The 48,742-nt window shown below is 32.8% G+C and carries 45 protein-coding genes; 4 read left to right on the plus strand and 41 right to left on the minus strand.

Annotation, left to right across the window (positions count from 1 at the left end; all coding sequences use genetic code 11):
- Positions 1-94 precede the first annotated feature (94 nt).
- From AC2LE6_RS01690 to thiI, 9 genes are all read right to left on the minus strand, one after another.
- Positions 95-1,489 (minus strand): carbohydrate ABC transporter substrate-binding protein, encoded by a 1,395-nt coding sequence (locus tag AC2LE6_RS01690; RefSeq protein ID WP_484477505.1) that lies wholly within the window; start codon positions 1,487-1,489, stop codon positions 95-97.
- A gap of 15 nt (positions 1,490-1,504) precedes the next feature.
- Entirely contained in the window at positions 1,505-2,521 is a 1,017-nt protein-coding gene (locus AC2LE6_RS01695; protein ID WP_484477506.1) for a LacI family DNA-binding transcriptional regulator, read from the minus strand.
- 448 nt (positions 2,522-2,969) lie between these two features.
- Positions 2,970-3,572, minus strand: coding sequence for an HD domain-containing protein (locus AC2LE6_RS01700; protein WP_484477507.1), 603 nt, complete (start codon positions 3,570-3,572; stop codon positions 2,970-2,972).
- A gap of 1 nt (position 3,573) precedes the next feature.
- Positions 3,574-4,278, minus strand: coding sequence for a TrmH family RNA methyltransferase (locus AC2LE6_RS01705; RefSeq protein ID WP_484477508.1), 705 nt, complete (start codon positions 4,276-4,278; stop codon positions 3,574-3,576).
- Positions 4,279-4,288: 10 nt separating this feature from the next.
- Complete coding sequence (locus AC2LE6_RS01710) at positions 4,289-4,816, minus strand: hypothetical protein (protein ID WP_484477509.1); 528 nt, start codon at positions 4,814-4,816, stop codon at positions 4,289-4,291.
- Positions 4,817-4,872: 56 nt separating this feature from the next.
- Positions 4,873-5,289 (minus strand): hypothetical protein, encoded by a 417-nt coding sequence (locus AC2LE6_RS01715; protein ID WP_484477510.1) that lies wholly within the window; start codon positions 5,287-5,289, stop codon positions 4,873-4,875.
- Positions 5,290-5,538: 249 nt separating this feature from the next.
- Entirely contained in the window at positions 5,539-5,931 is a 393-nt protein-coding gene (locus AC2LE6_RS01720; RefSeq protein WP_484477511.1) for a rhodanese-like domain-containing protein, read from the minus strand.
- A gap of 47 nt (positions 5,932-5,978) precedes the next feature.
- Complete coding sequence (locus tag AC2LE6_RS01725) at positions 5,979-6,401, minus strand: hypothetical protein (protein WP_484477512.1); 423 nt, start codon at positions 6,399-6,401, stop codon at positions 5,979-5,981.
- Positions 6,388-7,626, minus strand: coding sequence for a tRNA uracil 4-sulfurtransferase ThiI (gene thiI, locus AC2LE6_RS01730; protein ID WP_484477513.1), 1,239 nt, complete (start codon positions 7,624-7,626; stop codon positions 6,388-6,390). Before thiI ends, AC2LE6_RS01725 begins: the two co-directional genes overlap by 14 nt.
- Before the next feature lie 87 nt (positions 7,627-7,713).
- On the opposite strand from thiI, the gene AC2LE6_RS01735 reads away from it, so the two are divergent.
- From AC2LE6_RS01735 to AC2LE6_RS01745, 3 genes are all read left to right on the plus strand, one after another.
- Entirely contained in the window at positions 7,714-8,193 is a 480-nt protein-coding gene (locus AC2LE6_RS01735) for a GAF domain-containing protein (protein WP_484477514.1), read from the plus strand.
- Between the two features lie 181 nt (positions 8,194-8,374).
- Positions 8,375-8,974, plus strand: coding sequence for a 30S ribosomal protein S4 (rpsD, locus tag AC2LE6_RS01740; protein ID WP_484477515.1), 600 nt, complete (start codon positions 8,375-8,377; stop codon positions 8,972-8,974).
- An 87-nt stretch (positions 8,975-9,061) separates the two neighbouring features.
- Positions 9,062-9,748 carry a hypothetical protein gene (locus AC2LE6_RS01745; protein ID WP_484477516.1) on the plus strand — a complete coding sequence of 229 codons (687 nt, stop codon included), beginning with the start codon at positions 9,062-9,064 and terminating at the stop codon, positions 9,746-9,748.
- Positions 9,749-9,773: 25 nt separating this feature from the next.
- Here AC2LE6_RS01745 and AC2LE6_RS01750 read toward each other — a convergent pair whose 3' ends face one another.
- From AC2LE6_RS01750 to tkt, 12 genes are all read right to left on the minus strand, one after another.
- Complete coding sequence (locus AC2LE6_RS01750) at positions 9,774-10,076, minus strand: hypothetical protein (protein ID WP_484477517.1); 303 nt, start codon at positions 10,074-10,076, stop codon at positions 9,774-9,776.
- 29 nt (positions 10,077-10,105) lie between these two features.
- The gene (locus AC2LE6_RS01755) at positions 10,106-10,654 is read right to left on the minus strand and encodes a DEAD/DEAH box helicase family protein (RefSeq protein ID WP_484477518.1); all 549 of its coding nucleotides are present in this window, start codon (positions 10,652-10,654) and stop codon (positions 10,106-10,108) included.
- Between the two features lie 67 nt (positions 10,655-10,721).
- On the minus strand, positions 10,722-11,480 hold the full coding sequence (tpiA, locus tag AC2LE6_RS01760; protein ID WP_484477519.1) for a triose-phosphate isomerase: 759 nt from the start codon (positions 11,478-11,480) through the stop codon (positions 10,722-10,724).
- Between the two features lie 12 nt (positions 11,481-11,492).
- Positions 11,493-11,738 (minus strand): HPr family phosphocarrier protein, encoded by a 246-nt coding sequence (locus AC2LE6_RS01765; RefSeq protein WP_484477520.1) that lies wholly within the window; start codon positions 11,736-11,738, stop codon positions 11,493-11,495.
- A 15-nt stretch (positions 11,739-11,753) separates the two neighbouring features.
- Entirely contained in the window at positions 11,754-12,302 is a 549-nt protein-coding gene (locus AC2LE6_RS01770; protein WP_484477521.1) for a cupin domain-containing protein, read from the minus strand.
- Complete coding sequence (locus AC2LE6_RS01775) at positions 12,303-13,496, minus strand: phosphoglycerate kinase (protein ID WP_484477522.1); 1,194 nt, start codon at positions 13,494-13,496, stop codon at positions 12,303-12,305.
- Between the two features lie 35 nt (positions 13,497-13,531).
- A complete protein-coding gene (locus tag AC2LE6_RS01780) occupies positions 13,532-13,981 on the minus strand; it encodes a competence protein ComK (protein WP_484477523.1) in 450 nt (149 codons plus the stop codon).
- 83 nt (positions 13,982-14,064) lie between these two features.
- Positions 14,065-14,766, minus strand: a complete 702-nt coding sequence (locus tag AC2LE6_RS01785) for a TMEM164 family acyltransferase (RefSeq protein WP_484477548.1) — start codon at positions 14,764-14,766, stop codon at positions 14,065-14,067.
- Positions 14,767-14,871: 105 nt separating this feature from the next.
- Complete coding sequence (locus AC2LE6_RS01790) at positions 14,872-15,975, minus strand: ABC transporter ATP-binding protein (protein WP_484477524.1); 1,104 nt, start codon at positions 15,973-15,975, stop codon at positions 14,872-14,874.
- A gap of 95 nt (positions 15,976-16,070) precedes the next feature.
- Entirely contained in the window at positions 16,071-16,637 is a 567-nt protein-coding gene (locus AC2LE6_RS01795) for a helix-turn-helix domain-containing protein (RefSeq protein ID WP_484477525.1), read from the minus strand.
- A gap of 49 nt (positions 16,638-16,686) precedes the next feature.
- The gene (locus AC2LE6_RS01800; RefSeq protein ID WP_484477526.1) at positions 16,687-17,190 is read right to left on the minus strand and encodes a helix-turn-helix domain-containing protein; all 504 of its coding nucleotides are present in this window, start codon (positions 17,188-17,190) and stop codon (positions 16,687-16,689) included.
- Positions 17,191-17,311: 121 nt separating this feature from the next.
- Positions 17,312-19,258, minus strand: a complete 1,947-nt coding sequence (gene tkt, locus AC2LE6_RS01805; RefSeq protein ID WP_484477527.1) for a transketolase — start codon at positions 19,256-19,258, stop codon at positions 17,312-17,314.
- Positions 19,259-19,382: 124 nt separating this feature from the next.
- Here tkt and AC2LE6_RS01810 point away from each other — a divergent pair, with 124 nt between their 5' ends.
- Entirely contained in the window at positions 19,383-19,877 is a 495-nt protein-coding gene (locus tag AC2LE6_RS01810) for a hypothetical protein (RefSeq protein ID WP_484477528.1), read from the plus strand.
- 23 nt (positions 19,878-19,900) lie between these two features.
- On the opposite strand, the gene AC2LE6_RS01815 is transcribed toward AC2LE6_RS01810, so the two are convergent.
- From AC2LE6_RS01815 to AC2LE6_RS01910, 20 genes are all read right to left on the minus strand, one after another.
- A complete protein-coding gene (locus AC2LE6_RS01815; protein WP_484477529.1) occupies positions 19,901-20,602 on the minus strand; it encodes a glycoside hydrolase family 16 protein in 702 nt (233 codons plus the stop codon).
- Positions 20,602-21,618 carry a LacI family DNA-binding transcriptional regulator gene (locus AC2LE6_RS01820; protein ID WP_484477530.1) on the minus strand — a complete coding sequence of 339 codons (1,017 nt, stop codon included), beginning with the start codon at positions 21,616-21,618 and terminating at the stop codon, positions 20,602-20,604. The genes AC2LE6_RS01815 and AC2LE6_RS01820 overlap by 1 nt, the downstream gene beginning before the upstream one ends.
- Positions 21,618-22,856 carry a carbohydrate-binding protein gene (locus tag AC2LE6_RS01825; protein ID WP_484477531.1) on the minus strand — a complete coding sequence of 413 codons (1,239 nt, stop codon included), beginning with the start codon at positions 22,854-22,856 and terminating at the stop codon, positions 21,618-21,620. The genes AC2LE6_RS01820 and AC2LE6_RS01825 overlap by 1 nt, the downstream gene beginning before the upstream one ends.
- A 79-nt stretch (positions 22,857-22,935) precedes the next feature.
- Positions 22,936-24,219, minus strand: coding sequence for an ADP-ribosylglycohydrolase family protein (locus AC2LE6_RS01830; protein WP_484477532.1), 1,284 nt, complete (start codon positions 24,217-24,219; stop codon positions 22,936-22,938).
- A gap of 37 nt (positions 24,220-24,256) precedes the next feature.
- Positions 24,257-25,225 (minus strand): glycoside hydrolase family 16 protein, encoded by a 969-nt coding sequence (locus AC2LE6_RS01835; protein WP_484477533.1) that lies wholly within the window; start codon positions 25,223-25,225, stop codon positions 24,257-24,259.
- Positions 25,218-26,186 (minus strand): carbohydrate ABC transporter permease, encoded by a 969-nt coding sequence (locus tag AC2LE6_RS01840; protein WP_484477534.1) that lies wholly within the window; start codon positions 26,184-26,186, stop codon positions 25,218-25,220. The genes AC2LE6_RS01835 and AC2LE6_RS01840 overlap by 8 nt, the downstream gene beginning before the upstream one ends.
- Positions 26,173-27,174 (minus strand): carbohydrate ABC transporter permease, encoded by a 1,002-nt coding sequence (locus AC2LE6_RS01845; RefSeq protein WP_484477535.1) that lies wholly within the window; start codon positions 27,172-27,174, stop codon positions 26,173-26,175. Before AC2LE6_RS01845 ends, AC2LE6_RS01840 begins: the two co-directional genes overlap by 14 nt.
- Positions 27,175-27,185: 11 nt before the next feature.
- Entirely contained in the window at positions 27,186-30,143 is a 2,958-nt protein-coding gene (locus tag AC2LE6_RS01850; RefSeq protein WP_484477536.1) for a DUF5696 domain-containing protein, read from the minus strand.
- A complete protein-coding gene (locus AC2LE6_RS01855) occupies positions 30,130-32,235 on the minus strand; it encodes a YIP1 family protein (protein ID WP_484477537.1) in 2,106 nt (701 codons plus the stop codon). The genes AC2LE6_RS01850 and AC2LE6_RS01855 overlap by 14 nt, the downstream gene beginning before the upstream one ends.
- Positions 32,235-33,107: a carbohydrate ABC transporter permease gene (locus AC2LE6_RS01860; protein WP_484477538.1), complete on the minus strand. Its 873-nt coding sequence runs from the start codon at positions 33,105-33,107 to the stop codon at positions 32,235-32,237. The genes AC2LE6_RS01855 and AC2LE6_RS01860 overlap by 1 nt, the downstream gene beginning before the upstream one ends.
- Before the next feature lie 10 nt (positions 33,108-33,117).
- Positions 33,118-33,996, minus strand: a complete 879-nt coding sequence (locus tag AC2LE6_RS01865; RefSeq protein ID WP_484477549.1) for a carbohydrate ABC transporter permease — start codon at positions 33,994-33,996, stop codon at positions 33,118-33,120.
- Between the two features lie 92 nt (positions 33,997-34,088).
- Positions 34,089-37,157 (minus strand): extracellular solute-binding protein, encoded by a 3,069-nt coding sequence (locus tag AC2LE6_RS01870; RefSeq protein ID WP_484477539.1) that lies wholly within the window; start codon positions 37,155-37,157, stop codon positions 34,089-34,091.
- A 77-nt stretch (positions 37,158-37,234) separates the two neighbouring features.
- Entirely contained in the window at positions 37,235-38,872 is a 1,638-nt protein-coding gene (locus AC2LE6_RS01875) for an ABC transporter substrate-binding protein (RefSeq protein ID WP_484477540.1), read from the minus strand.
- A gap of 292 nt (positions 38,873-39,164) precedes the next feature.
- Positions 39,165-40,172, minus strand: coding sequence for a glycoside hydrolase family 5 protein (locus AC2LE6_RS01880; protein ID WP_484477541.1), 1,008 nt, complete (start codon positions 40,170-40,172; stop codon positions 39,165-39,167).
- On the minus strand, positions 40,172-41,488 hold the full coding sequence (locus AC2LE6_RS01885) for a glycoside hydrolase family 30 protein (RefSeq protein WP_484477542.1): 1,317 nt from the start codon (positions 41,486-41,488) through the stop codon (positions 40,172-40,174). The genes AC2LE6_RS01880 and AC2LE6_RS01885 overlap by 1 nt, the downstream gene beginning before the upstream one ends.
- A complete protein-coding gene (locus tag AC2LE6_RS01890; RefSeq protein ID WP_484477543.1) occupies positions 41,485-44,646 on the minus strand; it encodes a cellobiose phosphorylase in 3,162 nt (1,053 codons plus the stop codon). The genes AC2LE6_RS01885 and AC2LE6_RS01890 overlap by 4 nt, the downstream gene beginning before the upstream one ends.
- 207 nt (positions 44,647-44,853) lie before the next feature.
- Entirely contained in the window at positions 44,854-46,266 is a 1,413-nt protein-coding gene (gene sufB, locus AC2LE6_RS01895) for a Fe-S cluster assembly protein SufB (protein ID WP_484477544.1), read from the minus strand.
- 7 nt (positions 46,267-46,273) lie between these two features.
- Positions 46,274-46,705: a Fe-S cluster assembly sulfur transfer protein SufU gene (gene sufU / locus AC2LE6_RS01900; RefSeq protein WP_484477545.1), complete on the minus strand. Its 432-nt coding sequence runs from the start codon at positions 46,703-46,705 to the stop codon at positions 46,274-46,276.
- 9 nt (positions 46,706-46,714) lie between these two features.
- On the minus strand, positions 46,715-47,923 hold the full coding sequence (locus tag AC2LE6_RS01905) for a SufS family cysteine desulfurase (RefSeq protein WP_484477546.1): 1,209 nt from the start codon (positions 47,921-47,923) through the stop codon (positions 46,715-46,717).
- A 10-nt stretch (positions 47,924-47,933) separates the two neighbouring features.
- Positions 47,934-48,742: SufB/SufD family protein (locus AC2LE6_RS01910; protein WP_484477547.1), on the minus strand; the 809-nt coding region annotated here is incomplete at its 5' end.

Consider the following 48,742-nt stretch of genomic DNA (forward strand, 5'->3'; position numbering starts at 1 on the left):
TCCTTTTACAATGTTATGTAGGGGGAATTACTCCCCCCTACAAATCATTATATTGTAATTGTTTCTATATTAGAATTTTTATTATTATTTACTATTAATTGAAAGGATCTGCTGGGTAGTCTTCTAATGTTAACTCTGGATATAAAGTTGTAACTTGTTCTACAAATTCAGCCCAAGCTTCATCCCATGTAACAGTTCCTAAGAAGTAATCCTTGAATGCGTTTTGAATAGATTCGTTTAGTCCTTGATCATAAGGTGAAATATTTGACATATCAATTGTTGAAGCTGATTCGTTAAATAATGCGATATGATTTTGTCCACCTAAGAATGGAGAACCGTAAGTATCATCATTTGCAATTGCATCCATTGCATCCATGTGATTTGTATAATCTTCTGTATCTAAAGTGATATCAGTCATGATATTTTCATTCATTGTCATTTTCATCATGATATCTGCAACTAATGTAGGATTATCAGTACCTTTTGCTCCTACTAACCAAGTTCCACCCCAGTAAAAACTAGCTGGACCTTCGATAACACGGTATTGTCCAAATAAACCATTTCCAAGTTCAGCTGGTTGCTCTGAATCTGCTAATGAACCACCACTTAATACGAAGTTAATTCCCCAAGTTGAGAAGAAGAACCCGAATGCTGATCCGTTAGGACCCATATCTGTAAACCATTCTTGGCTCCATAAACCTGAACCATTGTTATAACCGTTATCGCTATAAGTTTTAGTTTGTTTGATCCATTCAATGATTTGATCATCTACAATGATTTCGCTATCTTCGTTTACCCATGGTGCTGATGTGTTATTTGAATAAGCACGGTATGCATCATCATAACCTGAGATCATTGCATATCCTGCAGCTTTCATATCTACTGCAGCTGCATCGAATTTAGTCCAGTTATTTAATAACGCTTGAACTGCTACTGGATCTGAAGTTCCTAAAACTGTCTCAGCAACATCAGTACGGTATGCAAATAACCCTGGAGTTGCTTGCCAAGAAACTGCTCTTAATACACCTGAATCATCAGTTACGATGTCTTTAGTATATTGGTATTGTTGATCTAAAGTAGTTTCAGGAATTCCTAAATCACCTTTAACATCTAATGCATATAAGTCATTTGCATATTTTTTTGCATAATCAGCTTCGATTAAGAACATATCGATCTTATCGTCTGCTGAAGCATTATCTTGATTTAATAAAGCTGTATCTAAAGCATTTTGATAACCATTGTTATCATTTGCTACTTGGATCCAGTTAACGATTGTTCCATCGTCTAATAAATCTGTACCATCTTCAAGAGTTCTTAAATATCCTGGATAATAGTTTCTGAAACGTCCGATAAATTCATCGTTCCACACTCTGATATTTAATACTGCTCCTTCTTCTTGAAACTCTGTAGGTTCTGTACTCTCACTCCCACAAGCAACTAAACTTAATGTAAGTACAAAAGCTGCTAATAACATTAAAACTTTTTTCATTTCTGTGTAATCCTCCTATTTTTTATTGATATCCTTAACTGTTTGCCCTTGTTGCAAACATCCTCGAATCATCTTTGGTTTCTTAACAAATGATTTTGGTTTCTCAATTTGTGATAATAACTTCTTAACAGCTACTTTTCCAATTTCGGTACTGTCCTGTTTATACGAAGTTAATACTGGTCTTAAAATCCTTGATAAGAAAATTCCATCATACCCAACAACTGATATGTCTTCAGGTATCTTTAAACCGTGCTTCTCTATTTCTGTTGCTCCACCCATGTATGAGTAATCATCTGGGTAGATGATGCAAGTAGGTCTTTCATCTAATGCAAGTAATTCTCTCGTCATCAAACCTGCTTTTTGTGGGAAGTGATATAAAGCTTCTTTGATATATTTCTTATCTACTTCGATACCTAAATCCTCACATGTCTTATAAAACGATCCCAAACGGTGAGATGTTACTGTTGTTTGTTCACCATGGATAAATGCGATTTTGCGATGTCCTTTTTCATATATATATTTAACAATAGTTTCTAGACCGTCTTCATTATCTGAAAGTACCGCGGATCTATTATTAAATATATGATCGATTGTAACTACTGGAATTTCTGATTTAACCAACTCAACGATTTCCTCATTGTTAAAGTCCGCAGTTACTACAAGAACGCCATCACATCTTCTGTATCTCGCATGGTTTAAGAAAGAAAGTGTGCTTTCACCTATGTTATTCGATACAAAGGTGAAATCATAACCAGCTTCTTTTAGCTCATCTCTAATACTGTTTAGCATTGTAGAGAAATACTCATGTCCTAAACCTGCTCTTGTTTTGTCTTCGTATACAACACCAATATTATAAGATCTATTTGTTTTTAGAATTCTAGCTGATGAATTGGCTACGTATCCCAATTCATTAGCAACTCTTATAATCTGATCTGTAATTTCTTCACTAATCTCGTGACTATGTCTTAATGCCTTACTTACAGTACCGACAGACACACCCATTATCTCAGCAATATCTTTTAGTTTTACCATTCTTTTTATCACCTCAAAAATTTCACGCAAACGATTGCGTACTTAATACGTTATTATACTATCAAACCCAAAAATCAATGTCAACAGATTAGAAGACACAAAATGTAACCGCTTTATTTGGTAATATAGACAAAATGGCTTGATTAAAACAAAAACCTTGTAAACCCTTACGATATCGTTTGCGTATTTTCGTAAAATATCGTACTTGACATCTCTTTTTTCTTTAGTAGGAAAACTAAATTACAATTATTTAGTTGATTCCTACTAAGTTACTTCACATAAAGGAAATGTCATTTTCCTATATATAATGGTATCCAAATCTTCTACTTCTTTCCAAAGAGCATTAGTTGCTGCTGGAATCATTACTGAAGAAGACGTTATCAAAGGACGTTTCTAAAACAAATTCAAATAAATAAAGAAAAACCATATTCAATCGAATATGGTTTTTTTATAGCTCTATTTCTAATTCCTCTTCAGCTTCAATAATGAACTGCTCCATGAATTTTAGTTTTCTTGTGTATATTTCTTTAGAATAATCATAATGTAGTTTCTCTATGTTCTTGTGAAAACTAGGGATATATTTTTTTGTTCTAAGTATTACTGATTTATAAGATACTTCATCTTTTTCGTGTTGTTCCGCAAGCGTATCCCACAATATGCAAACTGCACCAACTTCATCAAGTTCATCTGCGTCCATTAAGATGTAGGATTCTTTACATAAATCAGGTGTATCATTTCTATTATGATATAGCACACCTTCTAATACTTTTTCTTTGAAGTTTTGATCTAACTCAAAACCGTCTAGAAAGAGTTTAGATTCATTATATGATGTGATTGCATGGTTTTGTATTCCGTCCCAAGCACAATCATGTAAGATTGCGGAGTATGTTAATACTTCTATATCTCCACCCAGTACTTTCTGTAATCTTTCTGCCCACATCAATACCCTTAGTGTATGTCTGAATCTAGAGCGAAATGGATAGTTGGGTCTATTACTTTGTTCTATCTTTTTTTTGGTAAACTCTAAAGCGAGTTCCTTTGTTAGTTTCATATTATCCTCTACTTATCTCATGCATGATTATTGATCCTGCTACACCTACGTTTAAGCTTTCAACGTTTGTATTTATCGATATGTTTTTATATGTGTTTCTTAATACTTCTTTGGAAACTCCAGCACCCTCATTACCAAGTATTAAAGCGATTTTGTCGTGTTGCTCAATATTGTCTATTGTTTCTCCATTCATTGCTGTACCATAGTATTTGAAGTCTTGATTTTGATGTATAAACTCAAGAGTGTTTTGTTCAATTATGTTTAGTTTAAATATGTTACCTTGTGTTGCTCTTATTACTTTCTCGTTATAAAGATCACATGTATTATCTAAGACCACTGTGTTAAACCCGAATCCTAAGGCAGAACGAAGTAACGTTCCTAGGTTCCCTGGATCTTGTACTTGTTCTAAAATAAGTACTTTGTCTGTGATATCTGTCTTATTTATTTTCTCGCAGATACATAAGACACCTTGTGGTTTTTTGGTTTGCGAAATTTTCTCTAGTACTTGATCCGTTACATAAATAACTTTGTCACCAATGATGGTTTCATCAGTGGTAAATATTGTTTTTATGTTTCCGTGTTTTTGTGCTTCTTCATACAGATGATATCCTTCCATTACAAATTGGTTTCGTTCATCTCTATTTCTCTTTTTATGTAGTTTTACTGTGTCTTTAATTAATTGATTATTTATACTAGAAATTTTCATAGTACACCTCTTAGTCCATATTATTGAATTCGTAATTCTTATATGTTTTTACTTCTTTTCTTTTTGATAAATCTTTACCAACTAGTTTCTCATTAATGATGATACCTATTATTAGAATTAAAACACCTATTCCAAGATAGAAATATGCGCTAAAATGAATAACCATTTCTGTTTCTGCGTCATTGCTCGAAGACCTATCAATACCATAATTAACATCTGTGTCTAATGTTGTACGTGATAGTTCAGTTACTACATTTCCGTTTTGGGTTACCACTTTAGTAACAGCCTTTTTATCTTGATCAGCTTCAGTATCATACGTGTCAATGTAGTAATAATACACAGTGTTTTCTTCTTCAATAACATACCATGAATCAAGTATCTCATCTTCTTGTATCGTAAAACCTATATAATCCTCAAAAAACTCTTTTGAAGGCTCAATTCTTTTTTCTTCTGGATTCAGTGTGAATCCTACACCAATAGCAATAACGATAATTCCTACAATAATTACTCTTACGTTTCTGTATAAAAATTCTTTCATTATTTCATCCCCTTTTATAAAAGTATATATTTTGTTTATTCTTGTAAATCTAGAATCTATTTTCTTGGTATAAATCCACCAGAACTGAAGAACCCAGAAATAATGTTCCACCTACCAGAATTGTTACTTAAAATGGATGTTCTATTTGCGAAAACACTTATAAGTAAAATGAAGGTTCCCACGATGATAAAAGGTAAGGATACATTGGTTCCTACCGTTTCAATGATTCTTGCATTTTCTTTAGTCGATAAAGCTTCGAAATATTCAGTTGATCCATGTTCATGAATAGTCCAAGATATCACATACCTGTTACGATCATCAACATATTCATAATTGCCTTCAATCTCTAACAAGGAAATTATTCCGTCTTCTTGCCTAACATAGTAATACGTTGTTTCCATTGGACCATAAATAACCCATTCATCTGTGATATAGCTTCCTAAATCTAAGTTTGTGTAATAATCACTCTCCACCTACTGGAAGTATTATAGTTCTTCTTAACATATAGATCAAACCCTCTTCTATTAGTTGCTATCTCAGTTGGTATTGTAGCTTATATTCCCTTAATACCATAAATCAGTACTGCTAATCCTAATATTAATCCAAATACTTTTACTAAACTGATTCTATCCATAGTCTTCCCACCCTGTACTTTCATTGTTAATTATATCATAGTATGAGTATTTTCAAATGTCATATTTGTCATAAAAAAACGGAGTTATTTACTCCGTTTCAAGACCCTCGTTAATCCAACCCTGAATTCCATCTGTTAAGTTATAAATCTCTGTGAATCCTTCATCATGAAAGATCATAGCAGCTGTTACACTTCTATTTCCACTGTTACACATTATAACAACAGGTTTGTCTTTATCTAGTTGGTCTAATAATGAATAATCTAGTTCTAAGTTATATAAATTGATTTGAATATCAAATCCAGGAATATATTCCTCATCATACTCTAGTAATGTTCTTACATCTACAAATTGATAATCCTCAGGATTTTCAAGCATTTCAACTAATTCATCATTGGATATATTTGTATACTCTTTGTTTCCACATCCAGATAATGTAAATGCCATAACAGTTATTAATAGTAATACAATAATTCTCTTCATAAATTCACCTCGAATATATTATATTTCATTATTAGTTCGTTTGCAAACTATATGTTTTGCTTAAAATGAGTTTTTATGTCTAGTTGTTGGTTCTTGTTTAGCAATGAAAGATCAAGAATATACTTTCTTCCATCTTTTAGTGTAATAGTAACAAGCAATTTATTTGCTAACATTGAATGTGGTTCCTCATATGTTACATTTGCTATATTAGTATAACGAAATAATCTTTTAGAACCACTATCTTGTTCACAATCAAGTAGTTCTATTTTTTGCCTGAAGTTTGTTTTAAAGAAATCTTCATCAAACGATATATACTTAAAAACAATCGTAAATGAAAGCATATATAATATTAAGATCATTGCAATTGAGAAATATAGGATAAATGATTCATTATTGAATGCAAGTATAATGAAAAAAACATTCAACAGCATTACAATAATTGATGACGTATAAGGTCTATACGTTCTCATTTCCTAATACCTCACTGACCACAAACCCTTCAAAAGTAATATCTCTATGGTTTTTAGCGTCGCAGATCATGTATTTAGTCTTTTCAACTGTTTCATTTATTATTGTCTCGTAGTCAAAGTGTTTTTCATATTGAAGACACTTTCTCATATTAGGTGCTGTGGTTGGTTTCTTAGGTACATAGACAGTACAACAGTCTTCAAATGGCTTAATACTTGTTAAGTAGCAATCTATTTTTTTACTGATATCTATAATATCTAATTTATCATATGTTGAAAGTGGTCTAACGATTGGCATTGTTACAGTACGACTTACAACATCCATTGATTTTAGAGTTTGAGATGCGACTTGTCCTATTGACTCACCGTTTATTAGTATGATGTTATTGTTCTCTAAAGCGATACGTTCAGCGATACGATACATCATTCTTCTCATGATTGTAATATTATAAGATTCCGGTATAAACTCAAGTAATGCTTGATGCATTTTTTCAAATGGAACCATATATAATTTGATCTTAGAACGTGGAGCAAATGCTGCCATTTTTTCTGATAAATCAATTACTTTTTGAGCTGATTCTATACTTGTTAGTGGAGTAGATTCAAAGTGAATACATTCAATTTCTACACCTTGTTTCATAGCTAGGAAACCAGCAACTGGTGAATCAATTCCACCACTTAACATTAACAATCCTTTTCCAGCCACACCAACAGGGAATCCTCCCATACCTTTTATCTTTTTGCAATATAAGAAGGCTGCATCAGGTCTAACTTCAACATGAAGTGTTAATTCAGGATTATGAACATCTACTTTTAAAAGTTCAGTATTAATTAGAACGTGTTTCGCTACTAACTTACTAACTTCTTGGGATGTTATAGGATATGTTTTATCACTTCTTTTAGATTCTACTTTAAAAGTAACAACTTCTCCTTTTAATTCTCCTTGAACGACTTCTAATGCTCTTTTATTGATTGATTCGATGTCTTTCTCTACTTTAGATACAAGACTATAACTGCGTAAACCTGATACTCTATCAAGTCCTTTGATTACTTCATTATGATCTTCACCATTTAATAAAATATATAATCTATCATGGTTTCTTTCATATTTTACGTTATCATTATTAACTTTTTCTCTTATAAGGTTATTTACCTTATCTATAAACATTTTTTTGTTTTTACCTTTAAGTGTTAGATCACCATATCTAACTAAGATTCTTTCATACATTCTACCGACTCCTTTAGTTCAAAGATATAATAACACAATTGTTTGCAATTTTATAATATTTTGTTAAAATCTTTATAGGTGATAATTATGTTTATAGCTATCGAAAAAGGTAAGACCAAAGAAGAGAATTATGAATTGATATTAGAGAATCAAAAATACCTATTAGTAAGTGATGATGATTTTATTACATCACTATCAAATCTAAGTGCATTACTTAATTACTTCTTAGAAGATATTAACTGGGTTGGATTCTATCTTTATGATGGAACAAAGTTATACTTAGGTCCATTCCAAGGGTTACCTGCTTGTACAGAAATTAAGCTAGGAATTGGCGTTTGTGGAAACAGTGCAAAAGATAAAGAAACTTATATCGTGGATGACGTACATGAGTTTCCTGGTCATATCGCTTGCGACAGCAATTCAAGTAGTGAAATTGTCGTACCAATCATTAAAGATAATAGGCTTATTGGAGTACTAGATATTGATTCTCCGATTAAGAAAAGATTTAGCGAAATGGATAAAAACTATTTAGAGAAGGTAGTATCGAAATTAGTTGACATTCTTTAATACTTTCTATATAATATAGAAGCGCATATGTAATAAAGGCAGCAAAATAATGAATTTATTTTCTGCTGAATGTTCCGTAAAGGGTTGATAGTAATCATGGCTGACCTTGGTGAAATCATTAGAACATTCTGATTAATAGATCGTTATTACTCTTGTGAAAAAATAAAAGGAGGAATACATTATGGCACGTTATACAGGACCTAGCTGGAAAAAAGCTAGAAGATTAAAATTCAGTATCAGTGAAACTGGTAAAGAATTAGGTAAAAGACCTTATGCTCCAGGACAACATGGACAAAGAAGAGGGAAATTATCTGAGTACGGAACTCAATTACAAGAAAAGCAAAAAGTAAGATTTACTTATGGTGTAAGTGAGAAGCAATTCAAGAAAATTTTTGAAGCAGCTAAAAAATTACAAGGTAAACAAGGTGAAAACTTCTTATTCTTATTAGAATCAAGATTAGATAACTTAGTTTATAGAGCTGGATTAGCAAGTACAAGACGCCAATCAAGACAATTAGTAAATCACGGACATGTTTTAGTTGATGGACGCAAAGTAGATATCCCATCTTACAGAGTACAACCTGGACAAGTTTTCACTTTAGGTGAAAAAGCTCGTAAATTTGAAATCGTTAAAAATGCTTTAGAAGCTCAAGTTACAAGACTTGAATTCGTAAGTTTCGATGATAACAAGTTTGAAGCAACTTATATCCGTTTACCTGAAAGACAAGAAATCTTAACTGACATTAAAGAAAACTTAATCGTTGAATATTACAACAGATAAATAAAAAGCATCCATTGGATGCTTTTTTTATTTACTCTAAATCTAGATAAAATAGTATGGTATAATTTTTGATATGGAGGGGATTAAATGAAAAAAATAATAACGATAATCTTAGCAATATCATTTACATTATTTTTAACTGCATGTGAGGAAAAGGTTGAACAAAGAACATTGGATTGTTCGAATGAAGATGGATTTTATATTGAAGTAGTTGTAGAAAAGGACAGACTAATCTCTGTTAATGAAGAAGGAGATATACTTACAAGAGAACATGATGTAGAAGAAATATTAGAAATTGAATTTTTTATCAAAGAGGAATACCAAGATGATGATTTCTTTGATTTTTTAGATGATGTACATGATCGTTTTACCGATTCTGAGGAAGAAGCGATGACTTGTTCAATTGAAACTGAAAATGTATCTTTTGTTGAGTATCAAAATGAAATTGATTTCAATGGGGAAATAGGAGTAAATGCTGAGAAAGATTCTGTCTTAGCAGATGCACTTGCAATTGAAAATGCAGCTAAATTATACTGTTCACAAACTACTTGTGCATCAGATCAAGAATTAACATGGACAGAGCTAGAACCGTATACAATGGGTATCGATAATGAGTATTTTGATTTTACAAACAACTCAGGGGTACTAGCTACAAAGGAAGCCAATGGTTGGACCGTAGATATGGAAGCAGATGGCACTGGTGAATGGGAGTTAATTCAAGATTCAGTTCCTTCATCATGTGATAGAGATTGCATTATTGAAGATATAGATTAAAAAAAGCATCCAATTGGATGCTTTTTTAATACTCATATCTTTTTACTCGTTTTTTATAGACTTCATACATAGCTTCTCTTTTGGTTTTAGCTTCTTCAAAGTTTTCCATTGGTATATACTTTATGCTTGTCATATCTTTGTTATCATGCATCCAAGTAATCTTGGATTTTTCGTTGTTGTAGTGATACTTAACTTGCTGTTTTATATTCTTACCAGTTTCAGTTTTGAAGGCTATTCCAATGTGCTTTACTTTCCCTTGATGCTTCACAATGTATAACCCGTTTTTTCTTGGTGCGAACCATTTTGCAAATGGAAATTTCCAGAACATAAATATCCCTCCTTCTATTACATTATACCTTATAAGGAGAAAGTTTCTTTAATAATTTTTGCAACTTGTTTCGGAGATTTGCTTGTGTTATCAATCTTAATATAATTCTTATATTTAATTTCTCCATCATGTGATGTCATTCTATGACGTCCCATTGATGAAACAATTTCTTTTTGAGACCACTCTATATTACGTTTGGTCCATTTTTTATTTAGTCTGTTTTCAGTAATATTTCTTTCTTGACGTGTTTCTAAATCACTATATAATTCTACATAGTATTTATCTGCGTCTTTGAAAATCTTGTCATTCTTTTCAATATAATCCCAGTCGGCTTTTGAATCAAAGTCCCAGATCATTGTGAAAATGAGTCCAGGTTTATTGTATTCAACAATGCCGTTCATTATATCTTCTCTGAATTTAATTATTAATCCAACACCTTCATCCCATGTTAAATACTTCAAGACAAGATCTATTGTTGTATGATTATGAAATAATGGAAGGTTTGTTAGTTTCTCTAATTCCTCTCCGACTGTCATTTTACCAACTGCATGTGGCCCAAATATCATTATGTATTTCATAGTATCACCCCTCGTTTATAAAAGTATATCATAAAAAAAGACGAATTAATCGTCTTTTATATTAAATTTATTTTTTAACAGCAGCGTTAACCAATGCTAAGAATGAATCGCTATCTAAACTAGCTCCACCAACTAAGGCACCATCAATGTCACTCATTGATAATAACTCGTCTACGTTTGCAGGTTTAACAGATCCACCATATTGAATACGAACTGCATCAGATACTTTTTCTGAGTATAATCCTTTTACAACGTTACGGATTTCTTTGATTGTATCATTTGCCATTTCAGAAGTAGCTGTTTTACCAGTTCCGATTGCCCAGATTGGTTCGTAAGCTATTACTAATGACATTACTTGTTCATTTGATAATCCTTTTAACCCAGCTTCAACTTGACCTTTAATAAAATTGTCAGTTTCTCCAGATTCTCTTAATTCTAAACTTTCTCCACAACACATAATTGGTACTAAGTTGTAGTTGAATGCTTGATGTACTTTTTTGTTTACATCACTATCTGTTTCATTGTAGTATGCACGTCTTTCACTGTGTCCAATGACAACGTAAGTTACTCCAATGTTTTCTAGTAATGGTGCACTAACTTCACCTGTGTAAGCTCCTGAATCTAAGTAATGCATGTTTTGTGCTCCGACTCTTAAGTTATCCCCTTGTCTTTTAACAAGATCTCTAAGGATTGGTGCAGGTGCACATACAACGCTTTCTACAAATTCATTTGAAGGTACGTTTTGGTTTATATTGTAAATAAATTGTAATGCTTCGTCTCTGGTTTTGTGCATTTTCCAGTTTCCAGCAATAATTGGTTTTCTCATTTTTTTTCGTCCTTATCCTAATAGTTTTTCGATACTTTGTAATGCTTTTTCGCTATCTGGTCCTTTGGCAACAATTTTAATGTTTTCTCCATTTGGAATTGCTAAACTCATAAGTCCTAGAATGCTTTTAGCATCTACTATTTTATCTTCGTACTGTAATTCTACTTCAACATCAAACTTGCTTGCAGTTTGAACTAGCTTTGATGCAAGTGATGCATGTAATCCTACAGTGCTTTTTAACTCAATTATTTTTTCCATATCAGTATGTCCTTTCTAAAACATTGGTGGTGTACTTACCCACAAAATTCTAGCGATTGTACTTGATGTATTCTCGATGTAGTGAAATTTATTCGCCATATAGTAAAATGAATTACCCTTTGTACAAACATATCTTTTCTTCCCAACACGCAATACGATTTCGCCTTCTAATACATATCCGAACTCTTCACCAGTGTGAGGTTCATCTTTAAATGAAGTACCACCTGGTTCAATTTCAATAATGATTGGTTCCATTTCGTATTTCTGTGCGTTTGGAACAATCCACTTTATAGTGTGGTTATATTCATCATCAACTTTTATACCAAAATCTTCTTCTGTGAATACATATGCATTTTCTTCTGTGGATTCACTGAAGAATTCTCCAAGACTAGTACCTAGTACTTCTAATATATAATCAAGAGTTGAAATTGATGGTGATGTCAGGTTGTTTTCAATTTGTGAAATAAACCCTTTTGTCAACTCGCATCTGTTTGCAAGTTCTTCTTGTGTTAGACCGTTTTCCAGTCTAAGTTCTTTTATTTTTAAGCCAATACCGTCAAGCATTTATAGTTCATCAACACATTCTACACCAGGAAGTAATTTACCTTCTAGATATTCTAGAGAAGCTCCTCCACCTGTAGAAATATGTGTGAATTTATCAGCAAAACCTAAATTGATTGCAGCAGCAGCACTGTCTCCACCACCGATAATTGTTGTTGCACCTTCTAAGTTAGCAAGTGTTTCACAAACACCAATAGTTCCTCCAGCAAAGTTACTAAATTCAAATACACCAACTGGTCCATTCCATACAACTGTTTTAGCATCTTTTAAAATTTCTGCGTATTTTTTAATTGTTTGTGGTCCAGCGTCTAATCCCATTTCATCAGGTTTCACATCATCAAATGATGCGATTCTGATTTCTGAATCGTTACTGAATTCTTTTGTCACTTTAAGGTCAACTGGTAATACAAGTTTTCCATCTGCTTTTGCTAATAATTCTTTTGCTAAATCTAATTTATCATCTTCACAAATTGAAGTTCCAATTTCATAACCTTGTTGTTTGAAGAATGTATAACTCATTCCTCCACCAATTAATATTTTATCAGCAATCTTTAATAAGTTTTCAATAACACCAATTTTGTCTCCAACTTTTGCTCCACCTAAGATAGCAACAAAAGGTCTTTCAGGTGCTTCAACAACTCCACCAATAAACTTAATTTCTTTTTCTAATAAATATCCTGCAGCTACTTCATCAATATTAGCAGCAATACCTACGTTTGATGCATGTGATCTATGAGCAGTACCGAATGCATCGTTTACAAATACATCTCCAAGTGATGCCCAGTATTTTCCTAGTTCAGGATCATTTTTACTTTCTTTTTTACCATCAACATCTTCAAATCTTGTGTTTTCAAACATCAATACTTGTCCGTCTTCTAAATTGTTGATAGCGGCTTCTAATTCTGTACCTCTTGTAAATGGTACGAATAGTACATCTTGACCTAATTTTTCTGATAAGCTTTTTGCAACTGGTGCTAAGCTTTTTCCTGCTTTATCTTCTTCTGTTTTTACTCTTCCTAAATGTGAGAATAAGATAACTTTACCCTTACGTCCTACAACATCTTGAATAGTAGGCAACGCTTGAACGATTCTGTTATCATCTGTGATAACTCCATCCTTCATCGGTACATTGAAATCTACTCTTATTAATACTTTTTTACTCTCAACATTCATGTCTCTAACAATCTTTTTTGCCATTGTATGAATCCTCCAATTTTATTTCTTCACTAATATTATACAAGATTTTCATAGTAAAATCTATCAATAAGTCCATAGTGTAAACACTTTCTTTTTGCGTAATTATCAACTAAAGCGTTTGCTTTTTGTAATTGGTTCATCCATATGTGTCGGCTTATTGAAACTTCAAGAATATTTCCACTGACAAAACTTAGTTTTAATCCCGAATAACTTTTCCTTACTTCACAGACATTAAAGAGGTTAATTAAGGCACAATCATAATTTCTAATACTATGAGTGGGAACCAGTAAAATATCCTCAGAGACAAAAAATGGTACTTTTGATTTTGACTGTAATAGATGTTTACTAAATTCAATTCTTCCATTCATACTAGATCCATCGTTTAAACATAGTTCCTGTATATATGAAACCAATCCTTTATTTTCTTTAAATGATTTGTTACTTACAATAAATACACCATCTATACATCGTTTTATATAATCCATATTATCACCATCACTATTATATAATGTAATTCTTATCAATTCAGGTATATTTTATTGAAAAATACAAAAGAAAAAGAGACTGGTTAGTCTCTTTGCTTTCTTACATTTGCTAATAAGTAGAACAAGTATGTAACAAATACTAGTAAAGATAATGAGAATATCAAATATATGAAATTAAACTCCCACTTACCAATATGTGTTACTGTTCCAAAGTTCCAAAACCACTCTAATGGTGTTCCTTTTTCAGTGTGGTGTGCATAAAAGTAATTAGAGAACTTTCCGTAGTACACACCAAACAGATTGTTAATAATTATACTACTGAAAAAGATGATTCCAATTAGTCTAGCAGTCTTTTTAAATGTAGACCAACTTATATGTACAAAATCATTAAAGAATGCCCACGCAGCAATTACAACGATTAGAATATGACCTACAATATAAGCGATACCTCTAAGTGTTAGAATATTTGAATAATTTGCTAGGCTATCTGCGAACAAAATTGATAAGAATGCTGCAAGCATATTCAAGCTGAATGCTAAACTAAATGATACTTTGTCCATTTTGATGAATGCATACAGTAATACAAAGTTTGCAAAATGGCAAACTTGAAGTGGTGCTAATTCAATATTGAACTCTTTATTATTCATAAATATTTCGTAGTTTCGTAAGAACAAAACTAGTACAGCGATTGATGATAAAACAATTCCTAAGATTCGTTTCTTTTCAAAAGATAAGTTTCTAGCTGAATAATGTAATACCACCGTAAAAAATATTGGTGATAGAATGAATAGCTAATGCCAAATACTCCACATTGTGAACGTCATAAAATCTCCTCCATACAAGAAAAATTATACTATAAAACTAGATAAAAAAAAGGCTGAAATCAGCCTTTACTTTTTGATTAGTCTTAATTCTGTTTCTGGATCAAAGAAATGCACTTTACTCATATCAAATGCTAGTTCTATAACGTCTCCAATTGAGATATCTGTTCTTGCATTTACTTTTGCAGTAATTGATTCAGATCCGATTGTAGCATGGATGTTTGTTTCAGCACCAAGTAACTCAGCAACTTCAACAGTCATTTTTACTAATGAATCTTCATACATTGCTTTTTGTTTGTCTTGATCATGGATATGTTCAGGTCTAACTCCTAAGATTAAATCTTGATCTTCCATTTTATTATCTTTGATAATTTGTAGTTTTTCTTCAGGTACTACAACGTTGATTCCTTCACCAACGAATTTGTTTCCTGCGATTTTACCACTTAGGAAGTTCATTGGAGGTGTTCCAATAAATCCACCTACGAAAATATTGTTTGGGTTGTCATAAATGTCTTTTGGAGCTCCAACTTGTTGGATATATCCATCTTTCATTACAACGATTCTAGATGCCATTGTCATTGCTTCTATCTGGTCATGTGTTACATAGATAGTAGTTGTTCCAATACGCTCATGTAATTTAATGATTTCAGCACGCATAGCTACACGTAATTTTGCATCTAAGTTTGATAGTGGCTCATCCATTAAGAATACTTTTGCATCCCTAACAATTGCACGTCCTAAAGCAACACGTTGGCGTTGTCCACCAGATAATGCTTTTGGTTTACGATCTAAATAAGGTGTTAATCCTAAAATGTCTGCAGCGTTTTGAACTCTTTTGTCAATTTCGTCTTTAGGCATTTTTCTTAGTTTTAATCCGAAAGCCATATTATCATAAACACTCATATGTGGATATAATGCATAACTTTGGAAAACCATTGCTATGTTTCTATCTTTAGGTGCTACATCATTAACTAATACATTATCGATGTATAACTCACCAGCACTAATTTCTTCTAATCCTGCAACCATTCTTAATGTTGTAGATTTCCCACAACCAGATGGTCCTACAAAAACGATAAATTCTTTATCTTTTACTTCTAATTGGAAATCAAATACCGCTTGAACTCCATTGTCATATACTTTGTCTAATCCTTTGAACTGTAAACTTGCCATAAATATACATCTCCTTTAATCTAATATTTACTCTATTACATTATATAAAAAATACTAATACATTGCTATGTGCAAGATGCACAAAGAAATTGGCATTAGTACTTAAATAACATATAAACTGCATTAGCACCTTTAAAGGTCCTAACGTTTATATCTGTTGCTGATATGAAATTATCTAATCTGTAATTAAGGGTGTTTCTATGCATATATAGTTTCTTCGCACTAAGTGAACTATTTAGATTATTCTCAATAAATTCTCTAACAGTATGAATTACTTCAATATTCGTTTTCATTGTTAGATACTCAATAATCAGTTTTCGTAGTCCATCTTTTTGTTTTAATACAACATAGGGAATAATATCTTCAAAGAAATAAACATTTCTAGGTAACTCAACTAGTATTTGTTTGATCCAATTTCCCAGTGGAAATTCTTCTTCTAGGTATGGTTCTATAAACATTGTGACATCTCCACCGAAATCTTCTTGAATAAGTTCCTGAAAAGAAACCAAATCAATTGGTTCTTCGTTATTATAATCAGAATCTGTGATTGTAATTAAATTGTTTTCAATTGAGTCTACTACAATATTCTCGTTAATAGAACCGAATAATGATTCTAGTTCTGAATTAAGAGGATTTTGGTAAACATACACTTTTCTATTCATAGATTTCACCTATCGTTATTATAACATAAAAAAAAGTAGAAAAACTACTTTAATTTACGTTGTTAATGATTCCTACAACCATTAATGATATAGCCAACCAGATAAATGATACAGAAAACCAGATAAAGTTTACACGTTCTTTATTTTCTATTGTTACATATGATATTGTGTGAATAAATAATCCTGCTACTATTACAATAAAATAGCCTAGCATTCCAATGTTTGATAAGTCAAAGTAATCAAATAATAGAACTACAGATATTCCTATTGCGTGAATAAGTGGCATAAGGAAGAATACTATTTTTTGAAAGAGTAGATCCTCGTTGGGATTCTCTTCTTTTACCTTTGCTTCTTTTTGAAGTATTTCATCGATTGATACATCGTATAAATCTGCGATAGCACTTAATGTTTGAATATCAGGAATGCTTTCTCCGGTTTCCCATCTTGATACTGCTTGATATGTTACATTTAGCTTTTCAGCTAAATCAGCTTGTGTCATTTCGTATGATTTTCTTTTACCTAATAGATATTTTCCAATTTCTTTGTTGTTCATTGTATCACCTCTGTCATAACTATATTATACCACACATGTTTTGACAATAAATAGGAAATAGATTTACTCAATTTGAAATTGAATTATATAAAAAAAGCCCTCAGTTGAGGGCTTTAAATATTTAGATATTTTTGTAAAGTTTTGCGATTTCTTCTTTGTTGAAACCAAAGAACTCAATTGCGTCTTTAGCTGGTGCACTTACACCAAACGTTTCAATTCCTTTAACATTGTTTGCGAATTGATACCATAGATCTGGAGTTCCCATTTCCATAGCCAAACGTTTTGTAATATTCGATGGTAAGATTGATTCTTTGTATTCTTTACTTTGTTTTTTGAATACATCCATACTTGGCATTGAAACTACTCTTACGTTAATTCCTTCTTTAGCAAGTAATTCTTGTGTATCAAGTGCAAGTCCAACTTCACTACCTGCAGCGATTAAGATTCCTTCAAAGTCTTCTTTGTCATTAATTACATAAGCACCTTTTTTGAAGTCCTCATAATTTGTATCAACTTTAACTTCTAAGTTTTGTCTTGATAGTACGATTACACTTGGAGTTTTAGTCGCTTCCATTGCGAATCTATAAGCGAAGTTAGTTTCGTTTGCATCGCAAGGTCTTAATACATTAATATTTGGAGTAGTTCTAAACATACTTAATTGTTCTACCGGTTCATGAGTAGGACCATCTTCTCCAACAGCAACACTATCATGAGTGAAGATGTATGTCGAAGGGATATTCATGATTGCAGCCATTCTAGCAGCTGGTTTTAAGTAATCAGCAAATACAAAGAAAGCTCCTGAGAATCCTTTTAATCCATGAAGTACAAGACCATTGACCAATGCAGCCATTGCATGTTCTCTAACACCATAATTAATGTTTCTTCCTGTTCTATTTGTAGCAGTGAAATCACCATTGATTCCTTTTGCTTTTGTTGATTTAGTTAAATCCGCAGATCCACCAATTAGAGTTTTTGAAGCTTCACTTAAAGCAACGATTGCTTTTCCACCACTTACTCTACTTGCTTCATTTGTACCGATAGGTTGTTTCGGTAATACTTTTTCAAAGTCGAATGAAGTTTCACCATTCATTATTGATTCTAATTCTTTTGCAAGTTCTGGATATTCAGCTTTATAACCAACAAATAATTCTTCCCAGTTATTTAATGCTTCTTCTCCACGTTGTACAGTGTTCTTGAAGAAATCGTTATACACTTCTTCAGGAGCTGTAAACTCTGGTTGATTCCATCCCATACGTTTTTTCATTTTATCAGTTTCTTCTTTACCAATAGGTGAACCATGCGTTGCACTGTCTCCTTGATTGCTAGCTCCAAAACCAATAATTGATTTTACTTCGATTATAGAAGGCTTGTCTTTAACACCTTTGGCGATATTTAAAGCTTCCTCTAAGGCATCTAAATCGTTCGCATCATTCACTTTAATATAATGCCAGTTCATAGCCTCGTATTTATCTTTTACATTCTCAGAGTTTGCCCATTCAAGCGGTCCATCTAATTGAATATCATTTGAATCATATAGTACAACTAATTTCCCAAGACCTAAATGTCCTGCCAAACTCATTGCTTCTTGTGTTACACCTTCTTGTAAATCTCCATCTCCACATAATGCATATGTGAAATGATCAACTACATTGAAGTTTTCTTTATTGAATGTTGCTGCTAAATACATTTCTGCTACAGCCATTCCAGAAGCCATTGCTATTCCTTGACCAAGAGGTCCAGAAGTTGCATCAATACCTTCGGTATGAAGGTATTCAGGATGTCCTGGAGTAAGAGAATTTAATTGTCTAAACTCTTTTAAGTCATCCATTGTCACTTTATATCCAGCAAGATGAAGAGTTGGGTATAACATACCTGAACCATGTCCTGCTGCTAAAATGAATCTGTCTCTATTAAACCATAGAGGTTTATTAGGGGTGATTCTTAATTCCTTTGCGTATAGGTGATACATTATTGGTGCTGCTCCAAGTACTATTCCAGGATGTCCACTATTTGCTTTGTTGATTGCATCCATACCTAGAAATCTAATCGCATTAATTGAATTAATCATTTATATTACTCCTTCAATATTTAGTTTATTCTTCACAATTATTATACTATAAACCTTACTTTTATCAATACAATATACCAAACTTGCCCAAATTAGTGATATAATGTAAAAAAGGGGTGATAGTATGGGACAATTGCTATTTGGTCTCGAATTCATTATATCTTTTTTAGACGCACTTTTTGATGACAATAGTCAGCGATATGTAATCTTTAAGGATGAAAAGAAGCAAACTGCCGAGAAGCCAAAAAACAGACAAGAATACATCAAATCAAAACAACGATTTTATAATTTAAAATTCGCAATGTTATTCTATATTCATATTATGTACGAGGAAGACGATCATTTATCATTTGGAGAGCTTCGAGAAGTAAAGAAACTGTTCAAGCAAAAAGAAGGGTTTTTATCTGAAGAAGATAAAAATGATTTGAAGAAAGTAATGAAATCAAAACCTTCATTGATGAATCTAATTGAATTCGCAAAGGATAACTATATTAGTTACCGTTTTGTACTAGAAATGATTGAGCATCTTAAACTATCTACTGAGAGTGATGAACGTTATCAATATGTGTTAAAAAGGTTACATCGTAGATTTATAGTTGAAAGAGATTATTTGCAATAAAAAAGAGACTTTGTCTCTTTTTTTTATTTGTACACTTTTATTTCTTTAACTATGAATTCTTGTGGGAACGAGTCATAATCAACTTTTCCACCAAACATTCCACCTACTGCTAAATTTAGAATGAAATAGAAATCTTCGTTGAACGGCCACCCTTTGTGTCCGGTATCTCTACCTTCTTGCCCTTTTGTGTATGTAACCATTTCTTTTCCATTTAGATAATATGTAACTTTGTCCTCGTTCCAATCAAAACCATATGTTTGAAAGTCATCACTAAGTCCATCTATTAAAAATCTTGTATCGTATGGTTGTCCATTTCTATGATTATATCCTTCTGTATGTAAACAAGCATAGAACTTGTCCATGTCGTTGGCTGTATGTTCTAATAAATCAATTTCACCTGATCTAGGCCATTGTCCATATTTAGCTTCTTGAGGCATCATCCAAACTGCTGGCCATGTCCCAATTCCTTTTGGTACTTTACATGTAAACTCAATTTTACCATGTTTAAAGAATACCTTGTCTTTTGTATTTAATCTCGCACTTTTAATAACACCATTATCATTAATTGCACGAATCACTAGACCATTATTGAAGTATAATGTTTCTTTAGAATCTATATATTGTTGTACTTCTTTGTTTGCCCATTTTTTACCAACAGCCACATTCCAATCATTTCTGTTTAATTCTGTATCTTTTGTAAAATCAAAATGTTTATATAGTTTCATTATCTGTTTACTCTAGTTGTTTCACCTGTAATCAAGAACGTATCCACTATTACTGGTTCAATAACTCTTCTTTTTGTTTTATCATTAATCATTTGTAATATTTGATTTGCAGCTAATTTTCCAATGCGTACTGTATCCTGCCTAATTGTTGTTAAACGTGGTGATAGTAATTGCCCTAAATCGACACCATCAAATCCAATAATTGAATAATCTTCTGGTACAGATTTTCCAGTTTCTTTGATCGCTTGCATTGCCCCGATTGCTAACATATCAGACGCACAGAATATTGCTGTTGGAGCATCTTCTAATTCTAATAAAAGTTTCATCGCTGAGAATCCGTTTTCTTTACTGAATAATTCTCCTGAAACTTGATAATCATCTACGATATCTAAATCATATTTCTTCATAGCTTCTTCAAAGAAGAATTTACGTGAGCTACCTACTTGTAAGTATTCTCCTCCATAAATATTGGCAATTTTTGTATGCCCTAAATCTTTGAAATATTTGATTGCTTGTTCTAGACCCTGTTTGTTGTTAGACGTTATATAGTTTGCGCCTTCTTCATAAAAGTCCAATAAGATTGTTGGTAGTTGAGATTTGTATAGAGATTTCATTTCATTTGATGTGAAATCACCAACTAGGCAAAGTACACCCTCAACTTGTTTTCTTTTAGAATGTTCTAAGTAACTACCATTTTTAGCACCCATGCTTTTAGATAGGAACATGATGTCATATCCTGCTGCTTCAACAGTGTTTCTAAAACTCTCAAGTATTTTATTGAACAGTGGATGCTGAAGTCCAACTCCAGTAATCTCTTCAAATACAATACCTATTGTATATGACTTTTGTGTAATTAAACTTCTAGCTGATAAGTTAGGAACATATCCCATTTCATCACATAACTCGAGGATCTTTTTCTTTGTTGAATCAGATATATCTGAATAATTATTTAATGCCTTACTTACTGTAGTGATACTATAACCACTACGTTTGGAAACGTCTTTGATTGTAACCATTAGTTCACCTTCTCTATTTCAAAATAGTTTATGTTAAATCCGCCTGTTTCAGACGAAATAGTAAATTCGTAATACCCTGCTTCTAAATGAATGATTTCACTGGCAACTGTTATATATGTTTGCCAGTCTCCTGTATTGATGATGTCCACCTGGAATAGGAAGTTTCCATCTAGATACATGTTCATTGTTCTATCGTCTTGTGTTGATGCAACTCTATTAAAGAAAATATAGTCTCCTTCTTCTTCAACATTTATAGAGTAATTCATAGTGTCTCCTGTACTGATCCAACCAACGTTTTGTCCGCCACCTGTATCACCGGTATCTTCTACTTGTACTCCATCCATTGAATCAAAGTCCTCTGCTTGGATTACTCCAGGAGCACTTAGACTTGAAAGACTTAGATAATCATTTTCTGTTATTCTAGTGACTTCTAAATCATCAAAATATAAAGTTGTTAACGGATTATGATTATACACATTTCCAAGTTCAAAAATTAATGAGGCATTGTTATTTGTATTACTCTCCATTTTAAACCAATATTCAAATGTCTGATATTCTTCTGTGACATGATATATTTTTTCTATATTAGGACTGAAATCATCGTACCAAGGATGCGCGGATAACAACTCTCCGACTTGAGTATAAATATAACGTTCATTGTCAGCCTTCACTTTAAATGAAACTTTATAGTACTCTCCGTTTTCTAACATCAACCCAGGATAATTTATTCTAGGTGAATACCATATATCTCCATCTACACTATTGATTTCTGCTACAAGTTCACCATCAACAACACTGAAGTCACCCACAGCACCCTCATAGGTGAAAAAGTTATATCCATCAAGGTCGTGGTCAAAAGAACCGTTTAAGACCATATTTTGCCCATAAGCATAATTTGCAGATACTGTTACATACCGAACCTTAATTGTTTTATTTAAAAAGGAGTCTTCTACTTCATATCTAACAATATATGTTCCTGGATACGTTTCATCTACCTGATCAATTACAACAATTAAATCAGTGATATTTCCATCGATATCATCTTCTGCATTCACACCATTTAAAGGATCAAAATCAGTATTGATATCTATAGTAATATCAGTTATTCCATTGATAACAGGTGCTGTTGAATCAACACATACACCCGAAACGTTTTCGTTTTCCCTGCAATCTACAATCTCAGATAGTTCACACCCACTAAGAAAGACTACTGTTAAGAGGATAAATAGTTTTTTCATCTCGATCACCAATCCATAGTAATTATATCATGTTTTTAATTTCTAACAAATACTTTTACGAAAGTTTTCGTAAAACGTTTTAGATACTTCTTAAACAATAATATCTTTTAATGATATCATCCAAATCAAAAGTCTCAATTCCCTTTAGGTAAGACCTGATAGTATTGTTCCAAGGCTTGTACCAATGTGTGCCAATTGCGTCAATTCCCAGATAAGAACCAAGGACACTACCAACGGTAGCTGCAGTGCAATCATTATCATATGCCATAGCAACAGTTTCTGAAATTCCTTTTTCAAAATTATTTTTACCTATGCATATTCCCCACACTGTAAGACATGCGTTATTTATTGCATGTACCCATGACATACCTTTGAACTTTTCTGTTACCATTTGATTCGCAATTTTATAGTTTGATACTACATCTCTGTTATCCAAAGCCCACATAATTTCAGTATGAAATAATGAATCTTTTGGAATTACATTTAATGCTTCATACATCGTATCAATGATATCACTTGACGTAAATGCCATTGATATTACCGCTGCAAAATACATACTACTATATATCCCTGATCTTTGATGAGATAAAGATGCATCAATAAAAGCTAACTTTGATGCTTCTAACGGATTACCTGGATTGATATATCCATATCCATCACATCTTATAGAAGCACCTATAAATTCTGTATCATAGTTTCCTTTAACTCCAGCTTCATCAACAGGTAATCCGTTAAGTAGATTATCAATTGTAGTTCGTTCTGCTGTAAATGTACATTCAACTGGGAGGTACGCTTTCCATAATTCAGCTAAATTATTTTTGGTAAATGCTTTACCATGTTTTTCAATCAATAACAAACTGAGTAATGTATATGCAATATCATCATCTGTACTTAAGAATGTCATTCCTTCTTTTGTAAAATGATTACCAGCACCATTTTTGTATCTTGGGAAAAAACCATTTGGTGCCTTTGGCCAATAATCTACTGGAGGAAACGAATGATCCACTTCTTTTGCAAAATATTCAAGTTCTCCAATACTTAGAAGTTCAACTGGTGCACCTAATGCGCAACCAGCAAAACGACCAATAATAGCACCTTGCAGTTTACTAAAATATTGTTTATCATCAATACTTTTAGTTTCTAAATTATTTACATTTGATTGTTCTAATATTTCTTTATAAGTACTGGGTTCATTAAATCGTTCTCCATCACTAAGTTGTTCTATAATCTCGATTTTAGAATCTAGGTACTCCGTTATTTCATCTATTATTTTATAAATCTTTTTGCTCCCAAGTTCTGCTTTTAGTTGAGCAAAACGATTTATCTTTTCTTCATATTTATGTAATGCCTTTGGATATTTCATATGTCACCTACCTTATCAAAATAAAGAAGACCCAAGATTAACTTGGGTCTACTGTTTGTTCAATATCTTCTAGCTCAGCAGCTTGATAAACCCTAACGTAATCAATTTCAAAAATTGTTGGGAATATAGAGTCATCAATTCCTTGTGCCCCACCCCAATCTCCACCGATAGCAAGATTTAGTATTAAATAGAAATCTCTATCAAATGGCCATTGTCTATCGTTTGGACATGATTGAAATTGTCCAGGACTGAATTTGTACACATATTCATCGTCCACGTAAAACGTTATTGATTCTGGAAGCCATTCTAATCTATAAACATGAAACTCTGTATCTAGATTATCTACATTTTTTGCGCTTCCTTTTTGTGATCCGCTTTTGTGATTATATAGATCAGTATGGATAGTTGAATGCATCTTAAGAGGATCATATCCAACATATTCCATAATATCTATCTCACCACTATCAGGCCAGCCACCGTAGTGACTTGTAGTGGGCATCATCCATGCTGCTGCCCATGTTCCTACACCTGTCGGAGCTTTTGCTTTTACTTCAACAACTCCATATGTAAATGAAAATCCATACTTAGAATCAATTTTTCCTGAAGTATAGTCTCTGTTACTGTATGTTTCGTTTAATGCAGTTATCTTTAATGTTCCATCACTTACAGTTATGTTATCTGGATGGTAGTATTGTAACTCATTGTTACCTCCACCATAAGAAGTATCAGATACTTTCCAGTTATCTAAATTAAGTTCTGTCCCATCAAATTCATCACTCCATACTAACTCCATATTATTCAAAACTTCTTCTTCATCATAGGTATAGTACGAACCGTGACATGCATCTAAATCAATATAATCAGGATCAGGCATACAACCTGTTCCTTCTTGAATAAAGCCTTCTAAACATTCCACAATGATTTGTTCTTCTGGTTTTGCACAACTTGTCAGTAACGCTAGTGATAAAACTAGCGTTACAGTTACAAGTTTTTTTAATTTACTCACCAGTTATTCCTGTATTTTCGATACCTTCTATGAACTGTCTTTGTGCTAGTCCATAAATAACAAATAGAGGAATCATTGAAATGAATGTTGCTGACATTTTGTATGCCTCACTTAATAAGTTTGTACCTGCAGGATTTCCACCGCTCGTTTCTGGAGCTCTGAATAATCCATCAAAGATTGCAAGTTGCCTTGGCATTAATATAATACTTTGCTGGGCAAACATATTGGTGACATACATCTCGTTCCAGTTCCAAACGAAACTGAATAAGAATACTACAACAATAGTACTTAAACTCATCTTCACAGTGATATGCCAGAATTGTTGCCAACCATTTGCCCCATCGATTCTCGATGCCTCAAATAATTGATTCGGGATCATTCTAAAGAAATTATAGAAGATTAAGATTAGTATTGCAGAGTTAACACCTTGTCCTAAGAATGCAAATAGTAATTGAGGATATACAGTATTAACAAACTGGACTCCTGTTAATCTAGTTGCTTCAACAAACATAATGTATCTAGGTCCAAGAATTATTGGAACTGGGATTATGAATGAAATTAAGATCAAAGTAAATAATGTTTTTTTCATTGTGAAGTTATATCTTGCAAATGCATAACCTGTCATTGCACTAACAAATGTTTGTGCAACAGCCAGCGTCGTTGAGAACCACATACTATTGTACGTTGCTTCCCATCCTTTTAAAACAAACATACTTGCTTCAAAGTTTCCAAAATATAGTCTTGTAGGAATCCAGTTTACATCTGGATTAACGATATCAGGTGATGACATTAATGAATAAGAAATCATTCTGATAAATGGATATAAGAATACATACGCTGTTGTAATAAGTAGTAAGTAGATTACGATTGTTCCTAATACTTTAGTAATCTTGTTACGTTTTCTGATTGTATACTTCGCACTTGTATTGAAGAAGTTTAGAATACGCTTAATTAGTTTCATCGTCTTCCACCTCCGCTTGTCCAGAATTTGCAATCATTTTTTGGTATGCTTTACGTTGAATTGAAGTCAGTTTGATTTCTTGTTTTCCTGAACGGTCTGCAAAGATAAACATTGCAACTCCAACAAACGCGAATACGATTAATGTATAAATCAATGTATATGCACTAGCCAAACCAAGACCGTTTGCTGTATTGTACATTTGCTCTCTAATCAAGCTAAACACAGATCTTGTAGCCAATCCAAATAATGGAGGAATGTCATATAAACCGATTTGAACGATAGTGAATATCGTAACGATTAATGCAGTTGGTTTGATAATTGGAATGGTAATTTTCCATAGAATTTGCCAACCGGTTGCTCCATCAATTTTTGCTGCTTCAAACAATGATCTGTTGATTTTTTGGAGCCCATTAATAAATAGAATTATCGGGATACCTGTAAACCATAAAACCATAGTGAAGTTATTAAATAATTGTAACATTAAATTTGCTGCTAATTCAGAGTAACCATATAACATTTGAAAGATTACATTGGTTCTGAAATCTTGTAATTCATTCGCACCAACATTAACAAATCTGTCCATTACTGAACCAGATAATATAATTACTGGTAAGAAGAATATTGTTCTAAATCCTACTCTAAATTTAATTTTTCTATTAAGTAGTATCGCTAATATAAAAGATAGAATAATAATAGTTGGAACATAAGTAAGTTCAACAAACACGAAGTTTATTAATGATGGAACGAACTCTTTGTTTTCAAATAATGCTTTTACATAATTTCCTAGTTTATGTGGAGTAAACTCATACCCAAGTCCACCACGTTCTACTTTATAGAAACTTAGAACTATTGTTGATAGGAACGGGATGATTGTAAACAAGATGAATCCAATTAGCCAAGGTAATAAGAATAAATACGCTGGACCATTTGAATTTTGACCTTTTTGAAGGACCTTGATAATTTGCTTATCAGTTAATTGTTTAGCCATATCATATCCTCCTAATCTACCATGTATGAAACAGGTTCAACTGTTTCACCATTATAATCATATTGGTCATCTGTGTAGTTAATAACTATTTGTACTGTATCAGTACCGTTTTCATATGTGTTTACGATTACACCAGGAGCTAGGACTTCTCTATTTACCCAAGAGTAATTTATTGTATGCTTCAGTGCATCATTCACTTCCGCATATAATTCTTGGATTAAATCTTCATACAATGAATACTCTGTAGAATAATAATTTCTACTTAATGTATCAGTTAATAAATGTGCTGGTCTATCTGTTAATACAAACGAAGGATATACATTATAATCAACCATTCTTAGAATGTCTGATTGTGTGTAGAAACTAAAGTTTGCGTAAGGTCCATATACTTCCATTTGTCCTTGTAGAACAAGTTGTAAGAATGGAACTGTATCTGTTTCAATTAAATACTGTGTACCATATACAGGAGCTTGTAGATATCTATCTACATAGTCAAGTAAATATGCATTTGGTTGATATGCATTTAGCAGAACATCTGAATCTAGTTTACTAAATCCATTCACAATATAATCTTTTGCATCATTACGTAACATATCAACATTGTAGTCACTAATTAAGTTATTAGTAATCCCTGTAACTGTGTAAGATGATACATTGAAATCATTGAACTCATCAGATTGTTCTAATAACCACTCAATTGATTTCTCTGGACTAGCATAATAGATTTGATCTAAATTGTAATCCCAAATGAACTTAGTTGAATACCATCCTGTTGTATGTTTCGCTGCGTTTCCTTGATGTCTCATCATTTCATCATTAATAACAAAATAATTTTGACTGAAACTAAGATCTACACCAAGATCATTATACTCGTCAATCAGGTCTTCAAATTCTCTTTTACGACCAATGTCGCTTGAGAAATCTACATCACGAGGATCTCCAAGTGACATTCCACCATCATTCCAACCAAGTAATCCTGAATTGATGTTTGTAATACCTTTATCTAACACATCAGATAGTATTTTATCAACACCGTCTGTTGTTGTAGTAACTTGATTTTGGTAACCGATTAGAGATTTTTCACTATCACTCATTAAGAAATCTAAGCGAATAGGAATATCTTCATAGTCGTAAGTTGCACTTTCATTTCCAAACAAGTACTCACGATATTTCAGAGCCATACCAACATAATCTGCACGCTCTCCTTCAGTTGATGTTCCATCTAAATATTCATATACTAAATGAATATCAAAGTCATTCTTCTCAGTTTGAAGTTGTGTGTTCCCTTCACCAGCTCTATTATAGATTTGGAAGTAAGGAGCATTATACTCAAACCTTGCAAAGGCATTTGTATAATACGTAATATGTTCTTCTGGCCATATTTCTAATGTCATATACTCATCACCACTTGTCGCGTATGCAACAAATCCTGCTTGGTTATTTCCGTGTGAAATACCAAACAAAGGTAATGATAAAGTTTTAAAGTCAATATACTCTTGTTGAATAGATCTAAAGAATCCATTTTGTGTAGGGTTTTCACCATAAGAATCAATTCTTAACTTATCTAATTTGATATTGTAATCATTGAATCTCACTAATGTTCCTGAACCTTCAGGTACTAAAACATACCCTGGAATTGGATCATTAAATACGATTTCATCTGAATATCCAACATCATAAACATCAGATGCATCATATGATTCTTTTGCCCCACCACTTGCTCCTTGGAAAGGAGCTATGATTACACCAGCAAGTGAACCGATACCATCACCTGTTATATCATCATTATCTAAATCATATTCGATACCTGATTCAGTAAATGAAATATATAGTTTTAATTCAATCTCTTGATCGATAAAATCAACTTCTAATACCCACTCAGAACCATCTGATGCAATCTTACCAAAGTTTGATTGAACAACCGCTGGATCTCCTGCTTCGTTTTTCATTCCTGAAGATGCATAGAATGGACTGTATTTACTGTTATAGTATTCGATTGAAACTAAACTGTTCGCAAATGCAGTATATGGTTCGTTCATTCTTTCTTCTAACGGAATACAAACATCTAGTAATTCATCAACTGTAATATCGTATTCTTCTTCTGCGATATCAAAATGTCCAACTAGAATTTGATCAGTTCCTTCAATTGGATCTACTCCATCGAATTCCTCAATCTTAACATTATCAATTCTAAATCTAACATCCATTTCAGTAGAAGTATCAAAATATCCTAAATTGAATAATAATTGTACATCTGTTTCAGTTACTGATTGTGTAAACGTATAAGTGTATTCGATCATATCACTGTTTGTTTGATCTAATGAAGTTATTACTTCAGCAAATTCAGAACCAACAACCAATTCAAAATCTCTTTCACCATTACTATTCAATGAGTAACTAATTTGATACGTAGTTCCAGTTTCTAATGTCAACCCCTCAAAATAAACTTGTAAGTCCTCTTTAGTGGCTGGTGTCATGTTACCATCACCATCATCATACTCTGCAACCATATCTCTAGAACGAACTTCAAGTACACCTGTGTAAGTAAATACATCTGCGTTACTTAATCCATCAACTCTAGTCATAAATATATCATCGTACTTGTCTAATAATGGATCTTCGCTATCAATATCAACTGCTTTGAATTGATCTTCAAACTCATCTTCCATATCTTTACAAGCATCTTTAATATCTGTGTTAAATGGTAAATCTAACCCTGTTTTCCAAGTGTATCCATTTCTTTTATCATATACATGAATGATATCTCTTTCTTCATCAATCCAGTATTTGAAATTAGCATTTTCGTATACAGCTTGTCCACCTGGTTCTTCATCTAAATAAACAAGAACTTCAGGTGCAGGTGCAGTGTCTCTTGGAGTTGAGGTATACACTCCTCTAACACTCATAAAGGAAGCAATTGCCATGATAGCAATAAGTAATTTAAATCCGTGGCTTTTAAGTGAATACATTACGAATCGCCTCCTCAAATAATGCAATAATAAATTGTAATAATTGGTCTCCCATAATTTGAATGAATGCAAATAGTACAGCAACAATTAACATAAATACAAATGTCATCAAGAAACTTTTAATCGTTTCTCTAATTGTATAATTATGTAATTCCTGCACAGCAAGGAATATAAATAAACCTGTACCAACCATACCGAAATTCATTATTAAATCTAAGATTATAACCTCATCATATGTCAATTGATGTGATAAGAATGTAGTCGCTAGCATTGCTAACATAAGAGGCATTAGACTATAAATAACCCCTTTGTATACTTCACCGATACTACCTTCACCATCATTGATTGATGTCACTAAATAGTTACTTATAATAAACAAGAAGAATATACTGTAGAACCCTAAAATCAAACTACCTAAGTCTAAATCACTTGGTTCAACAAATTGATATATAAATCCTTTACTTGTTGTGTATAACATATAAGTCGCAAAGAACATTAAGAATATAATGGTTGCACCTTTATAACTACCTTTTTCTTTTCGTTTTAAATAGTAGAAACTATCTAAAGGATGTTTAACAAACGAGAACATGAACAAGATATCATTTACAATTCTTATATCTGTAAATTTCTTTATTCTAGCTTTCGGTTTATCAAGATATCCATATCTCTTATTTGTACGTTTCACAGCTTGATATGCAACAAGTACAGTAAACAATATAATCATTGTTACGGGAAGATTTTCCTGCATTCTATCATTTCTAACTTCCCAGAAACTCTCACTATAAAGTAATCTGTTTCCTGAAAGAATGAAATGTTCCATTGCTTCTTCATAATACCCTTGGCTATACAAGTTACGTCCAATTTCATTATGAGCCAAAACACTTAATTGATTTAACTTAAGTACTTCTTCCCATTCAATAACTGCCTCTGAATATTTTCCATCTTTATACAATGTTAAAGCTTTATATATTCTACTTGAATAATCTGTTGGTGTATAACTCTGAAGAACTGCAGATTCAGAATCCAAAGTCCATACAGTCCCATCACTATCAACAGCTATACTTGATAGTCTATTATAGAAACCAACAATATCATCTTCACTTTCAGTACCAAAACCGAAAATGAATTGTCCATCGCTTGTTAATACATAAATATATCCAAGATCACTGGCAGCGTAAATGATACCTTGTGAATCTGTATAGACATCAACCAATGCCATATCAAATCCCCAGTTTGTATCAATACTACTAGAACCGTCTGTATTGTGTTTCTTTAGGTTAGATATGTCTTCTCCATGACTAGTTGTATATTTGATACCATTCATATCAACGTACACATTACTAAAACTAGTTGGATTTCTATCTACAACATCTTCTAATTGTTCATCACTGAACAATAAATTCTCTAGACGTTGTCGTGCAGTAAGTTGAACTAGGTTTCTCGTAAAGTAACCTAGGAACTCACCATTTTGTGATAACTGAACAATACCATCAAAGATACCTTCAGCAACGATATACATACCACCTTGTGAATCTACTGCAACTTTTTTAGGAGCAAAAACTTCTTGTCCAAAACTTGCTGAAGTTGGTTTGTAAAATCTATCAACTATGTTTCCATCTAAATCTAATTTGAAGATACTACCACTACCATCAGAATTACCTTCAACATCGATGAACCCCGCTGAAGTATCAGCTAAATAAATATGTTCATCTGTTACAAATATTCCTTTTGGAGTGCCAAACTCTTCATTATCAAAGATGTCTATTATCTCATTTGTTTCTGGATTGTATACAACAATCCTTGCATTTCCAGTATCAACAATATAGATATTATCAAATTGATCTATAAACATATCCTCAGGACCATCAAGAGCTAAGAACTCTTCATCTAATCCTAAATCTACAAAGTTATCAACATCAAAATCTAAAAACGTTTGATCTGGTAAATATGCTGTTTGTGTAATTACGAATCGGCCTTTTCTATCAATAGCAAATGTATTTGTAGTTGCGCTACTCGCACCAATACTGTGTACACTTACATATCCTACAACTAACAATAACGTTACGATTAAATACTTGTATATTCTCTTCATTATTTAATACCTGAGTGACTCATTGTATCCATAACGTTGCTTTGCATTACAATGAAGATTACTAAGTTAGGAAGGAACATAATTAACCCTGCGGCAGCTGCCATTCCTGCTCCTGCGATACTTACCGCAGCTTGTGAAGATAACGTTGTTAGGTAAAAGGCGAATGTTTTTTTCGTTTCTGTAATTATATAAATATTACTACTTTCAGTACTATTCCAGATAAACTGGAATGTTAGTATTGCTACTGTTGCTAACGCTGGTTTAATCAGCGGAATAATTATTTTGAATAATATATGTCTATCGTTTGCACCATCTATTTTTGCTGCTTCAATTAATTCATCTGGTACCTGATCAATAAACTGTTTTACTAAGAATAATCCTACTGGCATTGCTAAGTATGGTATAAAGTGAACCCACCCAGTATCAGTAAACCCTAACCCGTCAACGATTAAATAACGAGGGATTGCTACTGCTACAGCTACGAACATTAATGCAGTTTGATTAACTTTAAACATGAATTTCTTAAGTCTAAACTCTTTTTTACTTAATGCATATGCTGTTGCTGTTGTAATGATTATTGTTGTAAAGATTGTTAATATTGTAATCCATACTGAGTTAAATAGATATCTAGCCATTGGAACACCGGTTCCAGAAGCTGCTCTAAATAATCTAGTAAAGTTTTCAAAAGTTGGTTTTTGTACCAAAAATCTTGGTGGGAACATGAATAACTCATCAAGAGGTTTAAATGCCTGACTGAAGATATAAACCACAGGTAGAAGCATAAATATAGCCATAGGTACAAGTATTAAATAAAACTTAATCTGATTTCTGCCAAAAAACTTTGGATTGACATTCATTGCTTTAATTGCCATAGTTTACCTCCTAATCTTTCTCTCCGAATAATGCGTATGCTACAGTACTAAATCCAGCGATTACTAATAATAGTATTACACTGATTGCTGCTGCATATCCCATCTCATATCTTATAAAACCAAAATCATCAATATGATTTATAATCAATTGACCTGAATACTGTGGGGTTGGATTCGCTCCCGAGAGGGCGACCCCTATGTATCCTGCATTAAATGCTCCAACGATTGCCATAACTGCTCCAAAGAGCATTTGTGGTTTCATCTGAGGAATTGTTATATAAATAATTTCTTGGAATCTATTTTTGATTCCATCAACATATGCTGCTTCATATAATGTTTTATCAACATTTAATAACCCCGCTAACATTGCTAAGAAACCAATACCCATTGAACTCCATAATGATACAAAAATCATAATGTTTAGTAAGTAATCTGGGCTTTGTAAGAACTGAATTGCTTCATCTATCATACCTGAGTTTAATAGAATTGCATTCAAGTATCCATCAACATCTCCACTGAATACGGTTCTCCATACAACACTAATAAATACTCCCCCAACCATAGATGGAGTGTATAGTGCCAAACTAATTATTTTACGAGGTCCTGCTTGAATCTGTGATAGCATCCATGCCATTATGAATGATAAAATGTATCCTCCTGGACCAACGATAACTGCGAATTTTATTGTATTTGGAATTACAAACTTCAAGAAGTTTTCATCTTGAGTAATTAACATTACATAGTTAAACATTCCAAATGGTTCTGTAAGTCTTGGTGCTTGTATTAAATCAAAGTGAGTTAATGATAATCCCCATGCGACTATAATTGGAACAACAATAAATGTTGTAAATAATAGAATATAAGGAGTAACTAATAACGCAGTTGACATTTTCTCGCGACGCTTAGAACGTTCACTCTCAACTTTAAATTGATGTAATTGTCTTTCGTCTGCGGTCATACTGCTTAAGTCTACTTTAGCCATTAATTGTCACCTTCTTTCGCATCATCCATCTGCTCTTGGATCCAATCAACATCTCTGATTGTATACGGTTTTAATACATTACCTTCATTATCTAAGTAACCAAATTCAATCATTTTACGTTCAATCTCACGATTGATATTAATTACTTGTTCATCAACTGCGACACGTACTGGAGTGCTATCAAATGTAACTGTATTCCATATATCACTTAATCCACGTTCTAGCATATATTGTCCCGGCGTTCTTGGAACATCACGTAACCAAGTAAACATTTCAAAGATAACTGCCTTATCTTTATTGTCTATTGGTGATTGTTGTACAGCAGTTTGATTTCCTGATAACCATAAGAATTCAGGTCCATAAGTTGATTGCAATGTAACAGCAAACTCAGTTTGCGTATCTACACTCATCCACCATTTCATAAACTCCCAAGATTCTTCAGGTTTTGTTGTGTTTTTAAACATAGATCCACCTGTACCGTTTCCGATATACCAGCGCTCAATATTATCATCAGCATTAGAATCTTCACTGTAGATACCTGGGTATAAAGCAAGTTCCCATTGTCCTACTAATTCTGGTGCTGCATTTTTTAGTTGCATATATGTAGCAAAATCTATAATTCCGATAGGTAACTTGTTATATCTAAATGAGTTATAGAAAATCGGTACTTGTTGAGGAAGACTATACGTCGTATATAAATCTCCTAACAGTTTTAATCCTGCTAAACTTTCCTCACTATTAATGTTTGTTGTAATTCCATCTTCATTGTATAACGTACCACCATGTTGATAAATTAGTGGTGCAGTTTGATAGAACCATTTAAGAGAGGTTCCACCAGAAGTTGGATAGAAAAAGTTCATATCGAAACGTTGTAATGTTGGTAAGATACTAATTACATCTTCCCATGTGTTGGGAACTTCCAAACCTAAACTATTGAATACATCTTTACGATAAACCAGTGCATGAAACTCTAATGTTTCAGGAATAGCATACACTCCATCATCTAAGATATAAGGTACTAATGCACCAGGTGCGAAATCTCCACAAACTACTTCTCCTGGATCACAGTCACCAGCGAAGTCCCAGAAATCATCGAATGTAGTTAAATCATATACCGCTCCACGAATTGCCATATCAAACGGCATATAGCTTAATAATCCAAGTGCAACATCTGGAGTATTACCAGCACTGTTCGCTAATATAAGTTTACTCGCATCAGGCATAACACTTATGTTTACTTTGATACCTTGTTCGATTAAATATGGATCAGCATCAACCATCTTTTGCATAATATCTACATATGTAATTGGTCTGTTTACCCATACATCAATTGCTTCTTCGTCGTTTTCAATATTAAATTTATCACTTGTAAAACTATTCACAAAGCTTTGAATTCCACTACCAAATCTAGATACGAATGAAGCGTTTGGATCTTCATAATTATCATCATTTGAAACATAGAAACCATCTAAGTAAAAGTTTTGATTACCAATATTTTCTAAGCTATCTCCAAGTAGCAATGTAACACTACTACTTCCACTATATAAGTTGTTTAAATATAGTGGTAATTCATCAGGATCTTCAAGCATACGTTCAAACTCGGTCGTTGCTTTTTTTAGATATGATAAACTAGCTGATAAATCGTATTTATCAGAATACTCACTTAAGTTTACGATCATGTATTTAACTATTGTATCGTATGCTTCTAAGTACTCTTGTGTTTCAGGGATATAATTTGTTAGTTTCCACGTTCTGTTTCTATCTATATCTTTCCCTGTAATTTTAATGATTTCTAATGCGAATTGATTGATGTGATCAATCATTAATTGCATGTCTCTTAAGTACTGTGCAACTTCACCTTTATCTGCTCTAATTGTAATTGTGTGAGTACCAGCAGTTAAAAATACTTTTAAGTTTTCACCATCAGCATTTAATGTTTCATTTTCCCAACCTGTGCTTGTATAAGCAAATTGATAACTCATGAATTCCTCAAATGGAACTTCACCATCAATTTTAATTGTTCTAAAAACATCAAAGTCTGATTTATAGTTCGCGTAATGCATTGTAATATCATACAATCCATCTTCAGGAACTGTCATTTCATATGTAACTTCTTGCCCTGCTTTATACCAAGATTCTCCATCAAGTACGTTTAATTTCTTATACACACTATCAAATGGTGCAACACTTGGACTACCATAAGCTAGTAGTCTTACATATGATGAATTTTTTTCAAGGTATTCAGTAGCGTTAATGAATACGTTGAATGAACTTGCTTCTGTGTAATTATTTTGTAAATACTCTTCATAAGTAGGAACATATACTGGGGGATTTACTTCTAAATCACCTAGTAAAACATCTCCATTAGAAACATTTTCTATTGTGATTTGATTGGTTCCCTCTTCAAAATAAAACAGTAAAGGAATATTAGATGTATACGTATTGTTATATAAATCTAATGCTCTCCATTCTTCATCTGATATGTCATTTTGAGCAGGAAGTGTTTCATCTCCATATTTGTCTAAAAGATATCCGTTTTCACGAATCCCTTCTTCGTCTTCCCAAATAATTGGAATGTCGATTGTTTTTGCATCATCAAACATAGGTGACTCTAATAAATCATCTATATCTAAATTATCAATGCTAACACTTACGGTTATATTGTTTAAAACTTCGGATGTAATGATGTAATCAGTATCAATATGATAATATCCGCTTTCAGTGATTTCAACTTCATAAGTAACAATGTTACCTACATTCAAAACAGCAACATCAGTACCAGGGTATCCTAGAGTGTTTGTCGCTTGGGTTGACGTTAAAGTTCCTTCTACAGATGGTAAGTCATATTCAATAACTGCATCCTCAATATAATCATAATAAGTAAATCTAGCAGTGTTTGGATCCACTGTGCTTTCTATCAAAGCAAGTGCCTCTAAATAATCTGCTTCTGTGACTTCTTCTTTCCATGCTTCATAATCACTTTGTTCAAATGGATTGACAAAGTAAATAGTTACAATGGTCGCTACAATAAGTAGAAGTATTAGGTTAATTATTCTTTTTCTAGTCATGTTAAATCCTCCTTACAAGAGTAAATCACCAGCAAGAGCACCACGTGGGGTGCTCTATTAGGTGAGAATTTTATTTGTTATTCTGTTTCCGTTGCTTCTTCTTCTGGATCTGGATAATATCTATCCATACCATCTAGCATAGTTGCCCAAGATTCAGCAAAACGTTCATTTGATAGTGTATTCCAAGTACTTAAATTACCTAGAATTGTATCAATAAAGTTTGAATCTCCTTTTTCAACTCCACCATTTATTTCTGAGTTGTAATATGATTTCCATTCTTCCATATTTGGTCTTCTTGTTCCATCATCGTCATAGAAATAAGGGAATGATTTATCTGAGATATCCCAGAATTGCCCTTCTTCATAAATACGAATAACTTCGTGGAAACCAGGCATTACTGATTCATCAGCAAAACGTGCATGTTTAGGTACTGAATACCAAACATTCATTTGTTCATTGAATAAGTCACCTGTAGTTACAGGGAAACTATCATTTAATGAACTTGAATACGTTTGTGACTCAACATCAATAAATTGTTGTGATGCACGTGCATTCCAGCTATCAGTACTAGCTATCCAGAATGATGCAAATGTATAAGATAATTGAATTTTTAACTCTTCTTCTGCAGAACAAGCTAAGTTTCCATCATCTAAACAGTGATTATAAACAGCCATAGGATCTAAAACGATTCCTACATTGTTGTCAACGAAATCAGTTGAAGGACGTGGATAAATATCCCAATCTTCACTGATACAAGCTCCCCACCAGTCTTCATCTGGATGAGCACAGTCACCCATCATCCATGGGTCACCTTCAAGTGTTAATAATTTACCGTTTTTAAAGAAGTTATAACTCCACCATCCATTATCGCTCATGAATTGGTCTGTGTAATCTCCACCCCATACAGCATGTTCGTTCCACTCGTCAAGATATGGTAATAATGAACGTACTTCATCACTGTTTAAGTTTACGAAGTCACCAGTTCCATCATATTCAAATAATGATTTTGCGATGTCATTAGTTCCTGTTTCAATAATACGAATTGGTGTATCCATTGATCCATAATATACGTCTGTTTCATGGTTTCCGATGAAATCGGTATATTCATCGATATCCCAATCAAATCCAGGTACATCTAAGTTTTTAGAAAGAGCTAACTCTTTATTAACAAAGATTCCCCAAGGAAGGATATATTGTGGTAATCCACCTTGGAATCCATTGTAACTCATCATTTGCATGATAGATGGATTCATTGATTTGTAAACTGGATCTGCACTGAATACAGATAAATCTGCAACGATACCATTTGCGATATCTCCAGGTAAATCGATAGTTGCCCAAATCGTTGGATGTTGTCCGTACGCATCTTTATATGTATTTAATTCTTGAGACCAGATTTTTCCATCTGACCAAGCATCACCTTTGTGAGCTAATACATTAATAACTACGTTTGGATATATCTCATTAAATTTCTTTGCTACAGCATAAGCAGCAGCATCGTTTTGTGCTGTTAACTCATCGTCTGCGATGTCAGCATGACCTAAATCTTCTAAGTATGTTCCACTACCACTCCAAAGCATAATGTCGATACGACCTTCTACGTCAGTTGGTAATCCGTCATAAGTTTCTACAGGTGGTGTATCTTTGTCTCCACCACATGCAGTTAATCCTAGAACTAAAACCATTGCCGATAAAACTAATAATAATTTTTTCATGTTCTGAAATTCCTCCATTTCATTATTTTAAATTTATCCTCTACTGGGATATATATAAAAACCTAAATGATCCGTTCAATCAGTCTATTTTTTATAGACTAGATTAAACATTTTTCTTTTGATTAATTTTCATCAAAAGAAATTTAGTTTGATACCAATTTTTAAATGTTACTGTTCAGATTCATATTAAACTCTTATGAATAAAAACTTTGTCGATTTGTATAATCATCAATAGTAATTGACCCATTAGGACCGATATAATACTCTTTTTGAGTTATCAGTATCTTGATGGTTATTTTAAGAATTCATCAAGCTTAATGATTCCATTTTCAATTAGGGATTTGAAATGCCATCCACCTTTATCGTCAGTGACCTTATAAGACCAAAATGTATGACCTTTGCATTCTCTCATACCCTCTAACTGAGCTTGAGCATATTTTGTCATAGCATCATTCATTGTTTCATCTGTAATGGTCTCGTTCTTACGCAAACCAAGTGACCATTCACCTACTATTACTTCAACAAAAGCGCTTACTTTTTGTAATCTATCTTTTCTCGATAATGCAGCATTTATATGTTGCTCCAAATTCATCCTCCCAGATGACTCTGTAAAACATTGATATAAATGAGCATCTAAGATTACATTATGAAATATATTTTCTTTAAAGAACTCTTCCCATTGTTTTAACCTGAATGAATCATGAAAAACAATAGTCAAATCTTTTGAAACCTTTCTAATTGCATGATAACTATCAATATAGAATTTATCCACAATAGCTTTGTCAATTGTTAAGAAGGGTTCGTTTAATACACAAATACTATCAAACATAACGTTGTCTTTATACCTGTCTGTTACTCGAACAAGAATCTCTATTGTTTTATCAATATATTCTTGCTTTTTTGGCCAATCAAGTACACCTTCTATTCCCCCGTTGTCAAAACCATTTTGACAACCTGGAGCAGTATGTAGATCTAACATAAATGGTAGTTTAAGTTCTTCACACCATTTAAGAGCTCTATCAATGTAATCGATACTTTTGTGATATCCACCCTCACCATATAACCACCATGGGATGGGGATTCTTACTAAGTTTAGTCCGTTATCTTTTATCCAAATCAAATCATCTTTTGTGATAAATGTTTCATAATGATGATTCAATATTTCTTCTTTGTTTGCAACCTGTTCATTGAATTTGGTTTCATCTTTTCCAGTAACTGAATTATCTTTAAATAATTCTTTTGTCATCCAGCGTTCAAGTACGAACCATCCACCTAGGTTAACTCCTCTTATCTTATCCATTACAGCAAGACAGTATTGATTGAGTTTTCAGATATATTGATCTCGTAGTTTTTACCATCTAATGTAACAACATATTCATGCGGTTTATCAGTTTGATTTAATACGATCAATGCAATTGTATTATCTGTGTTTTTAAATGCAACTGCTTGTAAATCCTTATTGTTGTTCTCTAACCCGATTCTAAATGAACCTGGTCTTACATACTTACTAAAGTGTCCTACATAATAGTAACTACTTTGTTTGATAAGATTTTGTGGGAATATGTCTACGATAATTGGTGCGTCACATAAATTATTTACGTGATTTGGTCCACCTGTGTTATCTAGGAATAAGTTCCAGTCGATATATCCTTGACACCAGTTATTGAAATCACCAATCATATTTCGAGCATAACGTTCTCCAGTATCCCAACTGTTGAAGTGTACACCACCTTCTTGGCAACCTTCAGTGAATAGTAATCCTTTGTCTGGGAACATGTCATGAACTGTTCCTACATTTTCAAACGCTTCACTTACATACCAGTGAAAACCAGTACCCCATACATACTTCGCAGCTTCTTTATCCTCAAGAACCGTTTTTGCTCTATCAACCATAATATCTCTATTGTGATCCCAGATTAATATCTTTACATCTTTTGCACTACTGTTCTCCATTACTGGACCTAAGTGATCTCTAACGAAATCTCTTTCTTCTTCAGCAGTGTAAATACATGAATCCCATCTTTGTACTGCGGCTGGTTCATTTTGAACTGTAATACCCCATATTGTACATTCAGCTTTTCTATATTCTTCGATGAATTTAACATAGTATTTCGCCCAAGCATCTCTGTATTCAGGTAATAACTTACCTCCAAAAATCATTGAGTTGTTATCTTTCATAAATGCTGGTGGACTCCAAGGACTTGCAAGTATTTGGATTGGTTCTCCTGCAACTTTTTCAGCATCCTTGATCAACGGAATAACCCATTCTTTATCTCGTGAAATATCAAATGTTTTTAATTCCTTGTCACCTTCTTCAATATATGTATAACTATTTATTGAGAAATCACAACCATGGATGCTTACTCTACCAAGAGTGTATCCAAGTCCTTCTTCTTTATCGAAGTACGCTTTAATTGCTTCTTCTCTTTTTTCTTTACTAATTCTGATTAAATTGTACGCAGCACTTTCTGTGAATGCACCACCAAATCCAACCATTTCTTGATATGTAGTTGATGTGTCTAAGATCATAGTGGCTTGTTTGTTTGATTCAATTAATCCTTCTTGATTAAATCTCTTATCTGAGTTTTTCTCAGTTACAATTAATTTCTTCATCATTGCTCTCCTCGAACATGAACTGTTAATTCTTCTAGTTCACCATTACGTAGTTGTTCTGCATGAACTCCTTTAACATCATCAATAATTCCGTTGCTTCCGTTAAATGAGTATCCTATAATTCTACAGCTATCATCATAAGTGTTAAGTTTATGAGGATTAACATAAATAACTTTTGTATGTCCTAAGAATGTAAAACTAACTTTATCATCTTTGAAGAATTCTTTTGCAATCAAAGGTTTTAAATTAAGTTTTAGTTCACCATCTTCTGTAATAAACGGTTTTTTACCAAACATCATCATTTGCCATATACTTAACATTTCAGCAGTACTACCTGATAATCTAGCAACCCATCCCTGTCCTCTAACTTCGGGATCAGGATTTATACTAGTAGCAATAAAGCTTGAGTTTTCTAGAGTTGATCTTCCGTATACTTTTGGGTCCATGAAACAAACTAAGTTTGTTTTTATTTCTTCATAGAACTCTTTATATAATCCAGCTTTTAATAAACCAACTAAATATTTATATGTCATGTGTAAGAAGTTAGATTCACGTTCTTGCCAACCTTTTGTAAAGCTTCTTCCACGTCCTATTTCATTTGTTTCATTATCTAAAAATTCAGATGTTTTATAGAACTGTAATTCGTGATCATATATGTTTGACATTTTAATTCTATCAAACATGTTTCTTTTCTGTTGATCGTTCTTCATTACTTTTAAAGCTCTTGCTGGAGCCTCTAAGTAATTAGGTAACGCTCTAACTTTAAATTCCAATGGTTTAACAAGTGGCAATCCAAATCTACCAATTTTTGGTTTATTGTGTTCCATAATTTGCTCATATTCTGTAACTTCATGAACTAAGAATGTTGGATAAACACCGTCACCATATCTTAATGATTTTGATAATGCTAAATCAATTTTTCTATTAATTAGCTCTAGAATTTCATATAGTTCTTTAGAGGCCAAGCGTTCAACCCCAGAAACACCAAATCTAATTCTATCCCTATAAATCTCTTTTGCAGTTGATGCTTTGTCCCAATACTCAAAGTCATTGAATGTGTTAATAAATACTTCTCTCATATCTTGAACAAAAGCTAAAAACTCGTTTGTTAATTCTAGATGTTGTGATGCATCGAAGTTATCTTGTAAGAATTGAGCAACTCTTTTTAATTCAATTGTCTCACTAACTCCACTACCGAATAGTCCTGGTAGACCATTCATTGCATCGTTCCAACCTGGTTTGTTTGCTTCCATTTCAATTCCCATCCCTGATGGATCAATTGAAGCAACTTTGTTTAATGCTAATACGAATAGTTTTGAGTAAAGACTTGCTTTCACTTCAATACCATCGTTATCTTTTAACCAGTTAGTCCCATGTGGGTCCATACCTAATCGTTGTACTTTTTCGTTGTCAGTATGAATCACACTATCATATCTTCTTATTTTACCGTCAGCTCTTTGATAAATCTTTTCAGATCTAGGTAAAACATGAACTGGACTGTTGTAATATGAGAATGATAAATCATTGAATAATTGTTCTTTTAATTTATCTGGGTATACCCCTTGATAATTCTCGATCAAATCAAGGATATAAGTCCAATGATCAATCCAGAACCCTTCACCGAAATCAGCTTCGAATATTTGTTTTGCATTTGCAAATACTACTTCAAATAACTCGTCGTCTGTTAGATCAGTTTCAATATTAAGGTTAGACATTGTATTTACTACACTACCTGGAGTAAATTTACCAGATAGAATGTTTTTCATTTCTTGATTACCGTTGAATAGATTCTTAGTTAACTTGTCAATTGTTTTCTTGTTTTCTATAACGAATGATGAACCATTTATACCCAGAGGATTATATCCATCTGCTTGAATAAATGATGCAAACATTTTTATATTGAAATCTTCAACATCTTTGTTGAATAAAACATCAGAACGTCTGTTTTGACAAACATCTCTAAAATTACCATTACCTTGTGAATAATATTCTGGAGCTAAACTAAAATAGTTATAATCTCTTTCTAAATCTCCATGTCTTCTACTGAACAAATGATATACAAAGTTTTTATTCTCACCTTTGATTACCATTGGATACCCTCCACGTAGAATGTTATCTAAATAGTTTTGCTTCATATAATCGTCAAAAATTGGGAATGCAGTTTCAGTTTCAATATCTTCTAGCATTTCATCTAAAACACTACTAGCTTCCAATCTCTTTTGATCAATATATTCAGTACTTGTTATCTCATTAACTATGTTTAATAAATGTTCTTCTGAATGGACAGACCCAATTATTGTATTAATTCTTTTTGTTTGTCCTTTTTCAAGTTCAACTGTAACACCTGTAAATCCAACTGGTATTTTATTAGCCGTAACTTGATCGGTTTGTTTGATAGATTCAATACTTTCTTTTTCAAATCTTCTAGCAAATCTTTTTGATGTATCATAACCAAACACTAAGTTTTGGTCTACAATTGGTTTTACTAGTTCACCTTCAAATGTCGATACGTAAAAGTTTCCTTTCACAACATCACTTACTATTGCACTATCTCCACTCGATGATCTCATTCTGTAGAAACCAACATTGTTTTCTAAGCTATACACTTCCATCCAACTTCTTAACAGGTTAGACATTGATTTGAAACTACCGTACTCTGTTTGATATGGAAGTAATTGAGAAACTCCATCCACCAACTCAAAGTTTACAGATTCATCATTTAAATTTGTAATTCTTACTTCTCTAACAAGAGCAGCAATTGATTCGTTTGGTAATCCGAAGTACGTTACTTCAAGCTTCAATCCAAGAGTGTGGTTGATTTCTTCAATAGAAAATTCACCACGTTGTATTTTCATTTTTGTATCTTTTTTATCGTTGTTTTCACCAAATATTTCATATACAGTTTCGTTCATCTTAACGAACGTTCTAAATCCATTTGTTGCAACTGTTTGGTATGCGGTTACAGCAGGGAAGAATTCTAATATTTGGTTATCTTTATTTTCTAAACCAAACGAAACAATTCCTTGACCTCTATTAACATAAAATGCCCATAGTGGGATTCCTCTTTTACCGGCCATACCAGGTAAAAAGCTGCTGAAAGTCTTTTGTTGTGCGAAGTTCTCAATTACGAACTCTTTATTTTTAAAGTAATATTCCTTCATTTTAGTCACCTCATAATTTGTTTAACATGCAAAAGGTCCTTAATAATACCTACGGTATTACTAAAACGATTTCGTAAATAGTATAACGCAAATGTAAGCGTATAACAATACCGTTTTCGTATATTATGAGTAAAACGGATATTTTATAATTAAGAAAGCCGTTACATAAAAAAAAAGGAATCCTTTGGATTCCTTTTACTATGCTATTTATCCGATAGAACCTTCCATCTCTAGTTTGATGAGTTGGTTCAATTCTACAGCGTACTCCATTGGTAGTTCTTTTGCGAACGGTTCAATGAATCCCATGATGATCATTTCAGTAGCTTGCTCTTCTGTAAGTCCTCTACTTTGTAAGTAGAATAACTGTTCTTCAGACACTTTAGATACTGTAGCTTCATGTTGTACTTGTGCTTGGTTATTTTTTACTATGTTGTACGGTAGTGTATCACTTACTGAAATATCATCGAGAATGATTGTATCACACTCTACATTACTCTTAGCACCAATGGCACCTTTTTCATGTCTAATGATTCCTCTGTAGTTTACTCTTCCACCTTTTGCACTCATAGATTTACTTATAATTTTAGATGTTGTATTTTTACCAATATGAATCATTTTTGCACCTGTATCTTGGTTCATACCTTCTCCAGCGAATGCGATAGAAATTGTAGTCCCTTTAGCGCGATCACCTTTTAGAATACATGCAGGATATTTCATATTTATTTTACTTCCGATGTTTCCATCGATCCATTCCATATGAGCATCTTCACCAACTAGTGAACGTTTTGTCACCAAGTTAATAATATTGTTAGCCCAGTTTTGAACAGTGCTGTAACGACAGTATCCACCTTTTTTAACATAGATTTCTACGATAGCAGCATGTAAACTTGCTTTGGTATAAACAGGGGCAGTACATCCTTCTACATAGTTAACGCTTGCTCCTTCATCAACAATAATAAGTGTTCTTTCGAACTGTCCCATTTGTTCACTATTGATACGGAAATAACTTTGTAGTGGTTTTGTAACATGTACTCCTGGTGGTACATAGATAAAGCTCCCACCACTCCAAACAGCGCTGTTTAATGCAGCATACTTGTTGTCTGTATATGGTACAACTTTACCAAAATATTCTTTAAACAATTCTGGGTATTCTCTAAGTGCAGTATCTGTATCTGTAAATATAACTCCTTGATCTTCAAGTTCTTTGATCGTTGAATGGTATACTACTTCACTTTCAAACTGAGTACTAACTCCAGCTAAGAACTTTTGCTCTGCTTCTGGAATTCCCAACTTCTCAAACGTATCTTTTATCTCTTCAGGTACGTCGTCCCAGTCTTCTTCTGATTTAGCACTTGGTTTTATATAATACGTTATTTCATCAAAGTTTATTTCACTTAAATCAGGTCCCCAAGTTGGTTGTGGTCTAGATATAAAACGCTCATAGCTTTTTAATCTGAATTCTAACATCCATTCTGGTTCACCTTTGATTTTTGAAATCTCTCTAACTACATCTTCACTTATTCCTTTACCTGTATCTAAAACACTTGTTGTCTCTGTTTTAAATCCAAACTTATAATCCCCAATTATGTTATTAATTTCTTGTTTAGTTTTTTCACTCATTTAGAGATCACTCACTTTCATCTAATGTCCCTTCAAATGCTTTCCAAGCGATTGAGGCACATTTAATACGTGCTGGAAATTTTCTAACACCAGTATAAGCAATTGCTTCTTCTAGTTCAACTTCCTCATCGTATTCTTTATTTGTAAGCATATTGATATATGCATCTTTAATTTGTGTAGCATCTTCTACATTCTTACCCATTAATGTTTCACTCATAACACTTGCACTACTACAACAAATGCTACATCCTGTTCCATCATGTTTTACATCTTCAACAACACCATTAACTATTTTACTTTGCACTGTAATATCATCACCACAAGTTGGATTTTTAATGTGTATTGTTTTATATAAATCATCTTGCACTAACCCTTTGTTTCTAGGATTCTTATAATGATCCATTATTACTTGTCTGTATAGTATCTCCATATTGTTCATAATAGCCTCCTAGAATCCTACACTTTTAAAGAAGTCTCTAGCTTGTTTCACACTTGAAACAAATTTATCGCATTCTTCTAAAGTATTGTAAATATAAAAACTTGCACGCAATGTTGCTAAAACATCTAACCATTTAATAACCAATTGTGCACAGTGATGCCCAGCTCTCATACATATGTTATCACCATCGAAAAATGTGATGGCATCATGTGGATGAACGCCTTTAATATTAAATGAAATTATTCCAGTATCAGTTGTCTTATTATAAATCTCAATATCCTCTATTTCTAGAAGTTTTGAAATTGTATAATCCTTTAGTTTAATTTCATAATTATGAATCTCATCTAGTCCAATATTTTCCAAGTAGTCAATTGCGGCACCTAAACCAAGTGCTTCCGCAATTGGGGGTGTCCCAGTTTCAAATTTATATGGAGCATCTTTCCAAGACGCATCATATTTGTTAACATTGTCATTCATGTCCCCACCAAACTCAATTGGAGGCATTTCAGCCAATAACTGTTTCTTACCATAAAGTACTCCTATACCCGTCGGACCTAACATTTTATGTCCGCTGAACGCTAGGAAATCACAGTCTAAATCTATTACATCTATTTTTTTGTGTGGTGCAGCCTGTGCTGCATCTACACTTACTATAGCTCCTTTTTCGTGAGCTAGTTTGATGATTTCTTTGACAGGCGAAATATAACCCATAACATTAGATACATAATTAATTGCGACTACTTTTGTTCTATCGGTCAAAACTGATTTAAAATTCTCAATAGTAATTCTTCCTTCTTCATTTAGAGGAAGATACACTAGTTTAGCACCAGTGATATTACTTACGTTTTGCCAAGGTAAAACGTGAGAATGATGTTCCAGTTCTGTTACAATAATTTCGTCTTCTTTTGTTAGATTATTTAACCCATAACTTGAAGCAACTAGATTAAGAGCGCTACTTGCTCCACGGGTAAATACTATTTCATCAAAAGTAGCGTTAATGAACGATGCAACTTTCTTTCTTGCCTTTTCATATTGATCAGTTGCAATAAAGCTTAAGTTGTAAACACCTCTATGTACATTTACACCATATTTTTTATAGTATTCATCTAATTTATCTATTACTTGTATTGGTTTTAGACTTGATGCTGCTGTATCTAAATATACAAGTGTCTTATCTTCTAATATAGGAAAATCTTTTCTAATGTTATTGATATCCATAGCACTTCACCTACAATGTTTTATTTTCTACCGTTTCAATGAAATCCTGAATAAGTTCTTCAGATTGAAGTAGTTTTAATACCGGACTTAAGAATCCTGAGATAATTAAGCGCTCTGCATTTTTAAGAGTTAGCCCTCTACTCATGAGATAGTATAATTGTTCATCATCCATCTTACCAATAGCTGCTCCATGACTTGCAATAACGTCAAACTCGTCGATTAGTAGTAATGGGTTTGCATCTAGTCTCGATGTTTCACCTAAAACAATACCTTTATTACTTTGTCTAGCAGTACTTCTTTTCATATCTTTATTAATTTTTCCAACACCTTCGAATATAAGAGTTGAATTATTGTTAGCTACACCGTAATTCTCGATATAACCTTCTGTATCTTTGGCTTTATGTTCGACTAATTGTCTAAATGAAGCTTCTTGATTGTTATTGGTAATAGCTACTGTTTTTGAAGTTGCAGATGCAAATTCTTGTAGTAAAAACATGTTCGTTTTACTGTCAGTTGTAGCATCGTTAATTTCAGCTACACTGTAAGAACTATTTCCATATCTATCTACATAACTATTTCTAGTTATACTAGCCATTGCTTTTTCACTTAACTTTGATAATCCACCATACACTAGTTTCGCGTTTTCACCAACAAAACTATTTGAAACAAAGTTATAACTTGTTTCACCTGTGTTATATAGATATTCAAAGTAATTGAATTCACTGCTTTTGCTTAATAATAGAGTTGTGTTATTAACAAATTCACCGTTTTCTTGTACGTAAAACACAAACAGTGATTTTTTGTACACTTCATTTGGTC

It is taken from the genome of Candidatus Izemoplasma sp. (assembly GCF_982632705.1).

Bases quoted from the DNA above. Each gene is read 5' to 3' on its own strand.
- AC2LE6_RS01690 (WP_484477505.1), bottom strand. From the start codon at position 1,489: ATGAAAAAAGTTTTAATGTTATTAGCAGCTTTTGTACTTACATTAAGT.
- AC2LE6_RS01695 (WP_484477506.1), bottom strand. From the start codon at position 2,521: ATGGTAAAACTAAAAGATATTGCTGAGATAATGGGTGTGTCTGTCGGT.
- AC2LE6_RS01700 (WP_484477507.1), bottom strand. From the start codon at position 3,572: ATGAAACTAACAAAGGAACTCGCTTTAGAGTTTACCAAAAAAAAGATA.
- AC2LE6_RS01705 (WP_484477508.1), bottom strand. From the start codon at position 4,278: ATGAAAATTTCTAGTATAAATAATCAATTAATTAAAGACACAGTAAAA.
- AC2LE6_RS01710 (WP_484477509.1), bottom strand. From the start codon at position 4,816: ATGAAAGAATTTTTATACAGAAACGTAAGAGTAATTATTGTAGGAATT.
- AC2LE6_RS01720 (WP_484477511.1), bottom strand. From the start codon at position 5,931: ATGAAGAGAATTATTGTATTACTATTAATAACTGTTATGGCATTTACA.
- AC2LE6_RS01725 (WP_484477512.1), bottom strand. From the start codon at position 6,401: ATGAGAACGTATAGACCTTATACGTCATCAATTATTGTAATGCTGTTG.
- thiI (WP_484477513.1), bottom strand. From the start codon at position 7,626: ATGTATGAAAGAATCTTAGTTAGATATGGTGATCTAACACTTAAAGGT.
- AC2LE6_RS01735 (WP_484477514.1), top strand. From the start codon at position 7,714: ATGTTTATAGCTATCGAAAAAGGTAAGACCAAAGAAGAGAATTATGAA.
- rpsD (WP_484477515.1), top strand. From the start codon at position 8,375: ATGGCACGTTATACAGGACCTAGCTGGAAAAAAGCTAGAAGATTAAAA.
- AC2LE6_RS01745 (WP_484477516.1), top strand. From the start codon at position 9,062: ATGAAAAAAATAATAACGATAATCTTAGCAATATCATTTACATTATTT.
- AC2LE6_RS01750 (WP_484477517.1), bottom strand. From the start codon at position 10,076: ATGTTCTGGAAATTTCCATTTGCAAAATGGTTCGCACCAAGAAAAAAC.
- AC2LE6_RS01755 (WP_484477518.1), bottom strand. From the start codon at position 10,654: ATGAAATACATAATGATATTTGGGCCACATGCAGTTGGTAAAATGACA.
- tpiA (WP_484477519.1), bottom strand. From the start codon at position 11,480: ATGAGAAAACCAATTATTGCTGGAAACTGGAAAATGCACAAAACCAGA.
- AC2LE6_RS01765 (WP_484477520.1), bottom strand. From the start codon at position 11,738: ATGGAAAAAATAATTGAGTTAAAAAGCACTGTAGGATTACATGCATCA.
- AC2LE6_RS01770 (WP_484477521.1), bottom strand. From the start codon at position 12,302: ATGCTTGACGGTATTGGCTTAAAAATAAAAGAACTTAGACTGGAAAAC.
- AC2LE6_RS01775 (WP_484477522.1), bottom strand. From the start codon at position 13,496: ATGGCAAAAAAGATTGTTAGAGACATGAATGTTGAGAGTAAAAAAGTA.
- AC2LE6_RS01780 (WP_484477523.1), bottom strand. From the start codon at position 13,981: ATGGATTATATAAAACGATGTATAGATGGTGTATTTATTGTAAGTAAC.
- AC2LE6_RS01790 (WP_484477524.1), bottom strand. From the start codon at position 15,975: ATGGCAAGTTTACAGTTCAAAGGATTAGACAAAGTATATGACAATGGA.
- AC2LE6_RS01795 (WP_484477525.1), bottom strand. From the start codon at position 16,637: ATGAATAGAAAAGTGTATGTTTACCAAAATCCTCTTAATTCAGAACTA.
- AC2LE6_RS01800 (WP_484477526.1), bottom strand. From the start codon at position 17,190: ATGAACAACAAAGAAATTGGAAAATATCTATTAGGTAAAAGAAAATCA.
- tkt (WP_484477527.1), bottom strand. From the start codon at position 19,258: ATGATTAATTCAATTAATGCGATTAGATTTCTAGGTATGGATGCAATC.
- AC2LE6_RS01810 (WP_484477528.1), top strand. From the start codon at position 19,383: ATGGGACAATTGCTATTTGGTCTCGAATTCATTATATCTTTTTTAGAC.
- AC2LE6_RS01815 (WP_484477529.1), bottom strand. From the start codon at position 20,602: ATGAAACTATATAAACATTTTGATTTTACAAAAGATACAGAATTAAAC.
- AC2LE6_RS01820 (WP_484477530.1), bottom strand. From the start codon at position 21,618: ATGGTTACAATCAAAGACGTTTCCAAACGTAGTGGTTATAGTATCACT.
- AC2LE6_RS01825 (WP_484477531.1), bottom strand. From the start codon at position 22,856: ATGAAAAAACTATTTATCCTCTTAACAGTAGTCTTTCTTAGTGGGTGT.
- AC2LE6_RS01830 (WP_484477532.1), bottom strand. From the start codon at position 24,219: ATGAAATATCCAAAGGCATTACATAAATATGAAGAAAAGATAAATCGT.
- AC2LE6_RS01840 (WP_484477534.1), bottom strand. From the start codon at position 26,186: ATGAAACTAATTAAGCGTATTCTAAACTTCTTCAATACAAGTGCGAAG.
- AC2LE6_RS01845 (WP_484477535.1), bottom strand. From the start codon at position 27,174: ATGGCTAAACAATTAACTGATAAGCAAATTATCAAGGTCCTTCAAAAA.
- AC2LE6_RS01850 (WP_484477536.1), bottom strand. From the start codon at position 30,143: ATGTATTCACTTAAAAGCCACGGATTTAAATTACTTATTGCTATCATG.
- AC2LE6_RS01855 (WP_484477537.1), bottom strand. From the start codon at position 32,235: ATGAAGAGAATATACAAGTATTTAATCGTAACGTTATTGTTAGTTGTA.
- AC2LE6_RS01860 (WP_484477538.1), bottom strand. From the start codon at position 33,107: ATGGCAATTAAAGCAATGAATGTCAATCCAAAGTTTTTTGGCAGAAAT.
- AC2LE6_RS01865 (WP_484477549.1), bottom strand. From the start codon at position 33,996: ATGTCAACTGCGTTATTAGTTACTCCTTATATTCTATTATTTACAACA.
- AC2LE6_RS01870 (WP_484477539.1), bottom strand. From the start codon at position 37,157: ATGACTAGAAAAAGAATAATTAACCTAATACTTCTACTTATTGTAGCG.
- AC2LE6_RS01875 (WP_484477540.1), bottom strand. From the start codon at position 38,872: ATGAAAAAATTATTATTAGTTTTATCGGCAATGGTTTTAGTTCTAGGA.
- AC2LE6_RS01880 (WP_484477541.1), bottom strand. From the start codon at position 40,172: ATGGATAAGATAAGAGGAGTTAACCTAGGTGGATGGTTCGTACTTGAA.
- AC2LE6_RS01885 (WP_484477542.1), bottom strand. From the start codon at position 41,488: ATGATGAAGAAATTAATTGTAACTGAGAAAAACTCAGATAAGAGATTT.
- AC2LE6_RS01890 (WP_484477543.1), bottom strand. From the start codon at position 44,646: ATGAAGGAATATTACTTTAAAAATAAAGAGTTCGTAATTGAGAACTTC.
- sufB (WP_484477544.1), bottom strand. From the start codon at position 46,266: ATGAGTGAAAAAACTAAACAAGAAATTAATAACATAATTGGGGATTAT.
- sufU (WP_484477545.1), bottom strand. From the start codon at position 46,705: ATGAACAATATGGAGATACTATACAGACAAGTAATAATGGATCATTAT.
- AC2LE6_RS01905 (WP_484477546.1), bottom strand. From the start codon at position 47,923: ATGGATATCAATAACATTAGAAAAGATTTTCCTATATTAGAAGATAAG.